A 57,671-nucleotide genomic window follows, 5' to 3' on the forward strand; every position below is an offset into this window, starting at 1 on the left:
TTCTACCGGAATTCCATACTGGGAGAAGATTTCCTTTGCTTGATATTCATGTACTTTCATGGATCATGGATTATAGATTAGTATATGTCTCTAACAAATAAGATGGCTAAAAAGTTGTCAAATAAGTGATTGAGAACGAAAATAAGAAAAAGGATCGTTTCTGGTGAATGCTATTTGTTATAAGAAAAATATGGTAATAGCGATAAAAAATGACGTGTATTATGAAAAAAACTTGTTTTATACTGTGAACTTTTCTGCCTTTTTGGTTAATTTTGCATATTAATCTCATATTTTAATATTAAACCGTTGGGATTCCTTGTCAGATTCGGAGTCAGGAATCCTTGGATGATAACACACGAACTGTGATGAACAGGAGAAGATTTTATCAACAGAGAAAAACCTCCATGCTGTTTGCCATACTCGTATTTTTTACTCAGGTATGTGTAGCCCAGGCATATAAATATATAAGTATGGAGGATGGTCTGGGCAGTCAGAAAGTTTATCGTATCCTACAAGATTCTTTAGGATATATGTGGTTCCTTACTCAGGAAGGTCCGGACCGTTACAATGGCAAGGAAATCAAACACTATGAATTGACGGATAAGGGACAGAAGCTCAATATGCAGTTTAGCCTGAATTGGCTTTACATGGCTGACGACGGTGTGTTGTGGGGAACTGGACGGAAAGGCCGCATTTTCCGCTATGAACAGGGCCGGGATCGGTTCGAACAGGTGTATATGCCTCCTTTACCGGAAAAGGGAATCTCTTCGCCGAATATTACATATAGCTATATGGATCATTCCAGACGTATCTGGCTTTGCAGTAAGGAACAAATGGCATTGTTCGATACCCGCACAGGAAAGATATCGCAATTATCATCCAGTATAATCAGTAATGTCACTTCTATTGCCCAGATAGATAGGGAAAACTTCTTCATAGGTACGGAGTCCGGGTTGTATCGGGCGGTATTGGATGAGTCTCGTACGTTACTTTCGTGTACACCGGCATATAATCTTCATGCACCGGTGAGCGAGTTATTCTTTTCAGCTGCTTTGAAGAAATTGTTTGTCGGTACTTTTAAGCAGGGAGTGTGGATTTGTGATCTTGATACTTCTCAGGAAAATCGGTCGGATGAAACCCTTAGTGACGTGAATATCAAACGTATTATACCCTTTGGGGAAAGGGAAATTCTGATAGCTACTGACGGGAAAGGAATCTATCGTATGAATATTGATACATGTTATGCAGTTCCTTATATTGTAGCAGATTATAATATCCATAATGGAATGAATGGCAACAATATAAACGATGTGCATGTAGACCATGAGGGTCGCATCTGGATTGCTAATTATCCCAGTGGAATAACCATCCGCGACAATCGTTACAGCGGTTACCGCTGGACTCGTCATTCAGTTGGGAACCGCCAGTCACTTGTCAATAACCAGGTGCATGATGTCATTGAAGATAGTGAGGGTGACCTTTGGTTCGGTACCAGCAATGGCATAAGTCTATATAGTTCCGCTACGGGGGAATGGCATTCCTTTTTCAGCACTTTTGATCATGAACTGGAAGATAAGAATCATATATTCCTGACGCTTTGTGAAATCTCGCCCGGAATTATTCTGGCAGGTGGTTTTACCTCCGGTCTTTACCAGATAGATAAACGTGCCCTTACGGTTGACTATATTGCTTCTTCTCTTTTCTTTCATTTAGACCTGCGTCCCGATCAGTACATTCGTGACATAAGGAAAGATTCGGAAGGTAATATCTGGTCAGGCGGTTTTTATAATCTGAAATGTTTTGATCTTAAAAGTGGTAAATCCCGCCTGTATTCCGGCTTGAATTCTATTACCTGCATTCGCGAAAAAGACGATTCTTCGATGTGGATTGGCACTTCGGCAGGACTATATTTGCTAGACAAATTTTCCGGAAAATATCGCAGCATCGATATGCCTGTGGAATCTATGCATATCCATGCCTTGTATCAGGGAGACGATGGTGTGTTGTATATAGGTACCAGTGGTTCCGGGCTGGTGCTTTATAATCCCGAAGAAGAGGCCTTCGCTCAGTATTATACAGATAATTGTGCCCTTATATCCAATAATATCTATACAATTCTTCCTAAACCGGACGGGGATTTATTGCTTAGTACGGAAAATGGAATTGTTCATTTTTCACCTCGTAGAATGTCATTTAATAACTGGACGCGTGAACAGGGGCTTATGAGTGTCTGTTTCAATCCCGGTGCCGGTATTTTGCATAGTAGCGGTCGTTTTGTCTTGGGAAGTAATGATGGGGTCATTGGTTTTCCTTCGGATATGCACATACCGGTCCCAACTTTTTCTCCGATGTTGCTTAGTGATTTGAATATATCCTATCAGCCTGTATATCCCGGTGATGAAGGATCACCCTTGGAAACGGATATTAACGATACGAAAATTTTGAAACTTAAATATGAACAGAATACTTTCTCACTGAGGGCTTCCTCCATTAATTATGACTATCCTTCTAATATTTTATACTCCTGGAGATTGGAAGGCTTTTATGATGAATGGACTACGCCTTCTTCCAACGGTCTGATGCGTTTCACCAATATCCCTTCGGGTAAATATATGCTTCATGTACGTTCCGTATCTAACGAAGAAAAGTATAAGAGTTATGAACAGCGCAGTATGTTGATTATCATATCTCCTCCGTTGTGGGCTACTCCGTGGGCTATAGCCGGTTATATTATGTTAGCTGTTCTGGTGTGTGTGATTCTGTTCCGCATCATTACACTGAGGAAACAGAAGAGGATTTCGGAAGAAAAGACACGCTTTTTTATAAACACAGCTCACGACATCCGTACACCTCTGACTCTGATAAAGGCCCCGTTGGAAGAACTACGGAACAAAGATATGGTGAATGAGGAAGGTAAGGGACATGTGAGCATGGCTCTGAGAAATGTGGATGTTCTTTTACGGCTTATAACAAATCTTATTAATTTTGAACGTATCAATACCTATTCATCACATATGTATATTGCTGAGTATGAATTAGGTATGTATGTGTCAGGCATTTGTGACACATTTCATGCGTATACAAACATCAAGCATATCAGGTTGACTTACGAAAGTAATTTTCAATACCTGAACGTGTGGTTTGACAGGGATAAGATGGATTCTATCATGAAGAATATCCTGTCGAACGCCATGAAATATACACCGGAAAATGGGAACATATATGTCAGTGCATCAGAATATGAGGATGGTTGGGGCATTGAGGTGAAAGATACCGGAATCGGTATTCCCCGCAATGAACAGAAAGGACTTTTTCATACCTATTTTCGAGGTAGCAATGCCGTCAACTTGAGGGTTAGCGGTAGTGGAATCGGCCTGGCATTGGTGCATAGGCTGGTGCGTTTACATGGTGGAAAAATAACTATAGAGAGTACGGCGGAACAAGGTACACTGGTAAGAATCATTTTTCCTAAGGGGAACAAACATTTTCGTAAAGCCAGTATCATATCTGCAACTCCGGAGCGATCTATCAGCATGCCGGAAGTTGTTACTCCGGCACTTTCTGCCGTTGAGCCCAAGCAGAGTGATGCTTCTTCCCGACGTATCCTCATCGTGGAGGATAATGACGATTTGCGTATTTATCTGGTGAATACGCTTGGTGAGGATTATCTGGTGCAGTCCTGTCACAACGGAAAGGAGGCTCTTGAAATCCTATCCGAGTTTAAGCCGGATCTTGTGTTGTCAGATATTATGATGCCGGAAATGTCGGGAGATGAATTGTGTGCCGCCATTAAGGGCAATATTGAAACATCTCATATTCCGGTGCTTCTGTTGACTGCATTGGGTGATGAGAAAAACATGCTGGAAGGACTGAAGATAGGTGCGGATGATTACATGGCGAAACCTTTCAGCATCAGCATATTGAAGGCGAGTATCAACCGTTTGATTACCAATCGGATCTTATTGCATAAGAAGTATGGCAGTTCGGACTTCGAAACTGAAAAATGGCCGAAAGGGTGTCGGGATACACTTGACTGGAAATTCATAGCTTCAGTCAGGGAAAATGTGGAGAAGAACATGGCCGATCCGGATTTTACGGTAGATATGCTTTGTTCGCTTCACCACATGAGTCGCAGTAGTTTCTATAATAAAGTGAAAGCATTGACTGATTGTTCTCCGGCAGATTATGTACGTCTCATCCGTATGCAGTATGCTGCCCGAATGTTGAAAGAAGGCGAACACTCTATTACGGAAATAGCGGATATGACCGGGTTCTGCGATGCGAAATATTTCAGAGAGGTATTCCGGAAGCATTTCGGGGTCAGTCCGAGCGAGTATAGGGGAAAAGGGACGGCAGAAAAAGAAAATTCAGATTTAAAGCAAGATAATGATGGGAGTGTGTCAAAATGAAGTTTAGAATGCAAATTACATGAATTACACAAATGATTCTTTTTTATCCTTCTGATAATCAGAACTTATCTGACTTGTTGTTTGCGTAATTCATGTAATCTGCGTTCTTTTATTCTGTTTTGGCACATTCTCTTATATTGTGGCATTGACAAGTAAGTTGATAAGTACTTGTGAAAGTCGGTTACGTTCGGTTTGTACATGGCACTCGGTAACTCCGGGAATAAATTTCAGGACAACATTCGGTTGTAGTCTGCGTCGTACTGTTCTTTCTACGTCTCTTGCCAGTCCGTTCAAGTCAACGTTCTGGTAATTGAAATCAAGAGTATTTGCCTCTATTTTCGACAGATCCAGAATGTCGCTGATAAGTTGTAGGAGAAGCTGGTTGTTATTCTCTATGATACTGATGAACTCTTCCCGTTCATGTTCATCCTCAGTGGTGGTCAGCAGGCTGGAGAAACCTATGATGGCATTCAATGGTGTACGTATTTCGTGGCTCATGTTAGCCAGGAATGCAGACTTTAGCCGTTCGGATTCCAGAGCTTTTTCTCTAGCTGTTACCAGTGCCTTCTCTTGTCTCTTACGTTCTGTAATTAATAGTAGCGAACCTACCAATGATATCGGATTGCCCTGCTCATCGTATTGATCTACTACCGCATTCGTTTCAAGCCAATCTGTAAATTTTCGTCCTTCCACTTCAGTAATGATGCGAAACTCTTCTTTGGCATGTTGTAATTTTCCGGATGCAAGATTCTTGTGTATCTGCTGCATACGTTCCACATCTTCCGGGTGCATTTTCTGAAAGTATTCGGAGGCCTTTATAATGTGCGCCTGAGGAGTGGACCCTTTTTCTTTAGTGAAATTCATGTGGGCCAGTATTGAAGAAGTTTGGAGCATAATAGGGGTTATAAGCGTTTGACTCCATGGGGCTCCTTCATTATAAGAGTTAATTATAAGTGGTCGATGTTGTTTGGGGACTACGGTTGCATGGGCAATGGATAAACTTAAGTGTAGTAAGACAAAACAGAGGCTGATTATATGTTTCCAAGATAAAAAAAGTCTCATAACCAGATTATTAAGTATTCTTTTATATTGCATTAATATCTAATATTAATGCAAAAATACAAAAGTAAGGTTTCTTATAATTGCTTTTTAACTTTGTGTTAATAAAGATTGATTATTACATTCTATTATTGTTGTGAGTTGTGGTTTTATCATGCAAAATTATACTAACCATTCTGAGCTTTTGATAGGTCAGTTTTATTTTGTAGAAAATAAGGCTGTTTCTGATGAAACAGCCTTATTCATTTTCGAGGGAGATTTATCTTACCCCTTTACACATTCATGGCATTGGCACTCAGTGCCCCTACTATAGCCGAAGCTACCGCAATCACAATTTTGAGAATTTTATCCCAGATTGACTTTTTCATATTCTTTGATTAAATGATTAGTGATATTTTAACCCAGCGGATTTTCATCCAGTCCTCCCTCGCCGCTACCGGATCCTCCCTGGTCACCGGAAGAGTTGCCACCTGACGAACTTCCGTCCTTGTTTACCAATGCCTCCAAATCGTAGAAGTCAATTTTCTGTCCGGCACGTGTTGCCGTCACATCCGGTCTGATGGTGGTTGACGGTCGGAAATTGATTTTCACGGCCTTGATGTTCTTAGCCGTGCAATCCTCCTTTTTCTCCACTCCGATGGTCCGTGCCGACAGGCTGAATACCCCGAAATCCTTGATGTTCACCGATTGCCCGCCATACAGCTTGTCAATCAGCGCCTCTACAAAGTTGGTAATTACACTTTTGATATCTCCCAAGGTTAGCGAGCTTTTCTCCTTCATCACGTATGCCACGTCTTCCAGGTCGGCATTGTCCCCTAACGTCACCAGTTGCGGATAAAACTTTGCCACCGCATCCTCCTTTCGCGGATCTCTCCGCGGAATCTTTTTGAATGGTACTCCCATAATCAATCATTTTTTAAAAGTTAAAAAACAAGGTTATTTAATGATCCTTTGGGGAAAGCTGTCCGAATCCTCTTCTCATGCTTTTCTTAATTTACTCTGCCATCATGGGCTTGCCGGAAGATTTTCGCTCTTTTCCCCTTTGGACATTGCAAATATACCCCGTTCTTTTCCCTTCCACTTTCCGCTTGAAGCTATTTGAGTTTGTATGAAAAAAAGAGAATGTAAATGAGAGGTAATACCTTCTTTATTCCTTTCTGTTGTCGCTGTAAATGAGTACCTTTATACCATGTAAATCACTAAAAAACAAACTTATGAAAGAAGAAAACTTAGATGAAAAAGTCCCTGTCCGCGCTTATACCAAAGCCGACCTTGCCATGCTTTACAATCCCGGTGTATGTATTACTACCGCTCTACAACTTCTTCGCCGGTGGATTTATGCTAACAGGCAACTGATGGCGGAACTGAAGGAAGCGGGTTATAACAAGAACCGCCATTCTTATCTGCCCCTTGAAGTGAAACTTATATTCAAGTATCTCGGTGAGCCTTAGATAGTTTGAATCCAGCAAATGAAAGATTTGTACTTTTTGTAAATAAAATGCCAATATATGTAACGGGTGATAAGATATGATGTAATGCTGTATTACATATATTCTTATCACCCGTTTCGTTATATGATAACTCACTTCCCGAATCCCTTGTTTACCTCATCATTCTGCAAGTCCACCACTTCATATTCGGTGCTTCCCTGTGCGTTCCTTCTCGTGCGGAATCTGTATTTCTCCAGCGACAGTACCAATGTCTGTATCGCCTGCCTGTTCACTTGTATCTTTCCGTAAATGGCAATCTTGCTGAGTATGGCTGCTGCGGGCATCCACTTCACGCAGGTGTCTTCGGGTTCCGGTTTCCGGAAATATACCAGCAGATTCTCCTCCACCGGATCTTTCATGCGGTGCATTTCGTTGTGCCGGTTCAGTTCGTCTATCTCTTCCCCTTCGTACCAGTATTGATATCCCCCGTTCAGCAACGCGTATGCCTGCGCATATATCCCTTCGTAATTGACGGGTGTTCTGTAATCCATCGAAATGACAGAAGAGGGCAAAAATCGTCTGTTTCCTCCTATATCCTGTAGGCACAGCCGGTTGTTGGTGCTGGCAATGAAGGACGCTCGTCGTATGAAGGATAGTGTCTGCATGTCGTATACTTTTCGTTCTGTGACGCTCTCCTGCGTGATGGTTCTTTTGAGTCCTGCCAGGTCACTGATTCTGGCTCCGTCAAACTCTTCCATATTGATGATGAGGTGCGTGCTTAGCATCAGTTGGTGGTCCTTGTTTTCCGGATTGGCCATTCCGTTCCGGTAATATTCCCTCCACTCAGGTGGCAACAGCCTTCGTATCCATGTGCTCTTTCCCTTTCCCTGCTCTGAGTAGAGTATGATGACGAGATGGTTCACAGCCTCGTCCTGCAATGCACACGCCAGCATGCCCACGAACCACTTTCTGAAACTTTTCTTCCAGAACTCTTGGTCTTCGGTCTGTACGGTTTCTGCCAGTTGCCCGATGTAATCGGTCACTCCGTCCCATGGCTTGAGCTTCTCAATGTAGTCCGTGAAAGGATTGAATTCCCTGGGATATGAAGAGTTTACGATCGCCTTCACGTAATCCAGCGAACACTTGATTCCTGTCAGTTGCAGTTCCAGGAATATGGCGTTGTAGCTTGTTGCTCTTACGGGTCGTAGTTTGCCTATCCATTTTTCTGTCTTCTCGTTGAAGTCGAGATACTCCAGTCGGTCCATTATAATGTTCCTTCGGAAATCATAATGCGTTTTCAGGAAATCGAGCAGCTGATGAATCGTGTCGGGCTTCTCCTCTTCCTTGCGCATGTTGGCTTCCGTCGTCCTGTCGGTATAGATGTACGCGTTGTGTATGGGCGTTGCCGCGTTGAACTCTTCACTGCCGAATTTTTCCTGTGCCAGACGCATGACCACTTCCTCTTCCAGACCTTTCGTATAGCACTTGTTTCCTAGTGCGAAGATGAAGCAGTCCCGTTTTCCCGGCTCAAACTTTGATATCCTCTTCACCGCAAGCACCGCCTTGTTGAATTCCATCCTTTCCCAGGGTTCGGCTTCCGCTTTTCCGCCCTCCGGCTTATCACTCATCACTTTATCACTCACTGTCTTTTCACTTATCAACTTACCACTTATCACTTTTTCACTTACCGTTTTTTTCCTTCCTGGTCGTGGCTTTTCGGGTGGAATGATATCCGCCAGTGTCTCGTCCACCTCTTTCATGAGTTCTTCATTGAGGTACGCCTTTTCATCGAAAGACGTGAAGAATCCTCTTGATATGTCCTTCCCGCTTCCGTCGACTTCCACATCCAGCAGTTTTTCGTAATATTCCTTGCAGGTGTCATACATTATTCGGTGATGCTTCTCCAAGGTGGAGAAATCCATCCCCGTTTTGGCAAGACTTTCTCTTAGAGTCGTGGCATACTTCGTGCGCATGAATACGAATATCTTGAATCCGTGTGCTTTGGGAGTCAGGAAAGAAGCCAGCGTATTGGGATCTCCATTGATTTTCTCCCTCAGTCCTTCCAACTTCTCTTCAGGTTGGTCGTCAATATCCAGTAGGATGATGTGTGTATACCTTGTAATGCTGTATGCCTGCCTTTTCTCCCTGTATCCCGCTGTAACGGTATAGAAAGGCAACTGTTTTTTCACATTATTCGCCTCTTCCATCTTTCCCTGGCTGACGAGCAGCCTGATTTTGAATATCAGTTTTGCATGTATCCCTTTGGTGATGTTTTCAATAACTTTTCGGAGTGTTATTTCTCCCCGTACATTGCTGAATCCGCTGTATGCGGTAACTGGAATATTTTCCATTTGTTTTTAGTTGTTTAAATCTGCCTTATTGGCGGCACGAAATAGGGGATAATAATCTGAATGGCAAAAACGCCTTTTTAGTGAGAAAAGGCGTTTTTGCACAATTTTGAACGTTTACTTCTTTATTTTTACTTGCTCCTCCTTTTCCTGAAATTCTTTTCTCAGATTAATGATTTCAGTATTAATGCTTTTCAGAGCTAGAACTCCTTTTTCATGCTTTCCTTTTTCAAAGAGTACGATGTGCTCCAGTTTCTTTGCCAGATCCATGGTTCCTTTGATTCCTGCTTCTTTCTTGTGGTGCATAAGCATGTTTATCCATGGAGTGAGGAATTCCTTCCTTTTTTCGGCCCCGACCAGAATCCGTTCTCCAAACGCCTCATTTTCAACTAACAGGATATTGATCCTGTCTTCTTTCTTTTCAATTTCGATGTTGTAGCCATCCTTGCAGTTGAGTTCAATACTCAAGATTGTGTTTTTTTAGTCATAAAATCACAATTTTAGAAGTTAGTAATTTATTTTAAGTTTACTATACGAAAGCAAAATTAACGGTTCTATCTGTAATATCTGTCATTCTTTTCTGTAAAAGTGAATATTTTCTGTTCTATGTGTTATACACAAAATGGTAAATAGGTATGGAGAGCTACTACCTATTACTTATAGAATGTGTGTAACAAGATATAAAGAAAAAGTAGGAAAATACGCGCCTATGGGGTGTGTATACGCGGGTACATTATTATAAAAGAAACTGTGGGATGAGAGATTGCCGGGACAGAAATGCAAGAATAATGAAATAGGGGATAGGATAGGAGAGTATGGATATGGTGTTAATAATGATTGTCGTAAATGATGGGTGTTTTTTAATCGTTCGTTTAATGTGCGCAAAGATAATGCCCAGAAATGAAACAACAAAATATTCTGATAAAGAAAAATTAAATATTTTCTTTTTGCCTATATATATTACTAATATATAGCCTGTTACCTTTGAAATGAGATTGTAATTTTGAGATTACTTTCTTGTTGAAAGAATCTTAGTATGAAAACAACCTTCCAACCTATCTTTTAAACGAACGATTAAAAGATAATATATCTGTTTAATTAATTAGTTTATAGCTCTTTACCTGCTATATGTCATGGTAATGAACAACTACGGGAAATCAATGGGCAAGAAGAACACAATACTTGCCGTATCTTACATAAAGTGTTCACAAGTGATTGAAATTCAAGCGTATGCAAGAATTTTAAAGCCCCGAGAGAACACCCTTTTCTGAAATAACTCTTGAAATGGAAGCGGATAAAGAGACTGAAATATGGTACGCCATGCGTGCCACGTACCGTAGAGAGCCTGATGCTATGCGCTTGCTTGAAAAGGAAAAAATGGGTTGTTTTATTCCCATGCAATACAAGATCAGCATAAAGAAAGGTAAGAAAGTCCGTGCTTTGGTTCCAGTTGTCCACAACTTGCTGTTTGTCCATGCCTGTCCTTCGGATGTGAAGCGCATCAAATCACAGGTAAGCTATTTGCAATACATTACGGATACCCGTAGCGGTCAGAAGATTATTATCTCCGACAGTGAAATGCAACGCTTTATTGCTGTAGCCGGTACTTACAATGACCATCTCATGTACTTCCAACCGGATGAACTGAATTTGTCCAAAGGTACAAAAGTTCGTATTACGGGCGGTGACTTTGAGGGGCAGGAAGGTATTTTTCTGAAAGTAAAAGGCGCACGTGATCGCCGTGTGGTTATCGAGATACAAGGTGTTATTGCTGTTGCGCTTGCTACCATTCATCCGGATCTCATAGAAGTAATCAAATAATTGACGATCAGCCGTTGCCATTGAACAGCTGATAAATCATAAATTATAAATCATAAATCATTATGTCTCTTTCCGAAGAAACACTTGCTCTTCAGCGTGCAGCGCACGATCTGATGTATTTGGGCATGGACGGTAGTCCTGTCTATAGTGACGACCTTTCCCGTCGTAACGGTGAAGTTTATCGCCTGACTACGGCTTTGTATAATTCCGGTGTCAAAGGCGCTACTGTGGAAGAACAGGCGAACGTTTGTCTTGCTCTTCTGATGGGTTATAGTGCCTCATTTATTGATCACGGTGAAAAACAGAAACATATCCAGGAGGTCTTGGACTGTTGCTGGGATATTCTTGATGCTCTTCCTGTCTCGTTGCTGAAACTTCGTCTGCTCACCGCCTGCTATGGTGAGGTATTTGACGAGCCTTTGGCTGACGAAGGTCGTACTATCATTGCTTCCTGGGATTCTACATCACTCACTGCTGAACAGCAAGAAGCTATTGAGGAGTTCCAGAATGTGGTGGATAATCCTTATCCGTGGGAATATATTGATGAATAAAAGCTGCCTCTTAATAATATGGAAGTTCTAAAAACATTAATTGAAGGTGTTGTAATCATTGAACCTCGTCTTTTTAAAGATGGTCGTGGCTGTTTTTTTGAGTCTTTCAATCAGAAAGAGTTTGAAGAAAAAGTTTGTAAAACGACATTCGTACAAGATAATGAATCCAAATCGTCTTATGGTGTCATTCGTGGATTGCATTTTCAAAAAACTCCTTTTGCCCAAAGTAAATTAGTCCGTGTAGTGAAAGGAACAGTGCTGGATGTTGCTGTTGACATAAGAAAAGGTTCTCCTACTTTTGGACAACATGTAGCAGTTGAGTTAACAGAAAATAATTATCGTCAGCTTTTTATTCCACGAGGTTTTGCTCATGGTTTTTCCGTTTTGAGTGAAGAAGTGGTCTTTCAATACAAGTGTGATAACTTTTATGTTCCCCAAAGTGAATGTGCTTTAGCATGGGATGATCTGGAGTTAAATATTGATTGGAGAATACCGGCAGAAAATGTGATTTTAAGTGAGAAAGATAGAGCACATCCTAATTTAAGAAATAGTGAATGGTTATTTGATTATTCTGAAATTCTGTATTGATATATTGAGGTTGAAAAATAAGTTTATGATATATACTATATGAATAGCGAAAACGAACAACGAGTTTTAGTAACAGGAGGAGCTGGTTTTATAGGTTCTAATCTTTGTGAGTATCTTTTGGCTCATGATTATAATGTTACTTGTTTAGATAATTTTTCTACAGGTAAAATAGAAAATCTACTTCCTCTGTTAAATGAATATCCTGATAATTTCAAGTTGGTTGTGGGGGATATTCGTTGTCTTTCAGATTGTCAGAAGGCAATAGAAGGTGCTGAGTATGTTTTACATGAAGCTGCATTGGGTTCAGTGCCTCGTTCTATAAAAGATCCGGGAACTACGAATGCTGTCAATATTGATGGCTTTTTGAATATGTTGATAGCTGCTCGTGATGCAGGTGTGAAGCGTTTTATGTATGCAGCCAGTTCATCTACCTATGGTGATAGTAAGAGTTTGCCGAAAGTAGAAGATGTAATAGGCCGGCCGTTATCTCCTTATGCTATTACTAAATATGTGAATGAGCTCTATGCGGATGTTTTTGCTCGCACCTATAATATGGAGTGTATCGGCTTGCGCTATTTTAACGTATTTGGACGTCGGCAAGATCCATTTGGGGCTTATGCTGCTGTAATTCCTCTGTTTGTGAAGAAGCTGATAGCTCACGAAAGTCCCGTGATCAATGGGGACGGTGAATATAGCCGTGACTTTACTTATATTGATAATGTCGTCCAAATGAATATGTTGGCGATGACTACTACTAATCCTGAAGCAGTAAATCAGGTGTATAACACAGCGTTTGGTGAACGTACTACTTTAAATCAATTAGTGGACTATTTAAAAGAATTTCTGAGTGATTTTGATTCAGAGATAGCTAATATTGAGGTTACTCATGGTCCAAATCGTTTAGGCGATATTCCACATTCCTTGGCATGCATAGATAAGGCAAAAAAATTACTTCACTATAACCCTAAGTACAGTATGCGTGACGGACTGAAAGAAGCTGTCAAGTGGTATTGGGAGAATATCTGATTGTTTCTCTTTCTTCTTTTTTTTGAATCATTTTAATTTTTATAAATACTGAAAATCTTATGGATACAGTAAAAATAGCCGTAATCGGTCTCGGTTACGTTGGGCTTCCTTTGGCCCGTTTGTTTTCAACTAAGTATACGACTATTGGTTTTGATATGAACCGTGCGCGTGTTGACGCCTTGATGGCAGGACATGATGCGACACTTGAAGTTTCTGATGATTTGTTGCAATCGGCAATAGCTAATGGTTTTAAATGTACTGCTGACATAGAGGATATTCGTGACTGTAATTTTTATGTCGTAGCTGTTCCTACTCCCGTTGATAAAAATCATAATCCTGATCTAACTCCTCTATATGGAGCAAGTACTACTGTGGGAAAAGTAATATCTAAAGGCGATATTGTGGTATATGAGTCTACAGTATATCCAGGCGTAACTGAAGATGAATGTATTCCAGTGGTAGAGAAAGTGTCCGGCTTGAGATTTAATATTGATTTTTTTGCAGGCTATTCGCCTGAACGTATAAATCCGGGAGACAAATTGCATACAGTAGAGAAGATTAAGAAAGTAACTTCCGGTTCTACTCCTGAGATAGGTAAGAAAGTGGATGAGGTATACGCCTCGGTTATTACGGCAGGTACTCATTTGGCTCCTACGATAAAAGTGGCAGAAGCTGCAAAGGTTATTGAGAACTCTCAACGCGATATTAATATTGCTTTTGTTAATGAACTTTCTAAAATATTTACCCGTATGGGTATTGATACGCAGGATGTGCTTGAAGCTGCAAGTACAAAATGGAATTTCTTACCGTTTAAGCCAGGTTTGGTAGGTGGACATTGTATAGGTGTTGATCCTTATTATTTGGCTCAATGTGCACAAACCTTTGGATATAATCCGGAAATTATTCTTGCTGGTCGTCGTATGAATGATGGAATGGGAGAGTATGTAGCTAATCAAGTAGTGAAGTTGATGTTGAAGAAAGGTATTCAGGTATTAAATTCTAATATTTTGATACTTGGCTTTACATTCAAGGAGAATTGTCCAGATGTTCGCAATACGAAAGTGATTGATATCTATAATTCACTGAAAGAATATAATGTGAATATCATGGTGTATGACCCGTGGGTCAATCCTGAAATAGTAAAATATGAGTATGAAATAGAGGTCGTTAATGAACTTCCTTTGAAAAAGTTTGATACTGCTATTTTAGCCGTTGCACATGATGAGTTTTCTCATTTTCAGGTGAAAAAAATGTTGAAGGAGATTAATGTTTTGTTCGATGTGAAAGGTACATTGGATAAGTCGATTATTGATGGGAGATTGTAAAGATAACTTTTTAACTCATCTAATTTTATTTGATAAATTAAAAGCTTTTTGTTGTTTTATAAATTTGTTGTTTTTATGAAGTTATTAAAAAAAGTAATAGATAAAATCAGAGATAAATTTCTTTCAGATGAAGAATATGCTCGAAGAATTGGGGTGAAAATAGGTAAACATTGCTATATTTCAACCCGTCGTTTTCCTTCTGAAGCCTATTTGATAAGTATAGGAGACTATGTACGAATAGCACCTAATACTATGTTTTTCACACATGGTGGATTGTGGTCTATACGAAAAAAGTATAAAGATAAAAATATTGATTATTTTGGTAAAATAATTATAGGTGATTATACTTATATAGGAGAAGGGTGTATGATTATGCCTGGAGTGACAATAGGTACAAATGTGATAATTGGAGCAGGGTCTGTAGTCACAAAAAGTGTTCCTGATAACTGTATGGTTGCAGGAAATCCTATCAAGTATATAGGTAATACGGAAGCATTTTATGAGAAAATAAAGTTGCATAATATTGGAACTTCAGGACTTTCATTTCAGGAAAAAAGAGAAAAACTTCTAAAATTGGAGGAGGATAGCTTCGTTGTGAAACCGTATATTAACTTTCTTCCTAAATAGAAGCATTTCTTGTTGCAGAATACGTGGTGACAATTTTTTTAAGTAGAATATGGATAAAGTATTATTTTTAAATAGGGCAACGGATATTTCTGTAAGCACAGTCTCAGCTTTTTTTTCTAAATTAATGAATAAAGGGAATATATCAACTTGTGCACAGTATCATTTTCCAAATTCATTTCATCAGAAATTATGGAGAATTCTTGGTCTTGTTGGATATAGTGGAAATTTGTGGTTGGGTGATTGGAAAAAAAATCTTAGTAGTTATTCTATAATCATTGTTTGCGCGACTAAAAACAAGGATGTAATCAAGTATTTGTGTAAAAACAAACAGCCTGGTCAGCGCATTATTCTATGGTACTGGAATCCTGCTTTTTGTTGTATAGATCCCGAATTAGTAAAGAATTGGGGATGTGAGTTATGGTCTTTTGATGCAAATGATTGTGACAAATATAATATGTTCTATAATACTACATATTATTTTAAGGATTTGCAATTGCCTAAATCTAAAAAAGAAAAGGTAGATGTTTTCTTTTGTGGCTTAAGTAAAGGTCGAAACAGCTTTTTGTTTACTATACAAAATAGGGTAGAGAAGATGCAATTAGTTCCTTACTTTCATATTGTTGATGAACAGCTTCCTATAGAAGAGCAGAAGCCACGTTTGTCTTATCAAGAAAACTTGGAATATATTTCTTCATGTAAGGCCGTATTAGACATATTGCAAGAAGGACAAGATGGTATGACACTTAGAGTAATGGAAGCTCTATTCTTTCAAAAAAAACTAATAACTAATCAGTTGTCTTTAGTTAAAGCAGATTTTTATCATCCTAATAATATATTTATCATAGGGAAAGATAATTGGAATAATTTGAAGTCATTTATGAGTACTCCTATTGTTCCTATATCGGAAGAAATTAAATATAAATATGACTTCTTTTCGTGGGTCGAACGTTTTGGAGAAAAAGTAAGCTTATGAAAGAATTAATATTAAATTTCTTTTCATTTGGCTTGGCAGTATCTCTAGAAAGATTTTTGTCGTTTTTGTTAATTCCGTTATATGCCAGTGTCTTTTCTGTGACAGAATTTGGTGTAATTGATTTGGTACAAACATTTATAGGGGTAGTGACTATTTTTTGCTTTTTGCAACTTGAAACATCTTTGCAACGTTTCTATTATGAATATGAAGGTGAAGACAAAAAGAAATTTTTATTTTCTATTTTTTCTTTGATTCTTTCAATAACGTTTCTACTTTCACTGGGAGTGGCTGTTTGTGCAGATTATTTAAGCAATTGGTTATGTGAAAATCAACAATATGCAATGGCTATCAGAATAGCAGCCATGCAAATGGTCTTTTCGGTATTATCTACTTTGACTTTGATATTATTACGGTTTGAGAAAAAAAATAAATTTTTCACTTTGGTAGTACTTGTCAAATCTCTTTTATTGATCTCTTTTGTTTATTACTTTGTTTCTGTGATGCATTATGGAATAAATGGTTTTTTTCTTTCTCAATTAATAGCAATAGCTTTATCGTCCTTGTTTTCCCTTTTTTTAGTGCGTAAATTATTCATTTTTCATCTGTCAAAGCCATACCTGAAATTGTCTTTAAAATATGCATTACCTCAGTTTCCGGCAAGAGTGGGTAGTGCGACTAATGCTTATGCCAATCGTTTCTTTATTTTAGGATATTTAGATACTTATCATATAGGTCTGTTCTCAATGGCATTAAAAATAGGCTCTATAATGCAATTAATACATCAAACGTTTATGATGGCATGGAATCAGTATATGTTCGAAACTTTAAAAAAGAAGAATCATAAACAAATGTTTATTATATTATACCGTATGACCGTTCCAGCTGTATTCTTCATTTCATTATGTCTATTTTTGTTTTCTGAAGAATTGATTGTAGCTTTTGCTTCTCCTAAATTTGTAGAATCAGCTAGGTATGTAGGTTGCATAGCAATAGCTATTGCCCTTCTAATTGTTAAGGAACTGGTTGATATCGGTCCTAAATATTTATCTAAAACCTATTTCTTATCCATTTCTTTTTTGTCGGCTTTGGGAGTAAATCTGATAAGTTTGTTTTTCTTGGTTAGGTATTTAGAACTGTCTGGTGTTGTTTTTTCAATGGTGTTGACAAATATTGTTCTATTGGCTTTGAGTTGGTTGTTTTCTTATCGGCTTTATCCAATAGAGTTTCCATACCGAACGTTGCTGTTTTCAGCTCTTCCTGCCCTTATAATGGCGATTACTATGATTTATGTGTCAATACCCTTACATTATAGAATAGTAATGTTGTTTTTGTTAGCTGGATATTATTCTTTGCTAATTTATAAAGGTGGTGTTCATTACAAAAAGACTATATGCTCTATTTAATGGTTTTTCTTTTTTCAGCTTTTTGTGTATATCAATATGATATAAAGAAGAAAAAAGCATATCAGGTACTATCTTACAGATTATTGTTATTAATAGCTATTGGAGTGGCTGGATGTCGATGTGTTGTGGGGGGAGATACAGTTCGCTATATGCGATATTTTGAAGAATATCCTTCGCTTTTTGAGGTCAATATCTTTTCTTATGCTTTATTTGATCCATTATGGTTGTTATTGAATAGTGCGATAAAAATAATTTGGGATGATTTCTTTTTCTTTCAGTTCGTGCATGCGATTTTATTGAATATTCTTCTTTTTTACTTGATAAAGAAATATTCAGGTTATAAGTTTACTGTTGTTTTCTTCTATTTTTCATATTTATATTTGTATTATAATATGGAAATACTTAGAGAAGCACTGGCTATTGCTATTTTTTTGTATGCTTTGCGCTTTTATAAAAGTGGAAATTGGGGAAAATATTACCTAATGGTATTTGTCTGCTTTTTATTTCATTCATCAGCTGTTGTTACCTTTTTTATTCCATTATTTCGTTATGTGAGATATTCATTTTTTAAAGTATTTTTGTTAGTGTTGATTTCGATTGTAATATTCAATTATTTGTCACCTGTCTTAGAGGTACTTATGATGAATCCTATGATGGTGCAGAAATTTGAATTGTATAAAGATGCCAGTTTGAATACAAATGCCAAAATATTGCATATACTAATTTATGTTTTCATTCCTATGCTTGTAATATACATAAATAATACGAAGCTAAAGAATAGTAATTCTTGGGGGAATGAATTCTATATGACATACTTTTTCTTTGCATCATTGTCTGTAGGAAATACGGCTATAGGCAACAGATTTATGAATTATATTATACCTGTTCTGTTACTTTATTATGTGGAATTTTTATTTTTAGCCTTGAAGTGTTGTTATTTTAAAAAAGTGAAAGTATTGTTTTTTATTATAGCAGTATGTATGCCGTTAGGGTTGAAATTTTCAAGCTATTTTAAAGATACTTCGTATGCGGTTCCTAATACTATAAACTATTTTAGATGGTTTCCATATACAAATATTTGGGAGCGCAACGATGTGGAACAACAGCAAATTATTGAAGAACGAATAAGCTATGTGGATGCTTTAATGTTTTATTCAGACTGACAATTAAGATGAAAACTCTCTTTCTTATAACTACCTTGGACCAAGGTGGCATTGAAACCTATCTACTAAGATATTTGGAATACTATCAAGAACATGAAGCTATTGTGATTTGTAAATCGGGTGGTTTTGGAGAACTTTATCCCCAATATGCCCGAATGGTAAGAGTCTTGCCTATGCGCTTTTCTTATATTTTAGGAAAGCAATATTATAGATTTTATAAATTACTAAAGAATGAAGGGATAGATACGGTTTGTGATTTTACAGGGAATTTTGCAGGGTTGCCTCTTGGGATAGCTTGGTTGGCAAGAGTAAAAAAGAGAATTGTATTTTATCGTGGTTCTACAAATCATTTTAAAGAGACACCTTTTCGTTTACTCTATAATGCTGGTATGAGAAGATTGGTCTTGGTTTTTGCTACTAAGATACTCTCAAATTCAGTGGCAGCACTTGATTTCTTTTTTCCAAAACGTAACAGGATATCAGAACGCTTTGAGGTTATCTATAATGGAATGGATATGAAAAAGCTATCACAGCAGGGAAAGAAGCAGTTACTCCAAGAATTCAGTTTGCCTTCTGATGCTTTCATTGTGGGGCATACCGGACGCTGTAATGAGGCAAAGAATCATGATACTATTTTAAAAGTTGCTTCGGAACTTTGTCACAGGCATAAAGATATCCATTTTGTATTAGTGGGTAAGGGAGTGAGAGAAAAATATGAAATGATAGTTCAGCAAATGGGATTGGATGGACAAATTCATCTGTTAGGTTATAGAAGTGATGTACTTCGTATCCTTCCATTATTTGATTTATATTATTTCCCGTCTTTAACAGAAGGGCAACCTAATGCTTTGATTGAGGCTATGGCTACGGGATTGCCTTTTGTGGCTTCTGACATAGCTTCAATAAAGGAATCGGTTCCTGTAGAAATGTATTCTTTACTCCTTTCTCCTTGTGATGCAGAAAAGGCTGTAAAAGTAATAGAACGAATCTATAAAGGGGAGGTCAATAGAGATAAGTATAGGTGTAAGGAGTGGGCACAGAAATGTTTTAATGCGGATGACTTATTCGCTAAATTTAGAAAAGAGTTATAAGATTATATTCTATGGATTTAGTTTTTTGTACGGAAGCACGTTTGGTGCGTAGATCTTCAGGTTTGGTATATAGTATTGATGGAGGTCTTACGAATAATTTGTGGCAACGTTATTTGTGTAAATTTAATCATGTGTATGTGATGGCACGTGTGCTTTCTGATGATGATTGTCCAATAAACGATAAGTATTTAGCATCGAGTGAACGTGTTTCATTTATAGATTTGCCGTATTATTTGGGGCCTATACAATATTAAAGACACGGAGAAAACTCAATAAGATAGTTGCAAATAGTTTAATGCCTGGCTGTGTTTATATTTGTCGGGTTCCTGGAGAAATAGGAACACTTGTGGCGGACCATTTGAGAAGATGTAAGATACCTTATGGTGTGGAAGTAGTGGGAGATCCTTGGGATGTATTTGCCCCTGGAGCCGTCAGACATCCATTTCGTGTTTTTTTTCGCTATAGAGGGACTTATGATTTGAAGCGGACTGTTGTCCGTGCAGCCGCTGCTCTGTATGTTACGGAAAATCAGTTGCAAAAGCGTTATCCGGTGAACAATTCTGTATTTAGTATTTCTGCGTCAGATGTACAGATTAGTTCTCGGAATTTACCGTCCTCAGAAAAAGTCTTGTATAAGAAAGAAAAGTATAATCTTTTGTCAGTAGGTTCTTTGGAACAAATGTACAAAGCACCGGATGTGGTGTTGGAGGCATTGGCGTTATTAAAGGATAGAGGGGTGTATTGTAGGTTAACATGGTTGGGGGAAGGCAAAAATAAAGGAGAAATGCAAAAGTTGGCATCGGCTTTACATATTACTAATGATGTGAACTTTAAGGGAAATGTAAGTCGAGAAGAAGTGGATGAAGAATTGAAGAATTCTGATCTTTTTCTGTTAGTGTCACGTACTGAGGGGTTACCACGCGCCTTAATAGAGGCAATGGCTATGGGGGTACCATGTATTGGAACCCAAGTGGGCGGTATACCGGAGTTGTTAAATAAACAAATGTTAATTCGAGCTGGTGATTCATTGGCTTTGGCAAATAAAATTGAATTCTTACTGACCCACATAGATATGGCGAACAAGGAAGCAAATAGAAACTATGAATTTGCCAAAAACTATTATGATTCTGTTCTTCAGCAAAGGAGAGAGTCATTTTATCAATACCTTATCTCTATAGTGAAATGAATCCTTTCTCTTTTCAACATAAATTAGGACGTATAATTCTGTCGTGGATACAACACTACAATCATGAGAAATACTGGAAACGTCGTGCTGTTGTGACTAATCCTCAAGATAAGACAAATCTGTTGCTGAAGCTTTACTATCTTTATTATATAAAGAAAACTGATGCTTATCATAATTGCTCATTCGGTACTAATATAAATGCCGGTGCTTTTTTTGCTACTTCTCCGCATCTTCCTCATGGACCTAATGGTATTATAGTGGGGCATGATGTGTGTATTGGTGAAAATATAATTATATATCAACAGGTCACTATTTCTCAAGGGGGAGTTGTAATAGGACATAATGTAATACTTGGTGCTGGTGCAAAAATTCTTCCGAATGTATGCATCGGCAATAATGTAAAAGTTGGAGCAAATTGTGTGGTAGTGGAGGATATACCCGATAATGCTACAGTAGTATTACCCAAGCCACGGATTATATTGAAACAAGGATAACAGTGTAGATAAACTTTATACAAATGAGAAATAAAAAGTTGTTTTATATCGTAACTACTATTCCTTTATCATTGAATTTTTTTAGGGGACAGTTGGCATATTTAAGTAACAATTTTGAAATTGTTGCTATTTCTTCTGATAGAGATGCCCTTGAAAAATTTGGTGAGACGGAAGGGATTGAGACACACTGCATTCCGATGGTGAGATCAATATCTCTTCTGCATGATTTTAAAAGTCTCATAAAAATCATTTCTTTTTTTAGAAAAAATAAGCCGGATATCGTTCACGGCAATACTCCTAAGGGAAGTTTTTTGTCAATGATAGCTGCCAAACTAACTGGTGTACCTGTAAGAATTTATATGTGTCATGGGCTTAGATACCAAGGATATAGTGGTTTTATGCGGTCTGTTTTAAAAATGATGGAGCGTATTTCGTGTTATTGCTCAACAGAAGTTCTTTGTGTGAGCAATGGGGTGAAAGCAATATTGATAACTGATAGAATTTGTAGGGTAGCCAAGCTAAAAGTGGTAGGAAATGGAAGCTCTAATGGTATTGATGTTACTAAATTTGATAGGAAAATGATTTCAGCAGAAGTCCTTTCCTCTGTTGCGGATTTGGATGATAAGTTCGTTTTTGGTTTTGCTGGTCGTATTGTGAAAGATAAAGGCATAAATGAATTGGTATCTGCATTTAAAAGAATAACTGATCTATACCATGATATGATTTTGATATTAATTGGTCCATTTGAAGACGATAATCCGATAGAGGAAAATACTAAAACTGAAATAGATTTGAATCCTTATATTCATTATTGGGGAAATCAAAAGGATGTCCGACCATTTATGTGTGCTTCAGATGTCTTTATCTTGCCATCATATAGAGAAGGTTTTGGTATGGTGCTTATGGAGGCAGGTGCCTTGGGGGTTCCATGTATAACAACGAATATTACCGGTTGTAATGAAATCATTCAAGATGGTGTGAATGGTAAGATTATTCCTCCACGTGATGAAAATGCTCTCTATGAAGTAATGAAATGGTTTTATGAGCATCGAAATGACGAAGTTAAGAAAATGGCGGAACGAGCCAGACCCATGATAGTGGAACGGTATGAGCAGCATAAGGTTTGGGAAGCGCTGTTGGCAGAATATCAATTGTTGTCTAAATGAATATGTATTCTTTCTTTTTAAAACGATTGATAGATTTTATAGTCGTTTTTGGGGTGTTGGTTATTATTTGGCCGATATTATTAATCATGACTCTTTGGCTACATTTTGCAAATAGAGGGGCTGGAGCTTTTTTTACTCAGGAACGTCCAGGCCAGTATGGTAAGATTTTCAAAGTCATCAAATTTAAAACGATGACTGACGAACGTGATGAAAATGGTGATCTATTACCAGATGAGAAGCGTTTGACAAAAATAGGAAAGTTCATCCGTTCCACTTCAGTAGATGAACTTCCTCAATTATTCAATGTCTTGAAAGGTGATATGTCCCTGATTGGTCCCCGTCCCTTACTACCCCAATATCTTCCTCTTTATTCAAAGGAACAAGCTCGCCGCCATGAAGTTCGTCCGGGTATTACGGGATGGGCTCAGGTGAACGGACGCAATGCTATCAGTTGGACAAAGAAGTTTGAACTGGACGTATGGTATGTGGATCATTGTTCCTTTCTGCTGGATTTGAAAATTATATTTTTAACAGTGAAAAAAGTCTTTGTACGCGAAGGTATCAGTTCTGATACTTCAGTAACAATGGAACCTTTTATCGGAAATAACTGAAATATTAGATAATGTATTTATATGGTGCCAGTGGTCATGCAAAGGTGATCATTGATATTTTACGTGCAAATAATGAGAATGTTGAAGCGTTGTTTGATGATAATGAAGCGATCCATAGTCTTCTTGGTTATCCCGTATTATGTTCTTCGGAAGTCCGGGGACCGCTGATAATCAGCATTGGAAGTAATAGTATCCGCAAGAAAATAGCAGAAAGTCTGAATGTGACTTTTGGTAAAGCTTTCCATCCTTCAGCAATTATATCCGAAGAATCTGAAATAAGTGAAGGCACGGTGGTGATGCAAGGCGCGATAATACAATCGGATGTCTGTCTTGGTAGACATTGTATAATCAATACCGGTGCTTCGGTGGATCATGAGTGCGTGATTGAAGATTATGTACATATTTCTCCTCACTGCACTCTTTGCGGTAATGTCTCGGTTGGAGAGGGTACTTGGATTGGTGCTGGTTCAACTATTATTCCAGGGGTGAAGATTGGGAAATGGAGTGTGATAGGTGCCGGTTCTGTTGTTACAAAAGATATTCCGGATAATGTTCTGGCTGCGGGTAATAGATGCAGAATTATAAAAAGTTTATAATCGTTTTCTTTTAATCATAATAATTTAATGGACAAGAGAATTTATCTTTGCCTTGCTCACATGAGCGGCAAGGAGCAGGGTTTTATAAAGGAAGCTTTCGATACTAACTGGGTTGTTCCTTTGGGTCCCAACGTGAATGCTTTCGAAGATGAACTGAAACATTTTGTAGGACAGGATAAGGAAGTTGTAGCTTTATCTGCGGGTACGGCAGCCATCCATCTGGGATTAATCCAACTTGGTGTAGGAGCCGGTGATGAGGTTATCTGCCAGTCGTTTACGTTCTGTGCGTCGGCCAATCCTGTAGCTTACCAGGGAGCTAAACCTGTGTTTGTCGACAGTGAGGAGGATACCTGGAATATGGACCCTGTTTTGCTGGAAGAAGCTATCAAGGACAGAATCGCAAAGACGGGTAAGAAGCCGAAAGCTATTCTTCCTGTTCATCTTTACGGTATGCCTGCCAGGATTGATGAGATTTGCGCGATAGCCGCTAAATATGATATTCCAGTGCTGGAGGATGCTGCGGAAGCTTTAGGTTCTGAGTTTAAGGGGCAGAAGTGCGGTACTTTCGGTACCTTTGGCGTGTTGTCTTTTAACGGTAATAAGATGATTACTACTTCGGGTGGCGGGGCTTTGATCGTTCCTGATGAAAGCGCCAAGAAGCAGACGATGTTTTATGCTACGCAGGCTCGTGAACCTTTCCCTCATTACCAGCATGAAAAGATCGGTTACAATTATCGTATGAGTAATATTTGTGCGGGTATCGGTCGTGGTCAGATGACTGTGCTGGATGAGCATATTGCGCATCACCGCCATGTACATGCTCTTTACGAGAAGGCTTTTGAAGGTGTGGATGGTATAACGTTGAAATCTAATCCTGATGGTCGTTTCAACGCTAATTATTGGCTGTCTACTATTCTGATAGATCCAGTGAAGACCGGTACTAATTATGATGAGGTCCGGTGTAAACTGGATGAACAGGGAATTGAGACCCGTCCCTTGTGGAAACCTATGCATTTGCAGCCTGTCTATGCAACTAATCCTTGTTATGTGAATGGTGTTTCTGAACGTTTGTTTAATATGGGTTTATGCATTCCTGCCGGTCCTTGGGTGACGGATGAAGATGTGGCTTATATTGTAGAGCAAATAAAAGGCTGTTGTATGAAGTAACTTGTAGTTTATTGTAGACAGGTTTCTACATAATTGTGGAAAAAATACTCAAAATAGAAAAATATTTTTATGCCATTATGGATGTAAATGTTTGATATATAGTGTTATCCTACTCTGAAACTAACTTTGGCATACGTCTTGCATTATATTATGTGAGAGCTAACAAGAAATGTTTAACTTAAACAATTAGAATTATGAAAAAGTTATTTTTAGCAGTAGCATTGGTAATGGGATTGGGTACTTCAGTGGTATTTGCTAACAACATGGTATCAGATGTTGAAATCGCAACGATGATCAACGAGTTTAAACCGATTGATGTAAAAGAACTTCCACAGGCAGTTCAGGATGCCATTAAAGAAAACTACTCGGAAGCGACCATCAAAGAGGCAGCCGTTGAAGTGGCTGAGGATGGAACCAAGACTTACAAGGTAACATTGGTAGATGCAGCCGGTACAGAGAATCCGGTCCTTTTCAATGAAAAAGGGGAAGTTCAGAAATAAGTTATGTACGCAATAAAAAAGGTGCTCGCATGGGCACCTCTTTTATTGTGTTTTTGATGTAATAGAAGTTAAGTATAATAATCTATAGAAAAGAAAAATAGAAAAAGATTGTTTATTAATGAAGAGTTTGTACCTTTGTAGTAAGATAAAGAATAAGACATTATGGGGAGCTTGAAAAGGAATATAAAAAACAGCAGAATCTTAAAGAAGAATGTTGTAAATCTGAATGAGATATCAGGTACTTTTTCTAAAGAAGAAAAAGAAAAATTGATGTCTGGTAACGGATTTGTCAAAGTTCCTACAGAAGAACTGAAACGCCTTCGTGTTGATGTATATCCTTATGTAATGTAATAATGGAGATTCCCCATTATTCATACCATTTTGTCCAAAGAGTTGAAGAAGTCAATCCGATAACTACTTTTCTAAAATATAAATTACTTTATACTTTTAAATCTCCAAAATCTCACCAGTGGTACTGGGTGTGGGTAGAAGTTTATCAATGTGATTTTTATGCAGTAAAATTTCATCTTAAAGCCCATCGGAATAGCCCTAATAAGTATAGCTTGATGACGGGATTGAATGAAGCTCGTCCAGTAATTAATACCTGTATAGCTATTATGCATGAGATTGGGAATATCAATCCACATTCTTCTTTTGGTTTTATAGGAGCAAATATGCAGGATGAATCCGATGTTAACACTAAACGCTTTCGTATTTATAGGCGTTTTATGGCAACCTATTTTACTGAGGAGGCGTTTGAGCACTTTTTTAATATCAAGAAGAGTTCATATCTATTGATTCGTAAGACGGAGCTGGAGGTGCAACCGAATCTGTTGAATGAACTGGACGTAAAGTTCAAGGAATTATATTCTTATTTTGACTGATTGTTTATTTTGTATGACTGAATATAAAGCGAATGCGGGTACCTTTACAGGCACCCGCATTCGCTTTTATGACTTATTGTAAGCCCTCAAATTATGACTTAAAAATGCTATCTATATCTTTGTTGGAAATTAAATCCAACAATTATGTATAGTAGCGAAGATCTTGAAAGATTTTAATACCAGTACCAAACAGAGGCCGTTCCTCATGGAGTGTCTCTTCAGTCATTTTGTTCAAAGAATAACGTTCCTTACAACATTTTTCATAAATGGTACAAGGATACCTGCAGAAAATAGTGGAAGTTCAAGTGGACGGTGTTCCCTCGGTTCCGCCATCGGATTCCGTGCCGTCTTCTCCTTTAGGGGAAAACCCGGTCAAGAAGGACAGTTCCTTCCCATGCAGGATACAGACACCGGAATCCGTGCAAAGGCCCGGGGCGCTTCCCGTGCGTATATGCGTGGAGCTAACCTTGAGCAGTGAGCCTTCAGACGGTGACATTTATATCGTCATGTCGAAAGACCGCCGTATCGTTCGGCTGTTCGCCTATGATAACCGTTCCTATCGTCTTTTCGAGAAAAAGTTTGTAGCGGGCTATCAGTTTATGCGGATAATCAAAGATGACGAATGTAACGAGGTCGCTTACCGGATAGACTGGTTAAGCTGCAAGGCAGGTCCGCATGGGATTATTTTGGCAAGTTTTTTACCGGAATTTTTAACGGTTGCAGAGATTTTTTGAGTCTGGCACCGCAAAATATAGACTTGGCTGTATGCCAATAGTTAAAAATCAATCGAATTTGATAACATTTTTTTGTGAGGTACCTATTCTGGTGCCTTATAAAAAGGATATGCTCTAATTTGAGTATTAACGTAGCAGTACAAATTATTGAATGATTATTAGGATAATCCAATATTGTAAATTTCCTTTGTAGAAAATATATTGAGATATAGGTAAGTTTAAAGTATATAAGGAACAAGAACCGATACAGCAGAAAGCAAGTGAGTCTTTTGTTGCTTATTCAAAGATTGATCTTGGCATTGCTACGAGAGAACGGGATAATATAAAATCTGCTATTTCTGGTGAAGAATTATTGGATAGACTTCGCCCTCGTATAAAAGCCTTGTTTAAATGAAAGTTGCATTTGCATCATGAAAAAGTTATTTTTAGCAGTAGCATTGGTAATCGGATTGGGTACTTCAGTGGCATTTGCTAACAACATGGTATCAGACGTTGAAATTGCAACGATGATCAACGAGTTTAAACCGATTGATGTAAAAGAACTCCCACAGGCCGTTCAGGATGCCATCAAAGAAAACTACTCGGAAGCCACCATCAAAGAGGCAGCCGTTGAAGTGGCTGAGGATGGAACCAAGACTTACAAGGTAACGTTGGTGGATGCATCCGGTACGGAGAATCCAGTTCTTTTCAATGAAAAAGGAGAGGTTCAGAAGTAATAGGTCTTTATTAATATCATATTAAAAGGGGAGGGGCAGAAATTTGATTTACTCATATCTGCTTCCTCCCTTTTTGCTTTTATTTACTTTTGTGTTTTTTACATCGGTAAATTGGCGATTACGTCTTTTGAACTTACGGGTAATTTATCCTCTTGCCCCATATTTACGAATACTGTGGCGCAGAGTACTGTCCATTGGTCGCCATAAGTCATGGTACTGCTGTGGTTATAACCTAAACAATGTCCATATTCATGGAACATAGCTTGCCGCGCATAGTTGTGCGGATTAGATCCCAGCGGTGTTGCGTCAAAATAGACTCCGGTGTAACAATAGTCTGCCAATCCGTAGGTGGTACCTCCTCCCAGACCACCAACACCTGATACGCGACCTAATACGAGGCCTCCATGACTGCGGATTCTCTGGCGTAATGCATCCAGGTTGATGGCATTTCCTCCGTTGTCCTTCAGTTTGCCTTCGTATTTATTCATCTCTGTGTTAAACTCTTCTGAAGAGAACATGAAAGCCATATTGGTGGCCAATGCTACCCCGTGACGACATAATAATGGATTCATGTGCCGCCAATAAGCGTGTCCGTTGTCGGCTGAATAAGCTGAGAAACGAATGAACCATCGACTGTCTATCTGCTCTATCTTCTTCATGTATGGATCTTCCGTCCGGATAACAAGCGTAACATCGTCACCGGAAAGTTCCGGTTGTGCAGGTATTACTATCTTTCTGCCGCTACTGGTGGTGAATGTTCGGTCAGAGCTTACGACGGGCAACGGGAAAGTGGCTTCCATGAAAGGATAAATCAGATCGAAATGTGCCAATTCAAGGAATTCGGTACTGATTTTATTGAATCGACATAAAATCGTCACATCATGAATAGCAACAGGTGAGAAGAATTTAACCAGTAATTGATGTTCATCCGAGATGGACACTTGCAACGGTGCGTTTACATAAAAGGAACGGTGCTTACTGTTATAGAAGATGTCTCGTGGCTCGTTAGCTAAAAACATTGTGTCGGTACGGAAGCGGGAGAAATCTTCTTCACGGATATAAAGCAACCCGTCCAGGCTTTCCGGGTGCCGGTAATCAATGCTGATGTGGGAGATACGACCTGCTTCGATTTTGCAGTTGCTGAAGCGGTATTTGTGTACAAACGATGTACCATCACTGCGGTTTGACTCGATCGTTACGAATCCGGAAAGTGCCTCTTTACTTGGCAATGAGTAAAATGAACGATTTTCCGTGATGTCATAAGATTCAATGCTTTCCGTACCGGAGTATTCACCATTTGCACTGAGACCGGCATATATTCCTTCGGCATCGTCAAATGTGATGTCGATTTTGCGTATAAAGCGCCACATATAATCGGACGAGACGTGCAGGTCTATATCAACTTTGCCTACGCATCTCTCCAATGTCACAATCTGCGACTCCGCAGTTTGCTCTTTGCCAATGTGTACTTCTATTTTTTTATAGAAATAAACGTCATCAAGAGGGGCTTTTGCAACCTGATTCAATAACCAGATATCTGACAATTGCTCGGGTTCGTTGATAGTCGCCTTTGATTCCGGATTCGTGGTGGCTAGGAATACAACCGTATAGTCACCGTATCCCAATCCTTCAATGGTCAGTTTGGAGAAGTCGGCCTCCAGCTTTTGATACAGCGGTTTGAGCATTTCTCCCCGATCATTGGCAATGGCATACCACATGCGGGCGATTTGTTCAGGTTCACCGTTGCGTGTCTGTATGGCAGAAGTGTCATCTTCCTGCAATCCAAGAAGAAATGTTACCTGACCGGGGGCAGGCGGCATGAGCCCGTATTCCTGCTCAAGTTCGCCTGAACAGTTGGTCAGTAGCAATGCCAGAAATAATAGTATGATTTTTGCAATCTTCATAGAATTCCTCCTTTATTTTTTTACACAACGTAAGGATGCAAATGCTTCCATCTGCAATTGTCTCTCGGCAATAGCAGTTGTTTCCTTGCCTTCAAACGGTAACCAGTAAGTCCATGCATAACCACCGGGACAGCCGTTGCGTTCGCTTGTCCATAACACGGCTCTTTTTCCGAAAGACGGATTATTGGTTGTAGACTTGTCACCTTTTCCACCTGCCAAAGGGATAATAAGGTAACGTCCGGTATCTTCAGAAGTAAATTTCACATAGTGTTGCGTTCCTGTTACACCGGTTGGAGTAGTCAGGGTTCCTTTGCCAACGTGGAGTGTAGCGGTTATTTTTTCTCCGTTTCCTGCTATATAAGTGCCGGGAATTTCCTGATTTTTGGGGAGAAGAGAGTTTAGTTCGCTGCGGGTTGGCACACGGTAACCTTCCGGACAAGGCATATGGGTATCGTTTTGCCAAGGTATGTCGGCTGTTTGATTACCCAGATTGTTTGAGGGGTTATATCCTTGCCAGGGGGTGTACATATACTTCCGTCCATACTGGAACAAACCACCGATACTGCTGACCCAGCCATTACGGTACATCTCTTCAACGGTAGCACCGTCTAAGGGATATACTTGGTCTTCCAGATCCCGGCTGCGTGCATTGAATGCCATCCAAATGCTGCCACCCATTTCAACGGTCTCGATCTGCTTGTCGCTCGGAGCCACACGAATCTCTACATAATCATAAGAGCCGCTTAGCAAAGCATTTTTTAAATGTACCAGAATTGTATAGCCCAGTCGGCCACTACCTTGTGCGGCCACTGATACATTGAATGCTGATACTATGCCTTCTGTCTCTTCAGATACCGACATCTCACTGAGATTCACGCCACTGTCAGTGCCTTCAGTGGCTGATATATCAATTCGGGTGTCGGAAACAAATGCCAGTTTCATGTCACTGACTCCTGTGGCGGGTACCTCTACTATATTATTCTCATAATCCACAGTTATGCCTTCCGGGATTTTGGATTGGGAAGCATTAAGCAGGATACGATGCTCTGTATCAGGTTTCCCGATAATTGTTTCGCCTTCTTCCCAGGGTTTGATTTCGAAGATTCCTTCTACTGTGGCACCTACGTTGAGTACTGATAGTTCGTAAACCTTATTACGCTCTATACTTGGCAATTGCATCTTGAGACTGATGGGAATTTCATTGTATGTACCACGCAGGATAATATTAACAGGACGTTTGCTTTCGAAAATGCGGAAGATTCCCTGTTGTTCTCCACCGAAAGCTGGATCAAATTTTTTTAAGTAACTTACTGTTTTATCTGATGCGGAAGCGTTTTCAATGAACGGATATGTTTCAGCCGGAGCATCCTTTACGATTATTTCTTTGATTAATGTTTTGCTGTCTGCTGTAGTATTCAGGTCTATACGGGCTACACCGCGTTTCATGCCAACGTTAATTTCCTGATTGCTGCGTGTTTGGGGAGTACTTTCCAATTCAACAATTGCAGCCATAAAGTCAGGAGCTGAATTATTGTGCAGTTCTTCGCCGATGGTCATATTGCGGAATTCTTCTTCGGTAATACCTTCTTCCTGAACTGGAAGTGTCACTCCGGTGAGGAAGTATAGCCGTGATCCACTGAGTGCAGAAATACTGGACTGGCCATTGGATTCGGGGGTTAATTGTTGCGTCTTGTACAAGTTGCCATCGCTGAACTGGAAAACTGACACATCCCGTAATTCCTCAGAAGAATCTGAACCGGAAGTCGTAATTCCTTTCACTACTAATGAATAAGTTTGTTGTTTGCCTTCTCCCTCAAACGATGCGTCATCTGAGCAGGCGCCTAAAAACAACGTTCCCAGCAAGGCAGGAACAATGATTTTTTTGTAAGAGTGATTCATGTTTTTTGTAAAATGTTATATTGAATATTGATAGTTTCTTCGGACCTTTTTCCGAAAGCGGGTGCAAAAATATATAATTTTTCAATATGAGAATTCTTTAGTACCGGGTTTAAGATATTCTTCTTTTTATGAATATCATGTAGAAACATAAAAGTAGTTCGAAGTTTACAACTCGAACTGTGGGAGGGGGAGCAAATATCTATAAAGCGAATGCGGGTACCTTCACAGGCACCCGCATTTGCTTTTATGACTTATTCACTACAAAGCTTTATTTTATTCTTTTGTAGCCATATACTGGAAGTCCGTTTAGTTCTTCTTCGATGCGCAACAGTTGGTTGTACTTAGCCATGCGATCGGAACGGCTTAACGAACCGGTCTTGATCTGCCCGCTGTTGGTTGCTACGGCGATGTCGGCAATAGTGGCGTCTTCCGTTTCGCCGGAGCGGTGGGAAGTAACCGTGGTATAGCCGTGGCGGTGAGCCATTTCGATAGCATCCAGCGTTTCGCTGAGCGAGCCGATCTGGTTGACTTTAATGAGGATAGAATTGGCACAGCCCATAGCAATGCCTTTGGCAAGGAATTCTACGTTTGTTACAAACAAGTCGTCTCCTACCAGCTGGCAACGATCGCCGATACGTTCGGTCAGCTTCTTCCAGCCGTCCCAGTCGTTTTCGCTCATTCCGTCCTCAATAGAGTCAATCGGGTATTTATTAATCAAATATTCCATGTAATCAATCTGCTCATCTGCAGTACGCTTCTTGCCTTTCTCACCTTCGAAGATAGTGTAGTCGTACACTCCATTCTTATAGAATTCAGAGGATGCACAGTCCATACCGATTTTTACATCTTTACCCGGTTCGTAGCCTGCTGCTTTGATAGCTGCCATGATGGAATCCAGTGCATCTTCAGTACCGTCCAATGCAGGGGCAAAACCTCCTTCATCTCCTACGGCAGTGCTCAGACCGCGGTCGTGCAATACTTTCTTCAAGGCGTGGAATACTTCAGTACCCATGCGCAGGCCTTCACGGAAAGAAGGTGCACCTACAGGGCGGATCATGAATTCCTGGAAAGCAATGGGAGCGTCGCTATGTGAACCACCATTGATGATATTCATCATGGGGACAGGCATAACGTAAGTATTTACTCCGCCGATATATCTGTATAAAGGTATGTCGAGGTAATTTGCAGCAGCCTTGGCTACAGCCAAAGAAACGCCCAGAATGGCATTGGCACCCAATTTTGATTTAGTAGGAGTACCGTCCAGTTCCAGCATCTTCTTGTCAATGGCACGTTGTTCCAATGCCGACCAGCCGATGAGGGCCGGAGCGATGATAGTATTTACGTTTTCTACGGCTTTCAAAGTTCCTTTGCCACCGTAGCGTTTCGGATCTTTATCGCGTAATTCCAGTGCTTCATGTTCACCGGTTGAGGCGCCTGATGGTACGGCTGCACGTCCCATAACACCACATTCCAAAACTACGTCCACTTCTACCGTGGGGTTACCGCGTGAATCGAGTATCTCGCGGGCTACAATCTTTTCAATTTTCATAATTATCTTCTTAATTTAAACAATAGTTTTCCAAGGATAATGCACTTTCAATGGCGTCGTCTGTCAGGGAGAAGTCGATCAGGCGTCTCAACTCCTTCAGTTCATCCGGATAGAGGGCGCAATAAAAGCCTTTTACCGGCATCCGGAGAAATATCTTGCGGGCGTTCTTCATGTCCTTGTTCAACTCTTGATAATATTCGCCGTCGATAGAGTTGATATATTGGCAGAAATGTTCGAATTCATCTTCCGTGAAGGTGAAGAAAAGATTGCCGAACTCTACATGGTAGGCGTGGCACTTAGTACAAAAAGAGATAAAACCGTTTGTTGTCCGCTTCAGTATTTCTTCCATAAGCTGATTTTTGTTTGCTGCAAAGGTCGCACAAATGAGGCGATGGGGCAATACCTACAAATAGTGAATATCCTTTTCGTGAATACTTATATATTGTTATTTGCGAATTATATCATATTGTAATTTATAACCTCGTATTCTCCCTCCTGCAATCTTTATTGCTTTCCTTTTGTAATCTCAAGTCTTTTTGTATCTTTGTTCCCGACCCCAAATCTATTACAAAATGAAAGTACTAACTATCCATGATCTGAAAATTATCAAGAAAAGGGCAGAAGGCACGCTCTTGCTACGCGAAGAAAGCAATGAGACGGTTGCGGCGCAATGCTGTGGGTTGGCATTGGGAACCGAGCATCTGCAAATTCTGATCTGTGGCGGTACAGGTTGCAAGGCATCCGACAGCCACATTATTGCTGAACGTCTTCAGCAAGCACTCGAGAGAAATAATATTGCCGACAAGGTGGACATTATCACTACCGGTTGTTTCGGCTTTTGTGAAAAGGGACCTATCGTAAAGATTATCCCTGATAACACTTTCTATACCCAGGTGGTTCCTGATGATGCCGACGAGATAGTCAGAGAGCATATTATCGGGGGACGGAAGATAGAACGGCTGCTCTACATCGATCCGAAGACGGAGAAGACCGTCAGTGACTCCAAGCACATGGATTTCTATCGGAAGCAGATGCGCATCGCTTTACGTAACTGTGGTTTTATTGATCCCGAAAACATTGAGGAATATATTGCATTGGATGGCTATATGGCATTGGCAGATAGTCTGCTCCATAAAAAGCCGGAGGAAGTGATTGACGTGATAAAACGTTCCGGACTTCGCGGACGCGGTGGTGGTGGTTTCCCTACCGGACTGAAGTGGGAGTTTGCCAATAAGCAGAAAGCCGACATGAAATATGTGGTGTGTAATGCCGATGAAGGGGATCCCGGTGCTTTTATGGATCGCTCCATCATGGAAGGTGATCCGCACTCCATTGTTGAGGCTATGGCAGTTTGCGGTTATTCCATTGGTTCTCCGAAAGGATTGGTTTATATCCGGGCAGAATATCCGCTGGCCATACAAAGATTGAAAATTGCTATTGCCCAGGCACGTGAATACGGGTTGCTGGGAAAGAATATATTCGGTACGGATTTTAGTTTTGATATTGAGATACGTTACGGAGCGGGAGCATTCGTATGCGGTGAGGAAACTGCGCTTATCCACTCTATGGAAGGAAAGCGCGGTGAACCTACCTTGAAGCCTCCTTTCCCTGCCGAAGCTGGTTATCTGGGCAAGCCGACCAATGTGAATAATGTGGAGACGCTTGCCAATATTCCTATTATCCTGACAAAGGGAGCGGAGTGGTTTTCTTCTATCGGTACGGAACGTTCGAAAGGGACTAAAGTATTTGCCTTGGCCGGTAAGATTAACAACGTCGGCTTGATAGAAGTGCCAATGGGTACGACACTGCGTGAGGTGATTTATGAAATTGGCGGTGGCATTAAGGGAGGAAAGAAATTCAAGGCGGTGCAGACGGGCGGACCTTCGGGGGGATGCCTGACAGAAAAGCACCTGGATACACCGATTGACTTTGACAACTTGCTGGCGGAAGGATCGATGATGGGATCCGGTGGTATGATTGTAATGGATGAGGATGATTGCATGGTTTCTGTATCACGTTTCTATCTTGATTTTACGGTGGAAGAATCATGTGGAAAATGTACACCCTGCCGTATTGGTAACAAGCGTCTGCTGGAAATGCTGAACAAGATAACCGAAGGACGAGGCACGATGAAAGATCTGGATGCACTCTCTACATTGGGAAAGGTGATAAAGGATACCGCCTTGTGCGGGTTGGGACAGACTTCACCCAATCCGGTACTGTCTACGCTCAATAACTTTTATGATGAATACGTAGAGCATGTGAGGGATAAAACCTGCCGGGCGAAGCAGTGCAAAGCATTGCTGACTTATACCATTAATCCGGAACTATGTATCGGTTGCCATCTTTGCTTTAAACATTGTCCGGCGGATGCCATTCTGGGTGATGTGCGCAAACCGCATGTCATCAATCCGGACAAGTGCATTAAGTGCGGCATGTGCATGGCACGCTGTAAATTCAAAGCAATCAATGTCTGCTAAAAACTACTGCTATGGAAGAAAAACAAATAACCCTGCAAATAGACCGTCATTATATTACCGTGCCCGAAGGCTCGACTATCCTGGAAGCCGCTCGGAAAATCGGTATAGATATACCTACCCTTTGCCATATTGATTTGAAGGGGACTTGCGTTAAGAATAATCCGGCTTCGTGCCGTATCTGTGTCGTGGAGGTGGAAGGACGCCGTAATCTGGCTCCCGCCTGTGCTACCCGTTGTACAGAAGGAATGGTGGTGCGTACCAGTACCCTGCGTGTGATGAATGCCCGCAAGGTGGTGGCTGAACTGATACTTTCGGACCATCCGAATGATTGCCTTACCTGTCCGAAGTGCGGCAACTGTGAGTTGCAGACTTTGGCATTACGTTTTAATATCCGGCGGATGCCTTATAATGGTGGGGAACTTTCGCCTCGTAAGCGTGAAGTCACTTCGTCCATTGTGCGGAATATGGATAAATGTATATTCTGCAGACGTTGCGAGAGTGTATGCAATGAAGTGCAGACGGTAGGCGCCTTGGGAGCCATTCGCCGTGGTTTTAATACTACGATTGCTCCGGCTTTCGATAAGATGATGAGTGATAGTGAATGTACTTATTGCGGACAATGTGTAGCTGTTTGTCCGGTAGGGGCATTGACGGAACGCGATCATACTAACCGCTTGTTGCTGGATCTGGAAAATCCGGATAAGGTAGTTATTGTACAGACAGCTCCGGCCGTTCGTGCGGCTCTGGGTGAAGAATTCGGACTGCCTGCCGGGACGTTAGTAACGGGAAAGATGGTGTACGCTCTTCGCGAATTGGGTTTTGATTATGTATTTGATACAGACTTTGCCGCCGACCTTACCATCATGGAAGAAGGTGCCGAGATATTGAATCGCCTGACGCGTTATATGAATGGGGATAAATCTGTTCGCCTGCCTATCCTGACTTCCTGTTGTCCGGCATGGGTGAATTTCTTTGAACATCATTTCCCCGATATGCTTGATATTCCTTCTACGGCACGTTCGCCGCAGCAGATGTTCGGTAGCATTGCCAAGACATTCTGGGCGGAGAAGATGGGTATTCCGCGTGAAAAGCTGGTAGTGGTATCTATTATGCCTTGTCTGGCGAAGAAGTATGAGTGCGACCGCAATGAGTTTAAGACAGATGGCAGTCCGGACGTGGATTATTCTATTTCCACCCGTGAGCTGGCACGACTTATCAGACGTGCTAACGTAGGTTTTACGCTACTGACGGATAAGGAATTTGATCATCCGATGGGAGCTTCAACAGGTGCCGGTGTCATCTTCGGAACGACCGGTGGTGTGATGGAAGCGGCATTGCGTTCGGTTTATGAGATTTATACCGGGCGGACATTGGAGAATGTAAACTTTGAGCAGGTGCGTGGTCTGGCCGGTGTGCGCCGTGCGACGATTGATCTGGATGGTTTTGAACTGAAGGTGGGTATTGCTCATGGTCTGGGTAATGCGCGTCAATTGTTGGAGGATATTCGTCATGGGCGGAATGAGTATCATGTGATTGAGATTATGGCATGCCCGGGTGGCTGTATCGGTGGAGGCGGACAACCGTTGCATCATGGCAACTCGGAGGTGCTGTATGCACGTGCCAATGCACTGTATCGGGAAGATGCACAGAAGCCTTTGCGTAAATCGCACGAGAATCCATACATCAAGACTCTGTATGAGGAATATCTGGGTAAACCGCTGAGTGAGACTGCGGAGCGGTTGCTGCATACGCATTATTTCAATAAGGCGATTGATTAACTTATTAAAACGGAGAAACTATGTCAGATATCAAATTAGCCTGTGACGTTGCCGAACAAGTGCGTGCTATTTGTGACAAGCATGGCAACCAGCCGGGCGAACTTATCAATATACTTCATGAAGCGCAGCATCTGCACGGCTATCTGCCGGAAGAGATGCAGCGCCTGATTGCTGCAAAGCTGAATGTCCCGGTGTCGCGTGTGTATGGTGTGGTAACATTCTATACTTTCTTTACGATGACTCCTAAAGGTAAACATCCTATTTCGGTGTGTATGGGAACGGCGTGCTACGTACGTGGTTCGGAGAAATTACTTGAAGAATTCAAGCGCGTGCTGGGCATCGAAGTCGGAGAGACGACACCGGACGGGAAGTTTTCACTTGATTGTCTGCGTTGCGTAGGAGCGTGCGGACTGGCACCCGTAGTGATGATTGGAGAGAAGGTGTACGGGAGGCTTCAGGCGGTGGATGTAAAGAAGGTGCTGGAGGAGTTGGAGTAGCTTCGGTTATAAGGAAGCAGTTGCCGATAGCCTAAGGAAGCAGTTAGCGATAGCCTAAGGAGAGAGTTCATATATCGGGCAGTATAAGCAGTTATACCGCTCGATATTTTAATTTATACCGTCCGATATATTTATTTATACCACTCGATATATTTATTTATATCGCTCGGTATAAAAAGATATACCATCCGGTATAATTTATTATATCAGACGGTATATAAACTCTTCCCTTAGGGAGCCAGGAGGTCTCTCCTTAGTGGGGTGGGAGGTCTTCCCTTAGTACACGATCTTGTTCAGTATGCCGTTGAGGTGGGCAATGGCTACTCCGTAGTTTGTCATGGGTACTTGTTGCGCACGTGCCTGTTCAATGCGACTCAGTACATACTTTCTATTGAACATACAGGCGCCACAGTGGATAATCAAATTGTATGGGGATAAATCTTCTGGAAAATCATTTCCGGAGACAATATCTATTTGCAATCCTTCACCTGTTCGCTTACGCAGCAGGTGGGGGATTTTTACTCTGCCTATATCTTCTGTCAGTGGAGCATGGGTACAGGCCTCGGCTATCAATACGCGGGATTGTTCCGTTAGTCGGTCGATGGCGGATGTACTTTCTACATAATAGTGTATATCTCCCTTGTATCCGGCAAAGAGCACGGAGAAGGAAGTGAGCCGGCTTTCAGCCGGTTTTTGTTCGTATACGGTGTGGAATACTTGCGAATCTGTGATAATTAATTTGGGGGGATTGGTAAGTGCGCAAAGTGTATCTTTCAGCTTATCTGTGGTACAACTCATAACCAGGCATTTCTTGTCCAGAAGTTCGCGGATTGTCTGTACTTGGGGAAGGATAAGTCGTCCTTTAGGTGCCTGAAGGTCCTGGGGCATGACTAACACTACTACATCACCTTCAGCTACGAGGCTCCCGGTGATGGTTTGTTCTCCGAAATCGGCAGGTAACTTTTCCAGAATGGCGCGGTTGATGGCTTCGATACCTGTGCCGTCTTTGGCACTGACGATGATGGGAGGCTGTCCGCAACTTGCTTTTATCTGTTCTGCCAGTTCTGTCGTATTGGGGCGTGCGTCAGCTTTGTTCAGAAGCAATATGACAGGGATACCTCGTTCTTTCAATCGTTGAAGCCATTCCTGTTCCTGTACGTCTCCGGTTTCACAAAGCAACAGGGCGATGTCGGTTTTTCCAATTATTTTCAAGGTGCGTTCTACGCGCATTTCTCCCAGCTCGCCTTCGTCATCGAAGCCCGGAGTGTCAATAAGAAGGCATGGACCGAGTGGATGAATTTCCATTGCTTTTGTCACAGGATCAGTAGTAGTGCCGGGAGTGGGGGAGACTATAACGGTATCTTGCCCTGTCAAGGCATTGACAAGACTGGATTTTCCACTGTTTCGCCGTCCGAAGAGGGCGATGTGTAGGCGGTTGGCATAAGGAGTCTGATTCATTAGTTTCAATATTAAGGGGTTAATAAATGGGGATTTGATCATTTTAGGCGCGGATTACGCGGATTTCACGGATTAAAGGCTGCGCTATAAAAAATCAGCGTTCATCCGCGTAATCCGTGCCTAAAATCTGAAATCTCTTTTCCCTTCCTCTATCTCATGCAGGTTTCGCAGAGCTATTTCCCGGATTCTCGGATTCGGGATGCGTTCCATCTCTTCATGAATGAGGCGGATACCTTTCTCCCGGGTTTCGGGTGAAGCGTAATCTTCCAGATATTCTTTCAGAGTCATCAAGGCATTGGGCTGACAGCAATTTGCTATCTGTCCCCGTTTGACAAGAGACATGAAACGGTCACCTGTCCGACCTTCACGATAACAAGCCGTACAGAAACTGGGGATATGTCCCAGATCGAGCAACCAGTTTACAACTTCATCCAGTGTGCGGCGGTCGCTGATATCGAATTGGGCCGAGTTCTCTTCTTTCGTTTCCGGTACGGCATATCCGCCTACGCTGGTACGTGAGCCGCCACTGATTTGTGAAATACCTAATTCCAATACCTTACGTCGTACAGCTTCCGATTCACGGGTAGAAATGATCATTCCGGTGTAAGGCACTGCAATGCGGATTACCGCAACGAGGCGGCAGAACATTTCATCAGAAATGGCATTGGGGAAATCTTTTGTTTCAATATCATCCGCTGGGCAGATACGGGGTACACTGATTGTATGCGGTCCGACACCGAATGCCGCTTCCAGATGTTCGGCATGCATCAATAATCCTACGAAATCGTACCGATAGGTATTCACCCCGAATAATACACCTATACCTACATCGTCGATACCACCTTCCATGGCACGGTCCATAGCTTCGGTGTGATAGGAATACTTGCTTTTAGGGCCTGTGGGGTGCAGGACCTCGTAATTCCCCTTGTGATAGGTTTCCTGGAAAAGAATGTAAGTACCGATACCTGCATCTCTCAGCCGACGATAGTTCTCTACCGTTGTAGCGGCAATATTCACGTTTACCCGCCGGATAGCACCATTCTTATGATGAATACCATAGATGGTCTGAATAGATTCCAGAATATAATCGATGGGGTTGCGTAGAGGGTCTTCGCCGGCTTCCAGTGCCAGACGTTTGTGTCCCATATCCTGCAAGGCAATTACTTCCCGGCGTATTTCTTCCTGTGATAATTTCTTGCGGGCGATAGTGCGGTTCTTTGCATGATAGGGGCAGTAAACGCATCCGTTCACACAATAATTGGAAAGGTATAGCGGGGCGAACATTACGATGCGGTTGCCATATAGTTTTTGCTTAATTTCCCGTGCCAGATGGAAGATACGTTCCGTCAGGTCGGGCTGGTCGCATTCTAACAGTAGAGCGGCTTCACGATGGGATAAACCTTTGCATGAGGCTGCCTTTTCGAGCAGACTCTCAATGAGGGCACGGTTGTCTTTATTGGTACGGGCATAGTCCAGTGTATCCAGTATCTCCTGGTGATCGATGAACTCTTCTGCCTGCTTTGAACTTACATTATACACGTTTTTTAGTGATTAGGGGTGAGTGATTAGTGATTAGTAGTCTCCTCTTTCTTTCGATATCCGGTATCCGATAGCCGTCAGTTTTTCTTCTAATTGTTGTAAGCCTTCTGCAGCTTCGGCTCCCAAAGAGGCTTTGTTATCATAAAGTGAGTATTTGTTCCGTTGTTCCGGGGGAGAAAGGTTTGGCATTACTACGTTAGCTCCTGCCAGTATTCCGCGTTCTCGTCCATCCGGTGCGAGAGTTGCTAATGCTGTGGTAGAGGGTAATAACACCTTCGGATGCATTAACCGGAAGATGGAAAGAAGTTTCAGAGTCATCTCCATGCTTCCCGGTGGGCATGCTGCAAACGGGGTATCGTGGTGCGGAATAAAAGGACCGATTCCTATCATTTCAGGATGAAATTGCTCTATAAAAAGGAGATCTTCCACCAGATGATCGGTGTTCTGTCCCGGACTGCCTACCATAATACCTGTTCCTGTCTGATATCCTATTTCTTTCAGCCATGCCAAACATTGCAGGCGTTGTCTGATAGACATCTTATCGGGGTGCAGATGATGGTAATGCTCTTCATTATGCGTTTCGTGGCGAAGCAAATATCGATTGGCACCCGCCCGGAAGAAATGCTCGTAAGTCTTACGGGACTTTTCGCCTAATGATAGTGTGATGGCGCAATCCGGAAACTCACGATGTATAGCAGTAACAGTTTCAAGGATAAAATCATCTTTTACGGAGGATGTTTCACCACCTTGCAAGACGAAAGTCCGGAAACCGAGGGTATACCCTTCACGACAACATTCCAGAATATCCTCCCGTGTCAACTCATAACGGAGAACAGATTGATTTCCTTTCCGTATACCGCAATAATAGCAATTGTTATGGCAGTGGTTGGTAATCTCAATCAGCCCACGAATAAATACCCGATTGCCAAACTGCTCAAGTGACACCTCCCGTGCCTGCTCCTGCAGATACTTTAAAGTATCAGCGTCTTGGCAAAGGAGTAGTGCTTTGTATTCTTCAGTACTTAATCGGTGTTCCTGGCGAAGTTTGTCAATCAGGGGAATTATCATATTCACTTTAAAGCTTGGAAGCTTCAATTAATAGGTTTTTTCCTGTTTAGCTAATTCTTGTACAAACTGACGTTTACCTGCGGCAATCTCATTGTGCGTACAAGGTCCGGTGATACAGCCACCTTCACATGCCATCACTTCTATAAATTGCCCCGGTGCTTTGCCTGATTTGGCATATGCCCGCAATGAACCGATGGTTTTCTTATCCAGATTAGCTACTTGGATGGCATTGATTTTGTCAGCTTCTTCTTTCAGATAGGCTTTTACTGCTCCCATTACGCCACCAGCCTGGGCAAATCCATGTGCCTCGCGCACGGATGCGAACGACATGGCATAAGGTTGCGATTGTTCCAACTGAATATTCAGTCCGTCCAATACAGATGCCACTTCTTCGAAAGTCATAACAAAATCTACAGCTTCATCACGCTGGGCCTCTTTACGTTTGGCTACACACGGGCCGATGAAAACGACTTTAGCATCCGGATGTTTCTCTTTGGCAATGCGTGCTGCATAATACATCGGTGAACCTGTGCCTGAAACATAAGGTTTCATGCCCGGAATATGTTTATTTACAAGTTCTATGTAGGAAGGGCAACAGGAAGTAGTCATAAACTTCTGTCCTTCTTCCAACTTCTCTATCAATTCATGTGCTTCGTTGCTGACCGTATCCATAGCTCCCTGAGCCACTTCGATGACATCAGTGAATCCTACAGCTTTGAGTGCACCATATACCTGTTCAATAGTAGTCTTGAATTGTCCCAGGATAGAGGGTGCCACAATGGCCACTATTTTTTCTCCTTTGCGTATCTTGTGCAGGATATCGAATACCTGTGACACTTCGAAAATTGCTCCGAACGGACAAGCGTTGAGACACTTTCCGCAATAAATACATTTGCTTTCGTCGATGTGTTCGATACCTTTCTTATCCTTGCTGATAGCTTTCACCGGACAAGCCTCTTCGCAAGGTACTGGGATATAGACGATAGCATGATAGGGACAACTCTTGTGGCAAATACCACAACTGATGCATTCATCATGGTCTATCCATGCCTGTCCGCTTTCCTTTACATGGACAGCTTTCTTCGGACAGTTGGTCTGGCAGCTACGGGCGGTACATCCGCGGCAAAGGTTGGTGATTTCGTAATTGATTTGTACGCAGGCGGAACATGCTTCATCAATCACACACATGATGTTATCTTTCGGCGTTCCGTTTTCTGCACGGTTCAGTGCATGTGCTGCATACTCTGATAATGGGGTTAATTCATCTTTTTCATCTTCCATATCCAGTCCCAGCAACGGCAGTGATTTGTATTTCCACACGGCGCGTTCTTTATGTACGCAGCAGCGTCCTGCATGCTTTGACCTTCTCGGACTCAATTCAATGGGAAGACGGTCTATTTTTTCTACAAGTTCGTTATCCCTCCACAGTTTTACCAGCTCTGTCAGCAATCTGTGGCGGACAATCATAATGTTGTTGGTAAATGCCATAATATTTATTCTCGGATTAGTTAGTCGGTAATTACGGTGCAAAGATAATGAAAAGTTATAGTTTCTATGAACCTTTCTACCCTCAATATGCTTATCTTTGTATCAGAATAAAAAAACGAAATTGACGATGAAAGACTTTATTTACTATGCACCCACACAGGTTGTGTTTGGAGCATTATCGGAAGATAAAACAGGGAAATTGGTGAAGCAATATGGCGGCGCTAAAGTCCTGGTACATTATGGCGGACAGAGTGCGGAGCGTTCCGGTTTGCTGGATAAAATATGCCGGGCATTGGAGGCGGAAGGCATTGCTTACGTAAAACTGGGCGGGGTGGTTCCTAATCCACGTTTGTCGAAAGTGCACGAGGGTATTGAACTGTGTCGGAAAGAAAAGGTTGATTTCATTCTTGCCGTAGGTGGCGGTAGTGTGATTGATTCTGCGAAGGCGATTGCTTTCGGTGTACCTTATGAGGGTGAAGTCTGGGATTTTTATATGGGACGAGCCCATGCGGAAGCTTGTCTGCCGGTTGCTACCGTGCTGACAATTCCTGCTGCGGGGAGTGAAATGAGTAACAGCACCGTAATAACCAATGAGGACGGTGATTTGAAAAAAGGTTATTCCAATAACCTGTGCCGTTGCAAGTTTGCTGTGATGAATCCGGAACGGACTTATACATTACCCAGCTATCAGACAGCTTGTGGTGTAACGGATATTATGATGCATACCATGGAACGTTATTTCTCTCATGATGACGATATGACGGTGACTGATGCCATTGCTGAAAGTATTCTCCGTACGGTAAAAGATAGCGTTTTTGAAGTACTGAAAGAACCGGAGAATTATGTACATCGTGCCCAAATTATGTGGGCAGGTAGCTTGGCACACAATGATTTGACGGGATGTGGAACAACTGGTGACTGGGCAACACACCAGCTTGAACATGAACTGAGTGCACTATTCGATGTAGCACATGGTGCAGGTCTGGCAGCTCTTTGGGGAAGCTGGGCACGGTATGTCTACAAAGAAAATGTAACCCGTTTTGCTCAGTTTGCCGTGAATGTGATGGGTGTAACAAATGATTTCAAATCACCCGAACATACCGCTTTGGCAGGCATTGAAGCCATGGAAGATTTCTATCGCGCAATTGGAATGCCGGTTAGTATTTGCGAGCTGATAGGGCGACAGGCTACTGACGAAGAAATCAAACTCATGACAGATAAATGCAGTTCCGGTGGTAGTGCAACAACCGGAAATTTGAAGGTTTTACATCGCGATGATATGAAAAATATCTATCGCATGGCAAATAGATAACGGATTTTTTATTGTTTTTCTGACAAATACTTGTTATCTTTAGGGGCATATATCAATTGGGGGGTAGTAAAAAAGTCCTGACCCACAGGCAAAGAATATGAGAATACATTTTGAAATTAGAGAAAAACTACCTGAAATTATCGAAGAGATCCTGAATTGTGAGAGATGGACAACTTTAGTAAAAGAGGATATTTCAGGCAGAAAGTTGGTTGTCATCCGTGATCCGAATTACAATTCGGAGGCGACAGTAGAAATCTATGCCCGCGAGATTACCATCAAGACGGCATGGTCAAACTACACGTATCGCTTGTTTGTTTTGGGTGATAATGTTTGGTGTGAGTACAATGGTGCTTATCGCGGACTGTTGGAACAAAATCTATTGCCTACCATCACTCCCAGGGAAGGTTTGTTGGAATCTGAGGTATTGGATAGCTCTTTGTACGGAAGTGAAAAGAGGAAACTCAGAGAGTATGCTGAAGACAATTTGAAACTGAAAAAATTCCGACGCGAGAACTTTAATGAAGATCGTACAGGTGTGGCTCATTTTGACCATCCCAAGAGGGTATATGACGAATTCATTAAAGAAGATTACGTGGTCCCATCTTTCGACGAATAGCGAGGTAGGAAGATGATCATCAGTGCCAGTCGCAGGACGGATATACCTGCTTTTTATTCGGAGTGGTTTCTCAACCGGATAAAAGAAAGGTATGCTCTGGTACCTAATCCGTATAATCCTAATATGATCAGCAGGGTCAACCTGGACCCTGCTGTCATTGATTGCATTGTCTTTTGGACGAAGAATCCTGCACCGATGATTGATAAACTGGACAGATTGCAGGACTATAAATACTATTTCCAGTTTACACTGAATCCGTACGGAACGGAACTTGAAAGTAAACTGCCACCACTTCAAAAGCGTATAGATACATTCAAACGCCTTTCTGATAAGATAGGAAGGGAGAAAGTGGTGTGGCGATATGATCCTATTCTTACGAATGAACAATACACAGTTGCTTTTCATCAAGACAAATTTGTTGAAATGGCATTTGCTTTGCATGACTATACTGAAAAGTGTATGCTGGGTTTTATTGATCATTATCCGCATGTGCGTGCCTCTCTCCGTGAGTTTCATATCGAGCCGTTGATAAAGGAAGATATCGATGCCATGGCCATTTCATTTAAGAAGACTGCGGATGAATGTTCGATGGAGTTGGATACTTGTACAACGAAGGTCGACTTATCTCATTTGGGTATTTCGGGTGGAGTGTGCGTTGACAATAGGTTGATTGAACGAATTGTCGGATATCCTATTATTGCCCGTAAAGATAAGAATCAGCGGGACATTTGTCGTTGTGTGGAAAGTATTGACATCGGCACTTATGAAAGCTGCCTCAATGGCTGCATTTATTGCTATGCTATTAAAGGTAATTATAATACGGCGAAATTTAACCGGAGTAAACACGATAAGGATTCTCCGATGCTAATAGGAGAAGTGGATAAGGACGCAGTGATTAAAGAACGGGAAATGAAGAGTCTGCGTACCGATCAGCTTTCTATGTTTTATTAAAAAATCATTCTGACCGGAAACAATTATTGCTTGGATTGTTGTACCTGATAAATAACTTATAATTTAGTGTATCCTTAAAATAAAGAGCATGGAGAAAGAGACTGAGCAAGAATTGATCAAAAAGATGATTGGCTTTCAGAAAGAGGAAATAACGTCGAGTATTATATACCGGAAGTTAGCGGCAAAGGAAAAGGATCCTCATAACCGGGAGATATTGCAACGTATTGCAGAGGATGAAAGTAGGCACTACGCCACACTACGAGGCTATACTCATCAGGATGTCAGTCCTAATCGTTGTGAAATCTGCTTTTATGTATGGTTAGTGCGTCTGCTGGGTGTTACGTTTGCCGTTCGTCGTCTGGAACTGGGAGAGAAAGAAACGAGTGGGGTATATTCCCAATACCCGAGTATGGAACACTTTGCCGAGATGGCGCGGGATGAGCAGCACCATGAAGAAAAGCTTATTGAAATGATAGATGAGGAGCGCTTGCAATATATGGGTTCGGTGGTCCTGGGGCTGAATGATGCCTTGGTGGAGTTTACCGGAGCATTGGCAGGTTTCACACTGGCACTGAATGATACGAAACTGATTGCGCTAACCGGCAGCATTACAGGGATTGCAGCGGCACTTTCTATGGCTTCTTCCGAATACCTTTCCACTAAATCAGAAAAGACTCATAATAAGCGTCCGGTTAAGGCAGCTATTTATACGGGGATAGCTTATATCATAACCGTAGTGGCTTTGGTAGGTCCGTTTATCTTATTGTCAAGTCCCGTTCTGGCTTTATGCATCATGCTGGTGATGGCATTGCTGATTATTGCCTTTTTCAACTATTATTATGCCATTGCCCGTAATGAAAGCTTTAAACGCCGTTTCACGGAGATGGCGGTGTTGAGCTTCTCCGTGGCCGGAATCAGCTTTCTGATAGGTTATTTGCTGAAGGCAGTGACGGGAGTAGGGGGATAGGCATATTCGGATCCGGACTCCCTTTAGATATCCTCAGTGTACAACTGAGTGCCCGAACGAAATTTACTTTTCATGAAACGTACCAGTGATGCCGGATGATGGATACTCCTGAAGCCGATGAGGTTTACACCTATGAATGGGCAATGAATAGTGCTGCAGTAAGTAGACTGTTGATAGGAGAATAATTTAAAAAGCCCTGAAGTGCGAAACTTCAGGGCTTTTGTCTTTTGTCAATCGATGAAAAATCAACTGAATTATATTTTGGAACTGTGCAGTTTTTTATAGAGTTCTACACGTTCGGCTATTTCAGCTTGAGATAGATTGGCCGGAAGCTCAATTGTTGTTCGTGGAGTAATTGCTACAAGAATAACTTCTCCAACTTTTTTCTTATGCTCTTTAAGAGCGTTTTCTGCTAACTGACTGGTCTCTGGTCGGACAATACTCTTTTTCATCATATTGAATTGTTTTTAAGTTTTCATTTTTGCTGGAGCTAATTGGCAGGTTGCTAAAAGAAACTCATTGTTCAATGTAGTTATCACTTCTTTTACGCTGCGTATTTTTTCAGAGAGAAAAGCATTACTACCTGCAAATGCATATCCTCTTTTCATATTTCCTTTGGCCGCATTATACAGTGCTTTGATGATGCAGTAAGGACTCTTCTGATAGTCACACGTCTTGATGCAATGGAATGAGCAACATTTGGGCTTTTCCTGTCCTTTCTCTACATTACGGATAAATTCCCCATCAATGGCTCGTCCGGGCATTCCTACGGGACTTTCGATAATGAGAACGTCTTCGGGCTTAGAGTGGATATAAACCTCTTTGAAGGTTTGTGAAGCATCGCACTCTTGGGTTGTTACAAAAATGCTTCCCATTTGTACGGCCGAAGCTCCCAATTGCATGAATCGTGCAATATCTTCGCCTGTAGAGATTCCACCTGCGGCAATTACAGGAATATCTTTTCTTTCCTTATAGCTCATTGCAATTGCTACAACTTCGGGTATCAAGGATTCCAAAGCGTATTTCTCATCTTGTATTTGTTCTTTCTTAAAGCCCAAATGTCCTCCGGCTTTAGGGCCTTCTACTACTATGGCATCGGGTAAATAATCAAAGTTCTTCTGCCATTTGTCGCATATAATCTTGGCCGCTCTTGAAGAAGATACAATGGGCACCAACTTCGTTTTGCTTTCCGGTGTCAGGTATAGGGGTAAGTCGAGCGGAAGTCCTGCACCGGCAAAGACTACGTCGATTTTTTCGCTTATGGCAGTGCGTACCATCTCTGCATAATTGGAAAGGGCCACCATGATATTCACTCCGATGATTCCTTTTGTTTTTTGGCGGGCTTTTCTGATTTCCTCTTTGAGTCCGCAAATGCACTTTTCGGTATAGTCGCCTTTGCCTTTAGGGTATAGCAGGCCTAAACCTGCACATGAAATAACACCAATGCCGCCTTCGTTGGCTACGGCTGATGCCAGGCCGGACAATGAAATTCCGACTCCCATTCCACCTTGTATGATAGGTGTTTTTATCTCTATATTTCCAATAAAAAATGGCTTCATAAAACTGATATTGTAATAAGACTGTAAGCGGATAAATATACTTCCGGGTATTCTATTCGTTTAGCGATGTTCTTTTCTTTGTATTGCTGTTTTAGTTGAAAAAAGCAAGAACAGAAGATCTGATCTCCTGTTCTTGTTGTAGGGTAGACATTAATAACGTCTGGAATTATAACCGTTGTTACGGGGTCTTTCTTCACGAGGACGTGCAACGCTTACTGAAATAGTTTTCTGATCGTATTCTGCTCCGTTAAGTTCATTAATTGCCTTTTGTCCATCTGTATCGCTTGTCATTTCGACGAAACCAAATCCTCTGGATCTTCCCGATTCTCTGTCCATAATAACTTTAGCTGAAGAGGTCTCTCCATACGCTGAGAATAATTCGTTCAAGTCAGCATCATTTATGCCATAGCTTAAACCTGAAATGTAAATGTTCATTTGAAATTTTAATTAAATAAATATTAAGTAAGAGTGAGGGGATAATTAAAGGAGAGGTCTGCTTAATAAGATATAAAAAGGAGAACTATACGATAACGATTCGTAACTCAAACCGCGACAAAGGTAATACAATAGTTGGGAATGGCAACTTTTAATTCGTAATTTGTTAATAAAAAAGTGATAATTGTTTTTTATTAGCATTTAGAAAGGCTATGGTATATTGCACTTTTTTTTAAAGGTGAAAATCCTTTCTTTTTCAGGGCTACACCCTTTATCCCGGATGGCTACACCTTTTGGGGTAAAGGGTGTAGCCATCCGGGATAAAGGGTGTAGCCCTTTTTAATGTGCCTTACAGGTACTCGTGGACGGTATATTGACTATCTATTTATCAAGGAGATCTTATACAGTACATGTCTGCATAAAGGATGGTCGGGACTGACCAATGGATGATCAAACTCTTTGCTTTTTACCATACCTATTTTTTGCATCACGCGTTCCGAACGTTTGTTTGGGAGTGAGGTGAAAGAATATAATTCTTTCAGTCCCAATGTCTTTTTTGCATATTCCTGATAAGATAGCTTTTTGAGAAAGAATTCCATAACCTGATCGTTATTGTTTAATCCGGCAAAGACAGGGATGTCTTCTTCTTTCCAATCACGTAGGATCAGGCGCGGGGTTTCCATGTATGTATTCATCTTGTTCTTAATTTATTCGATTTGTTTTTTTCGCTTTTTACGGTTCATATATTCACGTAGTAGGGTTGGGGTGGCACAGAAGATGAGTTGTGCCCGATTCCATTTATAGCATTTTTGAAAGACAACCATGGCAATGGTTATGAATAAGGCTGCTCCGATAGAAGCCTCTAAAGGTAACCAGCCCAGATTCTCTTTGGGTAATAGCATAGGAATGAACGCCAGTGCTCCGGCAGGAGCAAAGTATTTCCCTGTCCACTCGAAGATGAGGAATAGGATAGCCGTAATGGTTAAAGCAACGATACTTTCCGGTAGATGAAGATGGTGGTGACCGACAATTTGAAGTACAGTACCCAGAGTGGCTGCGGTAGTCAGAAAGAGAAATACTTGTGTAGGGCGATTTCTGAATCCTGCTTTGGAGTTTACCATTTCTACAAAGGTCACCATGAGTGGGGGCAATATGATATAGGGGTAATCCATGCCGACGGCCAATTCGGCCAAAGCACCTACAAAACAGAATAATATCAGCCATCTGATGATATCTTCCTTGCCGGGTTTCCTGCCAACGGTTTTAGGCATCCGGTTACGTATTCCACATTTTTCCAGGATGATTTGTACAAGCACTACTGACACTGACATTGAAAAGACTGCTATCGGATAAACAATACTTTCCGTATGAAGCAAAACAGGTAATACGCAAGCTGATATCAAAGGAATCAGTGTAGCGCGACTGATTAAAAGGGAAGCACCTGCAAAAGCAAATGCAGCGCATAGATTGACCACATAGGGCAGGGGTGAATAACGAACAATGCAGATACCGACTGCTGCTCCAAGAGTCATAAGCAGGATGATTTGCCAACGTTTTACATTCCATACCCGCTTATCGATAATTAACAGGCCGATGATCAGTGCTGTCATTTCCGGAAACAGAATCTCCTTTTCATTGGTCCATTCGGCTAAACCGACCATTATCAGGATCATCACCAGCGATATCAGATATCTTGTCAGTTTTCTGTGTTCCATTTTATAATCTTGAATTTTGGGCACAAAGTTAAGGGAAACTGCCGTATTATGAAACTTCTTGGCTATCTTTGCGCGCTGAAAACCTTGAGTGGCTTTCTTTATAAAAGAGTTCTGTATGCAAAATTTGGTAAAGAAGGAGTATAAGATTCCTTTTATTCTGGTAACTTCCCTATTCTTCTTATGGGGATTTGCACATGCGATATTAGATGTGCTAAACAAACACTTTCAAGATGTGCTGGTTATTACACGTGCCCATTCGGCATGGGTACAGGTCATGTTTTACCTGGGTTATTTCGTGATGGCTATTCCTGCCGGACTGTTTATCAATAAGTACGGTTACCGGAAAGGAGTGGTTTTCGGTCTGTTGCTTTATGGCATAGGCTCCCTGCTTTTCATTCCCGGAGAATATTGGATGTCTTTCAACTTTTTTCTGTTTTCCCTGTTTGTCATAGCCTGTGGCTTGGTTTTTCTGGAAACAGCGGCTAATCCTTACATGACGGAATTAGGTGACCGGGAAACGGCTGCCAGTCGCCTGAATCTGGCGCAGTCGTTCAATGGATTGGGATGTATTTGCGGTCCGCTTATCGGGGGATTGTTATTATTCTCGGAAGGGGGCGAAAGCAATATATCATTGCCTTACACACTGATGGGGATCATTGTATTGGGAGTTGCTTTGGTATTCTATAAGATACGCCTGCCGGAGATTGTTCATGAAGCAGATGAAGAAGAAGTTGGAGAAAACGGTGCACGTGGGCTTTGGTCGCACAAGCTGTTTATCTTCGGTATTATCAGCTTGTTTTGTTACGAGATAGCTGAAATCTCAATCAACAGTTTCTTTATCAATTATGTGGTGGATGACGGCTGGATGAATGCCCGCGATGCATCTGTAGTACTTTCGTTCGGTGGTCTGGGACTGTTTATGTGCGGACGTTTTGCCGGTAGCTGGATTATGCGGTATATCCGGGCAGAAAAAGTGTTGTTCGTTTGTGCAATAGGAACGGTGGTCAGCACGTCTTTGGTAGTTCTTAATCTGGGCATTTTGTCATTAATAGCCCTGTTTCTGGGATATGCGTTTGAAGCTATTATGTTCCCCACGATTTTCGCTCTTTCATTGAGGGGATTGGGCAACTATACGAAGCGTGCGTCTTCTTATCTGATGATGTCCCCCATCGGAGGAGCGGTAGGACCGCTCATGATGGGGTATGTGGCTGATCAGACCAATATGTCTTTCTCCTTCATCGTTCCGTTGCTTTCGTTTATCGTGGTGTTGCTTTATGCCTGGAAAGTAAAGCAACGTTCGTTTTGCTAATATCCGAACTTTTTCGTAGCCTTTTCCATCTGTTCGATGATAGCTACTTCAAAGGGACAGTTCGTTTCACATTGTCCGCACTGAATGCATTCCGAGGCATGGTGCGAGAGCGTTTTATAGTGCTCGCGTACTGTTTCGGGTATTTCATTCTGGGCAATGGTTAGGTTATAGTACTTATTTACACTCGCTATATCAATTCCTACCGAGCAAGGGGCGCAATGTCCGCAATACATACAATGTCCCTGCCAGCTAAACTTTTCCATACCTGCCATAATTGGGGTGTAATCTTTTTCTTCTTTAGTAGCATTGCACCAGTTGATGGCAGCTTGCATTTCATCGCAACTTTTGCAACCGATCATTACGGAAGCAACAGCCGGACGGGTTAGCGCATACTCAATGCACTGCACCGGTGTCATAGCTTTGCCAAAGGGGGAATTAGTTTCACTCAGTAAGTCTCCTCCGCCATAGGCTTTCATTACATCCAGACCTATACCTTTCTGCTCACAGAGTTCATAAAGCTTTTCACGTTCCGGATCTATATTTTCAAGGGAATGGGCATAACTTTCATCAGCCCATAAATCATCTACATTTTCGCTGGGCGGTTGCAAATCGTAACAGGGATTAATGGAGAACATCAGTACTTCTATCAATCCACTTTCTACAGCCAACTTTGCCACAGTAGGGTTGTGGCTGCTTAGTCCGATATGGCGAATTTTACCTTCTTCTTTCAAACGCAGGGCCAACTGAATGATAGGACCATTGAATACTTCATGGAAATCTTCTTCGCTATCTACATAGTGAATCATACCAATATCAAGGTAATCCGTATGAAGACGTGTCAGCTGGTCTTCAAAGGAAGCAATTGTTTTTTCTACATTACGGGTACGCAGATACTGGTCATTTTCCCAGGTAGTACATAGATGTCCCTGAATGATAAACTGCTGCCGGCGCTCTGCCAATGCTTTGCCGATATTACTGCGCAGATCGGGATTTGAGGTATACATATCGATAAAGTTGATTCCTTTACTGATGGCGAAATCCATTTCCGAATGTACCTGTTCTTCCGTTTTTCCCACGAAACCTTCACAGCCCAGTGCGATGACACTAACTGATAGGCCTGTATTTCCTAATATTCTGTATTCCATGATATTTCAAATTCTTAGTATGTTTTTGCGAAGTTACTAATATTAAAGAAAACGTTCCCGTTTTAATCCGAATAAATTTGCACTGATAAATAGTTGGGATGGATATATGAAAGCTTGGGACGATTGAGATGAAGACTATTTATTTTATAATTATCCGGAAAAACGGAAACGCTTATAATGATATGGTTTTATGAAGGTCCATTTTTATATAGTTATAGGAGATTTTAAGAAAGTTGTCCGAAGGCATGTTTCAGCCTCTCCAAACCTTTAGCCAACTGTTGCCGCGGACAGGCAATATTGATACGGATAAAATTGTCTCCGTCTTTCCCGTACATACTGCCTTCATTGACCCAGACCTTTTCTTTTTTCAGGAGAGCTGTCACGATTTCTTCTGATGACTTCTTCAACACCGAACAATCTACCCATACCAGATAAGTACCTTCTAATTTAAGTACGGGGAAATCCGGTAGATGATCATTGAAATAGTTTCTCAGATACTGATAATTGGCAAACAGATAACTTTTTAGTTCTTCCAGCCATTCTTCCCCTTCACTATAGGCGGCTATCAATGCCTCCACACCGAATGGATTCACATCACAAACCTCGTTGATATTAATGGCTTTATCTATTTTTCTGCGTATATCTGCATCAGCAGAAATGATGTTTGCAATCTGAAGTCCGGCCAGGTTAAAAGCTTTGCTGGGTGATGTGCAAGTGACGGAGTGCATCCGGAACTCTTCTGAAAGAGATGCAAAAGGTGTATAAGTATGTCCCGGAAAGACCAGTTCACAATGTATTTCATCTGATACCACCCATACATCATTCCGGAGGCAAATCTCACCAATACGTATTAATTCCTGTTTGCTCCAGACTCTTCCGGCCGGATTGTGCGGATTACACAACAACAGTAATTTTACTTTCGGGTCTGCCGCTTTCTTCTCCAGATCGTCAAAATCAATCCGATAGGTGTTATCCTCATAGATCAATGGATTGGAAATCATCTCACAACCATTATTACGGATGGAAGAAAAGAAGCAATTATACACCGGAGTCTGCACCAGAACTCTATCACCAGGATTCGTCAGGGCTTTTATGACTGCTGACAAAGCCGGTACTACTCCGGTTGTATAGATTATCCATTCTCTCTCTATTTTCCAATTATGACGTCTGTCGAACCAGTGGATTACCGCATGATAATAGCTGTCAGGCACGCGGACATAACCGAAGATACCATGTTCTACTCGCTTTTTCAGCGCTTCTGTTACAGCTGGGGCTGTACGGAAATCCATATCGGCTACCCACATTGGCAATACGTCGGCATCATTGGCAGAATCCCATTTGTAGGAGTTCGTACCCCGGCGTGGAATGATTTCATCAAAATTGTATTTCATACCTAATCAGTCAAAACAGGTTTGGTCGTCCCATAATTTCAATTCACAGTTGCCCGGTGCTTTTATATTCTCATCCAGGATAATAGCTCCGAAACTTTCGGCAGTGATACTTCCTGTACGTGGATTTTTTACACTGTGAACCGGACTATGGATAGTGGCCTGTACACTGCTATATTCAAAAGCGAGGTCTGCATCTTCTGTCATCGTGCAGTTTTCCATAATCAGATCGTGGGCATAGCAAAGCGGCTGTGTACCTGAAATCTTGCAGTTCACCAGACGCAGATTTCTGGAATGCCAGCCTAAATATTCCCCATTCAATACAGAGTCGTAAACCGTCACGTTTTCCGTATTCCAGAAAGCGTCCTTTGAATTGATTACCGCATTACGGATTTCTACGTTTTTGCAGTATTGGAAAGAGTAGTTACCATTCATCTCAAAGTCATCAATCCTGATATTTTCACCGTGTACAAACAGGTAATCACCTTTGTCTACTTTTACATTCTTCAACTCTGCATTCCGGCAAAACCAGAGGGTTTCCAGTGCATAGGGCAGTTGTACGTTTTCCAGTCGGATACCATCCATTTCACGGAACATCTTCGGTGCTTCTACCAAAGTGTCTGTCATTTGCAAATTATTGGAATACCAGAGGGCGGCACGTGCTCCTTCCGTAAACAGGCAGTTTTTCACAACGAAACCATCGTTATGCCAGAAAGGATATTTTCCTTCGAAACGGCAATTTACAGCTTCGATATTACTACATTCTTTCAGGGCAGATTCGCCGGTATGGATCGTTACGTTTTCCAGATGAAGATTGTGAGCGGCGAACAAAGGGCGTTCACCTTCGTAATGAGTGTCTTTAATTAGTTCCATTATTCAAGTTTTTTGTTTGTTGTTTATTAAATGATTGATTACCTTTTTTCTATATTGCAAAAATACGGCGGAAATGAGATACTCCTTGTAGACGGATTACGGACATAATAACCCGGATTACAGATTTTGTTTATTGGGTACAAAAGAGGCTGCATCGGAAGATAAATTCATGTTTCTCATTATCGTTCAGAACATGAAATTAACCCGGATACAGCCTCGTACAATAACTGGTTTTATGAATTAACGAAACGATTTACGATAAATCTCCACGCAGTCTTTGTGCTTCAATTCGTAAGGGTTGGCAAGGAATAATCCGCCCATTGTTTCCTTGGCATTGGTGGCAAGGGTATCAAATTCATCGGGCGTAAATCCATAATTACTCATCTTCAGGTTTGCCACTCCACAAGCTTCCTGAAGTTTTACCAGCATGGTGATAAAGTCTTCCGGTTTATCAGCTTCCGGCATACCCATCGCTTGTGCCATTTTGATGAATCGTTCATCACAGGCATGCTTCTCTATAAAGAATTCATAGAATGCTTTGGAGATCATAATCAATCCGGCACCATGTGGCAGCTCCTGATGATAAGCGCTCATTGCGTGTTCCAAAGAGTGTTCGGCAGTAGTGCTGCAAAAGGTCATTACCGCACCGGACAGATTATTGGCGAATGCGACTCTTTCACGAGCCTCCATATCAGCTCCGTTGGCAACTGCACGCGGTAGATATTTAGCTACATTTTCAATAGCGGTCAATGCGTACATATCGCTCATCAGACTGGCAGTTTTAGAGATATAACATTCTGTAGAGTGGAACAACGCATCAAATCCCTGATAGGCCGTGAACTTAGGTGGAACAGATTTCATCAACTCCGGATCGACAATAGACAGCACCGGAAAGAGTTCATCATAACCGCCAAAGCCTATTTTCTCATTGGTTTCATCATTGGTGATAACGCCCCATTGATCGGCTTCGGAACCTGTTCCGGCAGTGGTCGTAATGCAAACCAGGGGTAGGGGCTTGTTTACCATCGTTTGTCCTTTTCCGGTTCCGCCACTGATGTAATCCCATACATCGCCGGGATTCGTGGCCATGAATGCCATCGCTTTGGAGGCGTCCATTACGCTTCCACCACCCAGGGCAACTAAAAAGTCGCAATTGTTTTCCTTGGCAAAAGCGGCTCCTGCCATTACGGTTGATTTTAACGGATTGGCTTCTACCTGGTCAAATACGGCAGTTTCAACACCTGCTTGCTGGAGTTCGGCTTCTACTGTATTCAGATATCCGTTATCCTTGGTAGAGCGACCGTTTGAAATAACAATCATTGCTTTCTTTCCGGGCAATTGCTGATTGTGAAGTTCCTTCACCATACCGGCACCAAACAAGGTGCGGGTAGGAATGTAAATTCTAAAATGACTCATTATTATTCTTTTTTTAAATCCTATAAATTATTCTATTTCTTTTCCCATTTTATAAGCTTCCCGTAGGGCTGGTTTATCTTTTATTTCGCCCACATGCCAAACTCCGGTTCCATACACAACTCCTTTGATGGTTGGACTTTCCAGGCAATCCAGAAATCCCTGGAAAGTGTCCACGGTACGTTCCATCAGTTTCCGATCATCTTCGGCAGCGGTGACAATGAAATAAAATTCCTTATTCTTCATTTCCGTATAGAGGCCACAACAACGATCTATCAATGTTTTCATCTGTGCACTCATCGTGTAGAAATAAACGGGTGTAGCCATAACTATTACATCGGCTGCCACCATCTTCTCTATAATCTCTGCCGCATCGTCTTTCTGCGGGCAAGGTTTTCCGTGCAGGCTACATGTGCTGCATCCTGTGCAATAATGGATTGTCTTGTCACGCAGGAAAACC

General features: G+C 41.4%; 55 protein-coding genes and 1 pseudogene (2 of these 56 only partly in view). 32 read left to right on the plus strand and 24 right to left on the minus strand.

Features of this window, described 5'->3' with window-relative positions:
• Positions 1 to 60, minus strand: the beginning of a protein-coding gene (sucC, locus tag K429_RS0121710) for an ADP-forming succinate--CoA ligase subunit beta (RefSeq protein ID WP_029328027.1). The gene continues 1,089 nt to the left of window position 1, outside the view; 60 of the gene's 1,149 nt are visible here — the first part of the coding sequence; it begins with the start codon at positions 58 to 60; its stop codon lies beyond the left edge, outside the window.
• 305 nt (positions 61 to 365) lie between these two features.
• On the opposite strand from sucC, the gene K429_RS0121720 reads away from it, so the two are divergent.
• Positions 366 to 4,409, plus strand: a complete 4,044-nt coding sequence (locus K429_RS0121720; RefSeq protein ID WP_081750924.1) for a two-component regulator propeller domain-containing protein — start codon at positions 366 to 368, stop codon at positions 4,407 to 4,409.
• Between the two features lie 141 nt (positions 4,410 to 4,550).
• Here K429_RS0121720 and K429_RS0121725 read toward each other — a convergent pair.
• The 3 genes and pseudogenes from K429_RS0121725 to K429_RS0121735 all read right to left on the minus strand — a co-directional run.
• Positions 4,551 to 5,285 (minus strand): annotated as a pseudogene (locus K429_RS0121725) (PAS domain-containing sensor histidine kinase); the annotation flags it as partial.
• Positions 5,286 to 5,740: 455 nt separating this feature from the next.
• Complete coding sequence (locus K429_RS30410) at positions 5,741 to 5,836, minus strand: smalltalk protein (RefSeq protein WP_007216224.1); 96 nt, start codon at positions 5,834 to 5,836, stop codon at positions 5,741 to 5,743.
• A gap of 28 nt (positions 5,837 to 5,864) precedes the next feature.
• On the minus strand, positions 5,865 to 6,371 hold the full coding sequence (locus K429_RS0121735; RefSeq protein ID WP_007216225.1) for an HU family DNA-binding protein: 507 nt from the start codon (positions 6,369 to 6,371) through the stop codon (positions 5,865 to 5,867).
• A gap of 311 nt (positions 6,372 to 6,682) precedes the next feature.
• On the opposite strand from K429_RS0121735, the gene K429_RS0121740 reads away from it, so the two are divergent.
• Positions 6,683 to 6,919 carry a DUF4248 domain-containing protein gene (locus K429_RS0121740; protein WP_007216226.1) on the plus strand — a complete coding sequence of 79 codons (237 nt, stop codon included), beginning with the start codon at positions 6,683 to 6,685 and terminating at the stop codon, positions 6,917 to 6,919.
• Positions 6,920 to 7,050: 131 nt separating this feature from the next.
• Here K429_RS0121740 and K429_RS0121745 read toward each other — a convergent pair whose 3' ends face one another.
• Both K429_RS0121745 and K429_RS0121750 read right to left on the minus strand, forming a co-directional pair.
• Positions 7,051 to 9,249: a VapE domain-containing protein gene (locus K429_RS0121745; protein WP_029328030.1), complete on the minus strand. Its 2,199-nt coding sequence runs from the start codon at positions 9,247 to 9,249 to the stop codon at positions 7,051 to 7,053.
• Positions 9,250 to 9,363: 114 nt separating this feature from the next.
• A complete protein-coding gene (locus K429_RS0121750) occupies positions 9,364 to 9,714 on the minus strand; it encodes a hypothetical protein (RefSeq protein ID WP_029328031.1) in 351 nt (116 codons plus the stop codon).
• An 816-nt stretch (positions 9,715 to 10,530) separates the two neighbouring features.
• Between K429_RS0121750 and K429_RS0121760 the strand changes: the two genes are divergently transcribed.
• The 22 genes from K429_RS0121760 (at position 10,531) to K429_RS0121865 (ending at position 27,868) form a co-directional block, all read left to right on the plus strand.
• Positions 10,531 to 11,067 carry a UpxY family transcription antiterminator gene (locus K429_RS0121760; protein WP_029328032.1) on the plus strand — a complete coding sequence of 179 codons (537 nt, stop codon included), beginning with the start codon at positions 10,531 to 10,533 and terminating at the stop codon, positions 11,065 to 11,067.
• A gap of 62 nt (positions 11,068 to 11,129) precedes the next feature.
• Complete coding sequence (locus K429_RS0121765; RefSeq protein ID WP_007209933.1) at positions 11,130 to 11,618, plus strand: UpxZ family transcription anti-terminator antagonist; 489 nt, start codon at positions 11,130 to 11,132, stop codon at positions 11,616 to 11,618.
• Positions 11,619 to 11,636: 18 nt separating this feature from the next.
• A complete protein-coding gene (gene rfbC, locus K429_RS0121770; RefSeq protein WP_007209932.1) occupies positions 11,637 to 12,206 on the plus strand; it encodes a dTDP-4-dehydrorhamnose 3,5-epimerase in 570 nt (189 codons plus the stop codon).
• Between the two features lie 39 nt (positions 12,207 to 12,245).
• Positions 12,246 to 13,232, plus strand: a complete 987-nt coding sequence (locus K429_RS0121775) for an SDR family oxidoreductase (RefSeq protein WP_007209931.1) — start codon at positions 12,246 to 12,248, stop codon at positions 13,230 to 13,232.
• A gap of 59 nt (positions 13,233 to 13,291) precedes the next feature.
• Positions 13,292 to 14,557 carry a nucleotide sugar dehydrogenase gene (locus K429_RS0121780; protein WP_007209930.1) on the plus strand — a complete coding sequence of 422 codons (1,266 nt, stop codon included), beginning with the start codon at positions 13,292 to 13,294 and terminating at the stop codon, positions 14,555 to 14,557.
• A 75-nt stretch (positions 14,558 to 14,632) separates the two neighbouring features.
• On the plus strand, positions 14,633 to 15,184 hold the full coding sequence (locus K429_RS0121785) for an acyltransferase (RefSeq protein ID WP_007209929.1): 552 nt from the start codon (positions 14,633 to 14,635) through the stop codon (positions 15,182 to 15,184).
• A gap of 49 nt (positions 15,185 to 15,233) precedes the next feature.
• Positions 15,234 to 16,157, plus strand: coding sequence for a hypothetical protein (locus K429_RS0121790; RefSeq protein ID WP_007209928.1), 924 nt, complete (start codon positions 15,234 to 15,236; stop codon positions 16,155 to 16,157).
• A complete protein-coding gene (locus K429_RS0121795) occupies positions 16,154 to 17,560 on the plus strand; it encodes a lipopolysaccharide biosynthesis protein (protein ID WP_007209927.1) in 1,407 nt (468 codons plus the stop codon). The genes K429_RS0121790 and K429_RS0121795 overlap by 4 nt, the downstream gene beginning before the upstream one ends.
• Positions 17,548 to 18,723, plus strand: a complete 1,176-nt coding sequence (locus K429_RS0121800) for an EpsG family protein (protein ID WP_029328033.1) — start codon at positions 17,548 to 17,550, stop codon at positions 18,721 to 18,723. Before K429_RS0121795 ends, K429_RS0121800 begins: the two co-directional genes overlap by 13 nt.
• An 8-nt stretch (positions 18,724 to 18,731) precedes the next feature.
• The gene (locus tag K429_RS0121805) at positions 18,732 to 19,814 is read left to right on the plus strand and encodes a glycosyltransferase (RefSeq protein WP_007209924.1); all 1,083 of its coding nucleotides are present in this window, start codon (positions 18,732 to 18,734) and stop codon (positions 19,812 to 19,814) included.
• Between the two features lie 11 nt (positions 19,815 to 19,825).
• A complete protein-coding gene (locus tag K429_RS31005; RefSeq protein ID WP_044097038.1) occupies positions 19,826 to 20,068 on the plus strand; it encodes a hypothetical protein in 243 nt (80 codons plus the stop codon).
• Positions 20,069 to 20,199: 131 nt separating this feature from the next.
• On the plus strand, positions 20,200 to 21,000 hold the full coding sequence (locus K429_RS29045) for a glycosyltransferase family 4 protein (RefSeq protein WP_231501908.1): 801 nt from the start codon (positions 20,200 to 20,202) through the stop codon (positions 20,998 to 21,000).
• A gap of 92 nt (positions 21,001 to 21,092) precedes the next feature.
• On the plus strand, positions 21,093 to 21,494 hold the full coding sequence (locus K429_RS0121815) for a serine O-acetyltransferase (protein ID WP_227071654.1): 402 nt from the start codon (positions 21,093 to 21,095) through the stop codon (positions 21,492 to 21,494).
• Between the two features lie 23 nt (positions 21,495 to 21,517).
• The gene (locus K429_RS0121820; RefSeq protein ID WP_007209921.1) at positions 21,518 to 22,660 is read left to right on the plus strand and encodes a glycosyltransferase family 4 protein; all 1,143 of its coding nucleotides are present in this window, start codon (positions 21,518 to 21,520) and stop codon (positions 22,658 to 22,660) included.
• Between the two features lie 2 nt (positions 22,661 to 22,662).
• A complete protein-coding gene (locus tag K429_RS0121825; protein WP_029328034.1) occupies positions 22,663 to 23,271 on the plus strand; it encodes a sugar transferase in 609 nt (202 codons plus the stop codon).
• An 11-nt stretch (positions 23,272 to 23,282) separates the two neighbouring features.
• Positions 23,283 to 23,867 carry an acetyltransferase gene (locus K429_RS0121830; RefSeq protein WP_007209919.1) on the plus strand — a complete coding sequence of 195 codons (585 nt, stop codon included), beginning with the start codon at positions 23,283 to 23,285 and terminating at the stop codon, positions 23,865 to 23,867.
• A gap of 27 nt (positions 23,868 to 23,894) precedes the next feature.
• Positions 23,895 to 25,034 (plus strand): DegT/DnrJ/EryC1/StrS aminotransferase family protein, encoded by a 1,140-nt coding sequence (locus tag K429_RS0121835; protein WP_029328035.1) that lies wholly within the window; start codon positions 23,895 to 23,897, stop codon positions 25,032 to 25,034.
• A 194-nt stretch (positions 25,035 to 25,228) separates the two neighbouring features.
• Positions 25,229 to 25,534 carry a hypothetical protein gene (locus K429_RS0121840; RefSeq protein WP_029328036.1) on the plus strand — a complete coding sequence of 102 codons (306 nt, stop codon included), beginning with the start codon at positions 25,229 to 25,231 and terminating at the stop codon, positions 25,532 to 25,534.
• A gap of 162 nt (positions 25,535 to 25,696) precedes the next feature.
• Positions 25,697 to 25,885 carry a hypothetical protein gene (locus tag K429_RS0121845; protein WP_029328037.1) on the plus strand — a complete coding sequence of 63 codons (189 nt, stop codon included), beginning with the start codon at positions 25,697 to 25,699 and terminating at the stop codon, positions 25,883 to 25,885.
• A 215-nt stretch (positions 25,886 to 26,100) separates the two neighbouring features.
• Positions 26,101 to 26,418, plus strand: a complete 318-nt coding sequence (locus K429_RS31010) for a hypothetical protein (protein ID WP_231501909.1) — start codon at positions 26,101 to 26,103, stop codon at positions 26,416 to 26,418.
• Positions 26,419 to 26,684: 266 nt separating this feature from the next.
• The gene (locus K429_RS30415; RefSeq protein ID WP_155923452.1) at positions 26,685 to 27,152 is read left to right on the plus strand and encodes a hypothetical protein; all 468 of its coding nucleotides are present in this window, start codon (positions 26,685 to 26,687) and stop codon (positions 27,150 to 27,152) included.
• Between the two features lie 410 nt (positions 27,153 to 27,562).
• Positions 27,563 to 27,868 (plus strand): hypothetical protein, encoded by a 306-nt coding sequence (locus K429_RS0121865; RefSeq protein ID WP_029328039.1) that lies wholly within the window; start codon positions 27,563 to 27,565, stop codon positions 27,866 to 27,868.
• A gap of 98 nt (positions 27,869 to 27,966) precedes the next feature.
• On the opposite strand, the gene K429_RS0121870 is transcribed toward K429_RS0121865, so the two are convergent.
• From K429_RS0121870 to K429_RS0121890, 4 genes are all read right to left on the minus strand, one after another.
• On the minus strand, positions 27,967 to 29,772 hold the full coding sequence (locus K429_RS0121870) for a hypothetical protein (protein WP_029328040.1): 1,806 nt from the start codon (positions 29,770 to 29,772) through the stop codon (positions 27,967 to 27,969).
• A gap of 12 nt (positions 29,773 to 29,784) precedes the next feature.
• A complete protein-coding gene (locus K429_RS0121875) occupies positions 29,785 to 31,671 on the minus strand; it encodes an FISUMP domain-containing protein (RefSeq protein ID WP_029328041.1) in 1,887 nt (628 codons plus the stop codon).
• A 268-nt stretch (positions 31,672 to 31,939) separates the two neighbouring features.
• Positions 31,940 to 33,220, minus strand: a complete 1,281-nt coding sequence (gene eno, locus K429_RS0121885; protein WP_007216262.1) for a phosphopyruvate hydratase — start codon at positions 33,218 to 33,220, stop codon at positions 31,940 to 31,942.
• 10 nt (positions 33,221 to 33,230) lie between these two features.
• On the minus strand, positions 33,231 to 33,569 hold the full coding sequence (locus tag K429_RS0121890; protein ID WP_007209912.1) for a DUF6686 family protein: 339 nt from the start codon (positions 33,567 to 33,569) through the stop codon (positions 33,231 to 33,233).
• A 223-nt stretch (positions 33,570 to 33,792) separates the two neighbouring features.
• Here K429_RS0121890 and nuoF point away from each other — a divergent pair, with 223 nt between their 5' ends.
• Genes nuoF through nuoE form a run of 3 tightly spaced genes read left to right on the plus strand, consistent with a single transcriptional unit; the run spans position 33,793 to position 37,975 of the window.
• Positions 33,793 to 35,700, plus strand: a complete 1,908-nt coding sequence (nuoF, locus tag K429_RS0121895) for an NADH-quinone oxidoreductase subunit NuoF (RefSeq protein ID WP_007209910.1) — start codon at positions 33,793 to 33,795, stop codon at positions 35,698 to 35,700.
• An 11-nt stretch (positions 35,701 to 35,711) separates the two neighbouring features.
• On the plus strand, positions 35,712 to 37,478 hold the full coding sequence (locus K429_RS0121900; RefSeq protein ID WP_007209909.1) for an NADH-dependent [FeFe] hydrogenase, group A6: 1,767 nt from the start codon (positions 35,712 to 35,714) through the stop codon (positions 37,476 to 37,478).
• A gap of 20 nt (positions 37,479 to 37,498) precedes the next feature.
• Positions 37,499 to 37,975, plus strand: a complete 477-nt coding sequence (gene nuoE, locus K429_RS0121905; protein WP_007665079.1) for an NADH-quinone oxidoreductase subunit NuoE — start codon at positions 37,499 to 37,501, stop codon at positions 37,973 to 37,975.
• A 276-nt stretch (positions 37,976 to 38,251) separates the two neighbouring features.
• Here the strand turns inward: nuoE and hydF are convergent, their stop codons facing one another.
• From hydF to K429_RS0121925, 4 genes are all read right to left on the minus strand, one after another.
• Positions 38,252 to 39,433 carry a [FeFe] hydrogenase H-cluster maturation GTPase HydF gene (gene hydF / locus K429_RS0121910; protein ID WP_007216265.1) on the minus strand — a complete coding sequence of 394 codons (1,182 nt, stop codon included), beginning with the start codon at positions 39,431 to 39,433 and terminating at the stop codon, positions 38,252 to 38,254.
• A gap of 120 nt (positions 39,434 to 39,553) precedes the next feature.
• On the minus strand, positions 39,554 to 40,972 hold the full coding sequence (hydG, locus tag K429_RS0121915; RefSeq protein ID WP_007216266.1) for a [FeFe] hydrogenase H-cluster radical SAM maturase HydG: 1,419 nt from the start codon (positions 40,970 to 40,972) through the stop codon (positions 39,554 to 39,556).
• 33 nt (positions 40,973 to 41,005) lie between these two features.
• On the minus strand, positions 41,006 to 42,040 hold the full coding sequence (hydE, locus tag K429_RS0121920) for a [FeFe] hydrogenase H-cluster radical SAM maturase HydE (protein ID WP_007216267.1): 1,035 nt from the start codon (positions 42,038 to 42,040) through the stop codon (positions 41,006 to 41,008).
• A gap of 27 nt (positions 42,041 to 42,067) precedes the next feature.
• Positions 42,068 to 43,528, minus strand: coding sequence for a monomeric [FeFe] hydrogenase (locus tag K429_RS0121925; protein WP_022210967.1), 1,461 nt, complete (start codon positions 43,526 to 43,528; stop codon positions 42,068 to 42,070).
• Positions 43,529 to 43,655: 127 nt separating this feature from the next.
• Here K429_RS0121925 and K429_RS0121930 point away from each other — a divergent pair, with 127 nt between their 5' ends.
• The 4 genes from K429_RS0121930 (at position 43,656) to K429_RS0121945 (ending at position 47,374) form a co-directional block, all read left to right on the plus strand.
• A complete protein-coding gene (locus tag K429_RS0121930; RefSeq protein ID WP_029328043.1) occupies positions 43,656 to 44,840 on the plus strand; it encodes an iron-containing alcohol dehydrogenase in 1,185 nt (394 codons plus the stop codon).
• A 97-nt stretch (positions 44,841 to 44,937) separates the two neighbouring features.
• Entirely contained in the window at positions 44,938 to 45,456 is a 519-nt protein-coding gene (locus tag K429_RS0121935; RefSeq protein WP_029328044.1) for a hypothetical protein, read from the plus strand.
• Between the two features lie 12 nt (positions 45,457 to 45,468).
• A complete protein-coding gene (locus K429_RS0121940; RefSeq protein WP_029328045.1) occupies positions 45,469 to 46,407 on the plus strand; it encodes a DUF1848 domain-containing protein in 939 nt (312 codons plus the stop codon).
• Between the two features lie 88 nt (positions 46,408 to 46,495).
• Entirely contained in the window at positions 46,496 to 47,374 is an 879-nt protein-coding gene (locus tag K429_RS0121945; RefSeq protein WP_029328046.1) for a VIT1/CCC1 transporter family protein, read from the plus strand.
• A gap of 254 nt (positions 47,375 to 47,628) precedes the next feature.
• On the opposite strand, the gene K429_RS0121955 is transcribed toward K429_RS0121945, so the two are convergent.
• The 5 genes from K429_RS0121955 to K429_RS0121975 all read right to left on the minus strand — a co-directional run bounded on the left by K429_RS0121955 (position 47,629) and on the right by K429_RS0121975 (position 51,083).
• Positions 47,629 to 47,829: a hypothetical protein gene (locus tag K429_RS0121955; RefSeq protein WP_007209895.1), complete on the minus strand. Its 201-nt coding sequence runs from the start codon at positions 47,827 to 47,829 to the stop codon at positions 47,629 to 47,631.
• A 12-nt stretch (positions 47,830 to 47,841) separates the two neighbouring features.
• A complete protein-coding gene (locus K429_RS0121960; protein ID WP_007209894.1) occupies positions 47,842 to 48,933 on the minus strand; it encodes a nitronate monooxygenase family protein in 1,092 nt (363 codons plus the stop codon).
• A gap of 150 nt (positions 48,934 to 49,083) precedes the next feature.
• Complete coding sequence (locus K429_RS0121965) at positions 49,084 to 49,368, minus strand: RNA-binding protein (RefSeq protein WP_007209893.1); 285 nt, start codon at positions 49,366 to 49,368, stop codon at positions 49,084 to 49,086.
• Between the two features lie 377 nt (positions 49,369 to 49,745).
• Positions 49,746 to 50,063 carry a GNAT family N-acetyltransferase gene (locus K429_RS0121970; RefSeq protein ID WP_029328048.1) on the minus strand — a complete coding sequence of 106 codons (318 nt, stop codon included), beginning with the start codon at positions 50,061 to 50,063 and terminating at the stop codon, positions 49,746 to 49,748.
• Positions 50,064 to 50,075: 12 nt separating this feature from the next.
• Positions 50,076 to 51,083, minus strand: coding sequence for an HPP family protein (locus K429_RS0121975; protein WP_029328049.1), 1,008 nt, complete (start codon positions 51,081 to 51,083; stop codon positions 50,076 to 50,078).
• Between the two features lie 115 nt (positions 51,084 to 51,198).
• Here K429_RS0121975 and K429_RS0121980 point away from each other — a divergent pair, with 115 nt between their 5' ends.
• The gene (locus K429_RS0121980) at positions 51,199 to 52,392 is read left to right on the plus strand and encodes a sugar MFS transporter (RefSeq protein WP_007216273.1); all 1,194 of its coding nucleotides are present in this window, start codon (positions 51,199 to 51,201) and stop codon (positions 52,390 to 52,392) included.
• Here the strand turns inward: K429_RS0121980 and K429_RS0121985 are convergent.
• The 5 genes from K429_RS0121985 to K429_RS0122005 all read right to left on the minus strand — a co-directional run.
• Entirely contained in the window at positions 52,389 to 53,537 is a 1,149-nt protein-coding gene (locus K429_RS0121985) for an aldo/keto reductase (protein ID WP_029328050.1), read from the minus strand. The two genes, K429_RS0121980 and K429_RS0121985, sit on opposite strands and share 4 nt — an antisense overlap.
• Positions 53,538 to 53,761: 224 nt before the next feature.
• A complete protein-coding gene (locus tag K429_RS0121990; RefSeq protein WP_029328051.1) occupies positions 53,762 to 54,928 on the minus strand; it encodes a MalY/PatB family protein in 1,167 nt (388 codons plus the stop codon).
• A 6-nt stretch (positions 54,929 to 54,934) separates the two neighbouring features.
• Complete coding sequence (locus K429_RS0121995) at positions 54,935 to 55,798, minus strand: DUF3737 family protein (RefSeq protein WP_029328052.1); 864 nt, start codon at positions 55,796 to 55,798, stop codon at positions 54,935 to 54,937.
• Between the two features lie 240 nt (positions 55,799 to 56,038).
• Positions 56,039 to 57,214 (minus strand): iron-containing alcohol dehydrogenase, encoded by a 1,176-nt coding sequence (locus K429_RS0122000; RefSeq protein ID WP_029328053.1) that lies wholly within the window; start codon positions 57,212 to 57,214, stop codon positions 56,039 to 56,041.
• A 27-nt stretch (positions 57,215 to 57,241) separates the two neighbouring features.
• Positions 57,242 to 57,671: the 3' portion of a flavodoxin family protein gene (locus K429_RS0122005; protein ID WP_029328054.1), read on the minus strand. 113 nt of this gene lie beyond the right edge of the window; 430 of the gene's 543 nt are visible here — the last part of the coding sequence; its start codon lies off the right edge, out of view; its stop codon occupies positions 57,242 to 57,244.

The organism is Bacteroides sp. 14(A) (assembly GCF_000526555.1).
GTDB lineage: Bacteria > Bacteroidota > Bacteroidia > Bacteroidales > Bacteroidaceae > Bacteroides > Bacteroides cellulosilyticus.

Bases quoted from the DNA above. Each gene is read 5' to 3' on its own strand.
- K429_RS0121975 (WP_029328049.1), bottom strand. From the start codon at position 51,083: ATGGAACACAGAAAACTGACAAGATATCTGATATCGCTGGTGATGATC.
- K429_RS0121800 (WP_029328033.1), top strand. From the start codon at position 17,548: ATGCTCTATTTAATGGTTTTTCTTTTTTCAGCTTTTTGTGTATATCAA.
- K429_RS0121785 (WP_007209929.1), top strand. From the start codon at position 14,633: ATGAAGTTATTAAAAAAAGTAATAGATAAAATCAGAGATAAATTTCTT.
- K429_RS0121870 (WP_029328040.1), bottom strand. From the start codon at position 29,772: ATGAAGATTGCAAAAATCATACTATTATTTCTGGCATTGCTACTGACC.
- K429_RS0121985 (WP_029328050.1), bottom strand. From the start codon at position 53,537: ATGGAATACAGAATATTAGGAAATACAGGCCTATCAGTTAGTGTCATC.
- K429_RS0121720 (WP_081750924.1), top strand. From the start codon at position 366: ATGAACAGGAGAAGATTTTATCAACAGAGAAAAACCTCCATGCTGTTT.
- K429_RS0121835 (WP_029328035.1), top strand. From the start codon at position 23,895: ATGGACAAGAGAATTTATCTTTGCCTTGCTCACATGAGCGGCAAGGAG.
- K429_RS0121840 (WP_029328036.1), top strand. From the start codon at position 25,229: ATGAAAAAGTTATTTTTAGCAGTAGCATTGGTAATGGGATTGGGTACT.
- K429_RS0121970 (WP_029328048.1), bottom strand. From the start codon at position 50,063: ATGAATACATACATGGAAACCCCGCGCCTGATCCTACGTGATTGGAAA.
- K429_RS0121760 (WP_029328032.1), top strand. From the start codon at position 10,531: ATGGAAGCGGATAAAGAGACTGAAATATGGTACGCCATGCGTGCCACG.
- K429_RS0121820 (WP_007209921.1), top strand. From the start codon at position 21,518: ATGAGAAATAAAAAGTTGTTTTATATCGTAACTACTATTCCTTTATCA.
- eno (WP_007216262.1), bottom strand. From the start codon at position 33,220: ATGAAAATTGAAAAGATTGTAGCCCGCGAGATACTCGATTCACGCGGT.
- K429_RS30410 (WP_007216224.1), bottom strand. From the start codon at position 5,836: ATGAAAAAGTCAATCTGGGATAAAATTCTCAAAATTGTGATTGCGGTA.
- nuoF (WP_007209910.1), top strand. From the start codon at position 33,793: ATGAAAGTACTAACTATCCATGATCTGAAAATTATCAAGAAAAGGGCA.
- nuoE (WP_007665079.1), top strand. From the start codon at position 37,499: ATGTCAGATATCAAATTAGCCTGTGACGTTGCCGAACAAGTGCGTGCT.
- K429_RS0121930 (WP_029328043.1), top strand. From the start codon at position 43,656: ATGAAAGACTTTATTTACTATGCACCCACACAGGTTGTGTTTGGAGCA.
- K429_RS0121830 (WP_007209919.1), top strand. From the start codon at position 23,283: ATGTATTTATATGGTGCCAGTGGTCATGCAAAGGTGATCATTGATATT.
- K429_RS0121845 (WP_029328037.1), top strand. From the start codon at position 25,697: ATGGGGAGCTTGAAAAGGAATATAAAAAACAGCAGAATCTTAAAGAAG.
- K429_RS0121795 (WP_007209927.1), top strand. From the start codon at position 16,154: ATGAAAGAATTAATATTAAATTTCTTTTCATTTGGCTTGGCAGTATCT.
- K429_RS31010 (WP_231501909.1), top strand. From the start codon at position 26,101: ATGACGGGATTGAATGAAGCTCGTCCAGTAATTAATACCTGTATAGCT.
- K429_RS31005 (WP_044097038.1), top strand. From the start codon at position 19,826: ATGGATTTAGTTTTTTGTACGGAAGCACGTTTGGTGCGTAGATCTTCA.
- K429_RS0121775 (WP_007209931.1), top strand. From the start codon at position 12,246: ATGAATAGCGAAAACGAACAACGAGTTTTAGTAACAGGAGGAGCTGGT.
- K429_RS0121940 (WP_029328045.1), top strand. From the start codon at position 45,469: ATGATCATCAGTGCCAGTCGCAGGACGGATATACCTGCTTTTTATTCG.
- K429_RS0121960 (WP_007209894.1), bottom strand. From the start codon at position 48,933: ATGAAGCCATTTTTTATTGGAAATATAGAGATAAAAACACCTATCATA.
- K429_RS0121740 (WP_007216226.1), top strand. From the start codon at position 6,683: ATGAAAGAAGAAAACTTAGATGAAAAAGTCCCTGTCCGCGCTTATACC.
- K429_RS0121825 (WP_029328034.1), top strand. From the start codon at position 22,663: ATGTATTCTTTCTTTTTAAAACGATTGATAGATTTTATAGTCGTTTTT.
- K429_RS0121945 (WP_029328046.1), top strand. From the start codon at position 46,496: ATGGAGAAAGAGACTGAGCAAGAATTGATCAAAAAGATGATTGGCTTT.
- K429_RS0122000 (WP_029328053.1), bottom strand. From the start codon at position 57,214: ATGAGTCATTTTAGAATTTACATTCCTACCCGCACCTTGTTTGGTGCC.
- rfbC (WP_007209932.1), top strand. From the start codon at position 11,637: ATGGAAGTTCTAAAAACATTAATTGAAGGTGTTGTAATCATTGAACCT.
- K429_RS0121765 (WP_007209933.1), top strand. From the start codon at position 11,130: ATGTCTCTTTCCGAAGAAACACTTGCTCTTCAGCGTGCAGCGCACGAT.
- K429_RS0121780 (WP_007209930.1), top strand. From the start codon at position 13,292: ATGGATACAGTAAAAATAGCCGTAATCGGTCTCGGTTACGTTGGGCTT.
- K429_RS0121995 (WP_029328052.1), bottom strand. From the start codon at position 55,798: ATGGAACTAATTAAAGACACTCATTACGAAGGTGAACGCCCTTTGTTC.
- hydE (WP_007216267.1), bottom strand. From the start codon at position 42,040: ATGATAATTCCCCTGATTGACAAACTTCGCCAGGAACACCGATTAAGT.
- K429_RS0121805 (WP_007209924.1), top strand. From the start codon at position 18,732: ATGAAAACTCTCTTTCTTATAACTACCTTGGACCAAGGTGGCATTGAA.
- K429_RS0121875 (WP_029328041.1), bottom strand. From the start codon at position 31,671: ATGAATCACTCTTACAAAAAAATCATTGTTCCTGCCTTGCTGGGAACG.
- K429_RS0121900 (WP_007209909.1), top strand. From the start codon at position 35,712: ATGGAAGAAAAACAAATAACCCTGCAAATAGACCGTCATTATATTACC.
- K429_RS0121745 (WP_029328030.1), bottom strand. From the start codon at position 9,249: ATGGAAAATATTCCAGTTACCGCATACAGCGGATTCAGCAATGTACGG.
- K429_RS0121890 (WP_007209912.1), bottom strand. From the start codon at position 33,569: ATGGAAGAAATACTGAAGCGGACAACAAACGGTTTTATCTCTTTTTGT.
- K429_RS0121865 (WP_029328039.1), top strand. From the start codon at position 27,563: ATGAAAAAGTTATTTTTAGCAGTAGCATTGGTAATCGGATTGGGTACT.
- K429_RS0121980 (WP_007216273.1), top strand. From the start codon at position 51,199: ATGCAAAATTTGGTAAAGAAGGAGTATAAGATTCCTTTTATTCTGGTA.
- K429_RS0121790 (WP_007209928.1), top strand. From the start codon at position 15,234: ATGGATAAAGTATTATTTTTAAATAGGGCAACGGATATTTCTGTAAGC.
- K429_RS0121925 (WP_022210967.1), bottom strand. From the start codon at position 43,528: ATGGCATTTACCAACAACATTATGATTGTCCGCCACAGATTGCTGACA.
- K429_RS0121955 (WP_007209895.1), bottom strand. From the start codon at position 47,829: ATGATGAAAAAGAGTATTGTCCGACCAGAGACCAGTCAGTTAGCAGAA.
- K429_RS0121990 (WP_029328051.1), bottom strand. From the start codon at position 54,928: ATGAAATACAATTTTGATGAAATCATTCCACGCCGGGGTACGAACTCC.
- K429_RS30415 (WP_155923452.1), top strand. From the start codon at position 26,685: ATGGTACAAGGATACCTGCAGAAAATAGTGGAAGTTCAAGTGGACGGT.
- hydF (WP_007216265.1), bottom strand. From the start codon at position 39,433: ATGAATCAGACTCCTTATGCCAACCGCCTACACATCGCCCTCTTCGGA.
- K429_RS0121965 (WP_007209893.1), bottom strand. From the start codon at position 49,368: ATGAACATTTACATTTCAGGTTTAAGCTATGGCATAAATGATGCTGAC.
- K429_RS0121935 (WP_029328044.1), top strand. From the start codon at position 44,938: ATGAGAATACATTTTGAAATTAGAGAAAAACTACCTGAAATTATCGAA.
- K429_RS0121735 (WP_007216225.1), bottom strand. From the start codon at position 6,371: ATGGGAGTACCATTCAAAAAGATTCCGCGGAGAGATCCGCGAAAGGAG.